Raw genomic sequence first — 57,671 nt, forward strand, 5'->3', positions numbered from 1 at the left:
GCTGAGCTGAGGTGCAGCGGAGGGTAGGGGTCGCCCGAGGAACGAGGGCGGCACCTGCCCGCAGCGGAAGCGAAGCGAACGCGACCATGAACACGAGCGGCTGAGCTGAGGTGCAGCGGAGGGTAGGGGTCGCCCGAGGAACGAGGGCGGCACCTGCCCGCAGCGGAAGCGAAGCGAACGCGACCATGAACACGCGCGGCCGGGCCGAGCCGGACTCGGCCGAGCCGGGCCGGACCTGACATAGCTGTCAGCAGGCCGGCGCCCCGTACGGTGGCCGGTTCCGAGCCCCGACCGTGACCGAATCTCCCCCAGGATGTGACCTATCTCCTGGGGGAGAGCCATACCCGCAGGTCACACCCACATCAGGGTTAAACCCTGGGCCCAAAGACCTGTCCAATTCGTGACGTAATGCACTGACACAGGGCGCAGGTAGGGGACAAGCTGATGTAGGAAGTCGGGGGATCGATTGAAACCGGGAGTATGTCAGTGAGCGCCATGTCTCTTGCCCTGTTGCTGACCGCCGCCGCCGCCACGGCCGTGGGCGCCGCTGCTCTGCACGCTGCTCACGGGCTGCGCAAGCAGGTCACGGCCCTTCGCACCGAGCTGTCCGAGGCCCGTGCGCACGGCATCACCGTGCCCGCACAGAGCCGCAGCACCGCCACCCCCGTCGCCGAGATACGCGCGGCCGTCGCCGAGGCGCTGGCCGAGGAACGCGAGCGCGAACTCGCCGAGGCCCGCGCCTTCTGGGCCACCCAGGAGGCCCGCGACGCCGCCGACGCCCCGTCCCTGCTGGGCGGTCTGACCGGGACGGGAGAGGACGCACCGTTCTTCATGCCCCGCCAGTCCGACTTCGCGGGCCTCGAAGCGATGGACCTCGACGCCACCGAGGCCCTCGACGAACTGGTGGAACTGACGGAGCTGGCCGACATGACCGAGCTGCCCGGACCGGCGGAGTTCGCCGAGGACTCCCCCGAGCTGGCCGCCGCCCGCCGCCGGCACCCCTCGCATCCCGACTTCGTACCGGTGCAGACCCCGGTCGTCACCGACCACGAGCGCACCGTGAACCGTCTCGAAGAGCTGGCCGACAGCCGTACGGAGCTCGCCGATGTGCGCCCCGGCCCGCTCGGAACGCTGGACGTCTACGTCTTCGCCGACGGCACCACGCTCTGCATGACCCCTGGGCACCGCGAGACGGCCGAGCGGCTGGCCGGTTCACTCCTCGCCGGTGAGCACCCGGTACTGCTGGGCGGCTCCGGCGTCTCCGGCGCGTACGCGCTGACCTTCTCCTGCGGCAAGGAGAACGTCTACATCCTCGCCGACCGGGTCATCGCCTCGTTCTGACCCCGCTCCCTCCGGGCACAGCGGCTCTCGCCGGCCGCCGCCCCTCGGGCCGGTCGCCCGGACCGCCACCGCCGCTACGCGAACGCGCGCGCAGCGGCCTCGTTCACGAATTGCACGGCCTCGTCGAGCTCAGCCGACGGGGCCGTTTCCAGTGCCACTGCCAGATCACGCCCCGCCACGGCGAGCTGGTCGCCGATGGAGAAGATCCCGGCGTCCGGCATGGGGCGCGGCTCCCGGTCCGGCGCCTCGATCCGCTGGGCGCGCAGCGCCAGTTCCCGGGCCGCGGCAAGCCCTTCGGCAGCGGCTCCGCGCTGCAGACGGCTCTGCGGGGCGGCGCGCAGCCGGTCGGCGAATCGGTCCACGGCAGTGATCAGCGGGGTCGTATCGAGCACCCCGCGACCCTACGCGCCCCGGCAGGACGGTTACCAACGGGCCGATGCCCGGGCAGGGTGCGGCAACGCGCAATGCGTCGGAGGCGCCGGTGTCCCATGTCTTCTCCGAAATGGGGACGGCTCTTCTCCGAAATGGGGACGGCCCGCAGGCACAGTGCCTGCGGGCCGTCCCCGTCGTGCGGGTGCGTGCGATCAGTCGTCGCCGCTGAGGATGGAGAAGAGACGCAGCATCTCCAGGTAGATCCACACCAGGGTCATGGTGAGGCCGAAGGCCGCCAGCCAGGACTCCTCGCGGGGGGCGCCGTAAGCGATGCCGTCCTCGACCTGCTTGAAGTCCAGCGCCAGGAAGCACGCGCCGAGGATGATCCCGATGACACCGAAGAGGATGCCGAGGCCACCGCTGCGGAAGCCCAGGCCGTCACCGCCGCCGAAGACGGCGAACAGCAGGTTGACCACCATCAGGAGCATGAAGCCCACGGCAGCGGCCATCACGAAGCCGTAGAAGCGGCGGGTGACACGGATCCAGCGCATCTTGTACGCGAGCAGCACACCGGCGAAGACACACATGGTGCCCATCACCGCCTGCATCACGACGCCGGGTCCGATGTACGTGCTGACCGCGCTGGAGATCACTCCGAGGAAGACGCCCTCGAAGGCCGCGTACGAGACGATCAGCGCCGGCACCGGCCTGCGCTTGAAGGACTGGACGAGCGACAGGACGAACGCCACCAGGGCGGCGCCGATCGCGATGCCGTACGACTTGCCGAGGTTGTCCTCGTCGACCGGCAGCAGCGCCCAGGCGAGCGCGGCGCCGAGCACCACGGTGCCCAGCGTGATCGCCGTGCGCGTGACGACGTCGTCGATCGTCATCGCGCCGGTGCGCGCGGGCGCCTGCGGGGCGCCGTACTGGGCGTCCGGCTGGGCGTAGGGGTTGGTGGCGTACGGGTTGGCGGCGGTGCCCTGCGCGTACGGGTTGGCGCCCGCTGCGGGGGCCCCGGCCTGCGGCGCCGCGTTGAAGCCCGCGTATCCGTTGTCGCGGCTGAAGCCCCGTCGCGAGAAGACCGGGTTGCTGCTCCTCATCTCACTCCTCCATGGCCACCCTGCGTGGCCTTCCCACAAGAGTAATGGGTAGGCAAAAGAATCAGACTAGTGCTTGGGGAGGATCTTTGCGGGAACCTGTCCGGAGCCGACCCGGAAACCTGTCGGGAAACGGGTCCGGATCGCCGGTGGCGGATCTGCCGCCGGCCCGGCCGCAAAGTGAGAAGTGGTGCCTGGAACCGGACTCGAACCGGTACGCCCCCGAGGGGCAGCGAGGTTTAAGCTCGCCGTGTCTGCATTCCACCATCCAGGCCTGGCGCGCGGCTCCGCGTTGGCACATGACCCTATCCGGGGACTTCCCCCGAACAGCGGATCAGTGGCGCGATGTTGTCTTATTTTATTGACCGCTTGAGGGGTCGTCAGCAGACTCTCAAGCGCATCTCCACATGCCTGGGCGGGGTAGCGGGCACGGCGGCCGGTAATCCGGATTGACGTAAAGTCGCCGCACTCGGACGGCGCATTCACCAGGCGCGCGCCAGTGATCGCCACGGGCGCGCCACCGGGCGGGTCGCACGCCCGGGCACAGGGCCGGACACACGGGTCGCGGCGCACCGGCCGGACGGGGGCCCCGGACCGGCGACTCAGGGTCGGTGTCATACCGCAGGAGGACCCGGGGCCCTCCCGGTGCGACTCAAGGCTGCCCCCGGAACCGGCATGCGGACGGACGACCGGCGGCGGAACGGCGGTGACGATTGAGGGGTACCGATCAAACCCCGGACGAGCCCTCGGCCGGAGCCCCGAAACAGGAGATTCCCGTGACCACCATTTCCACCGCACCCCGCGTCACCACGGTGGCCGCCCGCGCCACGGATCTGTCGAAGGTCTACGGAGAGGGCGAGACCAGGGTGACCGCCCTGGACCAGGTCAGTGTGGACTTCCCCCAGGGCGAGTTCACCGCGATCATGGGCCCGTCCGGCTCCGGCAAGTCCACGCTGATGCACTGCGTGGCCGGTCTCGACAGCTTCAGCAGCGGTTCGGTGCGGATCGGCGACACGGAGCTCGGCACCCTCAAGGACAAGCAGCTCACCCAGCTCCGCCGGGACAAGATCGGCTTCATCTTCCAGGCGTTCAACCTGCTGCCGACGCTGACGGCGTACGAGAACATCACGCTTCCCATGGACATCGCGGGCCGCAAGCCCGACGCCGAGTGGGTGCGCCAGGTCATCGACATGGTGGGCCTCTCCGACCGGCTGAACCACCGGCCGACCGAGCTCTCCGGCGGCCAGCAGCAGCGCGTCGCGGTCGCCCGCGCCCTGGCCTCCCGGCCGGAGATCATCTTCGGTGACGAGCCGACCGGGAACCTGGACTCCCGCTCCGGCGCCGAGGTCCTCGGCTTCCTGCGCAACTCGGTGCGCGAACTGGGACAGACCGTGGTGATCGTCACCCACGACCCGGCGGCCGCCTCCTACGCGGACCGGGTCATCTTCCTCGCGGACGGCCGGATCGTCGACCAGATGATCAACCCCACCGCGGACCGGGTCCTGGACCGGATGAAGGCGTTCGACGCCAAGGGCCGCACCAGCTGAGTCCCGTCCCTCCCCGCGCCCCTTCCCGGACCCCCTCTCCATCCCAGGACTGACAGACATGTTCCGTACCGCCCTGCGCAATGTGCTCGCGCACAAGGCCAGGCTGCTGATGACCGTCCTCGCCGTGATGCTCGGCGTGGCCTTCGTCTCCGGCACGCTGGTCTTCACCGACACCCTCGGCAACGCCCTCCGCAACCAGTCGGCCAAGAGCTACGACGACGTGGCCGTCGCCGTCACCACCTACGCCGACCAGCGCGACGACAAGACCACCGGCATCACCGCCGCCACCCTGGAGAAGATCCAGGGCCTGGACGGCGTCTCCACCGCCACCGGCCGGGTCTCCGGCTTCGCCGGAGTCGCCGACCCCGACGGCAGGCTGATCGGCAACGGCTGGTCGAACACCGGCGGGAACTACTTCCCCGGCAAGAACGGCAAGGACTCCGCGTACACCTTCGTCGACGGTACGGGCCCGGCCGCGGCCGACCGGATCGCGCTCGACAAGGAGACCGCGAAGAAGGGCGAGTACCACGTCGGTGACCGGGTCCGGGTCGCCACGAACGGGCCGGTGAAGGAGTACGTCCTCTCCGGCGTCTTCACCACCGAGGACGGCGCGGTCAACGCGGGCGGCAGCCTGGTCCTCTTCGACACCGAGGTCGCCCAGAAGCTCTACCTCAAGCCCGGCGTGTTCCAGGACGCCAACGTGTCCGCCGCGCCCGGCGCCTCCGCCGAGAAGCTGCTGGCCGAGGTGAAGCCGCTGCTGCCCAAGGACGCCGAGGCCAAGACCGGCAAGGCGCTCGCGGACCAGCAGGCCAAGGACATCGAGAGCGGTCTGAGCGGTCTCAACGGGATGCTGCTCGCCTTCGCCGGCATCGCCCTGTTCGTCGGCATCTTCCTGATCGCCAACACCTTCACCATGCTGGTCGCCCAGCGCACCAAGGAACTGGCGCTGATGCGCGCCGTCGGCGCCTCGCGCCGCCAGGTCAAGCGCTCGGTGCTCCTCGAAGCGGCCGTCGTCGGCCTGATCGCCTCGGTCATCGGTTTCGCCATCGGGCTGGCCCTCGCCATCGGGCTGCGCTCCGCGATGGGTCTGTTCGGCGGGAAGATCCCGGCCGGGCCGCTGATCGTCTCGCCCACCGCGGTCATCGCCGCCTTCGCCGTCGGTGTCCTGATCACCGTGCTGGCCGCCTGGCTGCCCGCCCGCCGGGCCGCCAAGATCCCGCCGGTCGCGGCGATGAGCAGCGTGCACGCGACGGCCACGGTCAAGTCCCTGGTGGTGCGCAACTCGATCGGCGCGGTGCTCACCCTGCTGGGCGGGGCGGCGATCCTTGCGGGCGCGTCCAAGAGCGGATCGTCCGGCCGGACGATCATCGCCGCGGGTGCCTTCCTCACCCTGATCGGTGTCATCGTGCTGATCCCGCTGCTGTCGCGGCCGGTGATCGCGCTGGTCCGCCCGCTGCTGAAGCGGCTGTTCGGGGTCTCCGGCAAGCTGGCCGCGCAGAACGCGGTCCGCAACCCTCGCCGTACCGGCGCCACCGCCTCCGCGCTGGCGATCGGCCTCACCCTGGTCACCGGCATCTCGGTCCTCGGCGTCACCCTCGGCCAGGCGGTCGACCGGATGACCACGGACAACATCAAGGCCGACTACATGGTGACGATGGCGAGCGGCGGTCCGCTCGACGAGTCGGCGCTCACCGCACTGCGGAAGGCCGACGGGGTCTCGGCCATCTCGCCGCAGCAGGCCACCTCGCTGGAGGTCAAGGGCGAGTACCACTCCGCGTCCGCCGTCAGCCCCGGCGACGTGCAGCAGCTCTTCACGCTGCCGACCGTCTCCGGCTCGCTCGACGCGCTGGCCAAGGGCGAGATCGCCGTCGACAAGAAGACGGCCAAGTCCAACGGCTGGAAGACCGGCGACACCCTCCGGGTGAAGTTCGACGACGACAAGAAGGCCGAGCTGAAGGTCGGGGCGGTCTTCGAGGGCAACGAGATGCTCTCCCCGGTCCTGGTTCCGAAGAACGTCGCCGATGCGCACGGCGGCATGTCGTACATCCGCGAGATCTGGCTGAAGACGGACGGCGGCGCGACCGAGGCCAACGAGCAGGCCCTGGTGAAGGCTCTGGGTGACAACCCGGGGATGAGCATCATGGACCGTCAGGACATCCGTGACATGTTCGGCGGCTCGGTCAACCTCGCGATGAACATCATGTACGGGCTGCTGGCGATGGCCCTGATCATCGCGGTGCTCGGGGTCGTCAACACCCTGGCGATGTCGGTCTTCGAGCGCCAGCAGGAGATCGGCATGCTGCGGGCGATCGGCCTGGACCGGGGCCGGGTGAAGCGCATGATCCGGCTGGAGGCCGTGGTCATCTCGCTCTTCGGCGCGGTGGTCGGTGTCGTGCTCGGCATGTTCCTCGGCTGGGCGATCGGGCAGACCCTGTCGTCGGAGATCCCGGAGTACGCGCTGGTCATCCCGTGGGACCGGATCGCGGTCTTCCTGGTGCTGGCGGGGATCGTGGGTGTGCTGGCCGCGCTCTGGCCGGCCCGCAGCGCCGCGAAGCTGAACATGCTGACGGCGATCAAGACCGAGTAGTACGACCCGGCGGGCCCCTGGGCCCCGCCGGACACACCCGAGGGCCGGTGCTCGCAGCGAAGGAGCTGCGCGTACCGGCCCTCGGCCGTTTCCGTGGTGTCCCGTCCCGGTGTCAGCCGGTCGCGGAAGCCGTCCAGGCGCGGGCCCGCAGCGGGAGGCCGGCGACCCCGCCCTCCGCCGGGCGCACCGCGAGGATCTGGTTGACGCCGATCTTGTTGTGCTCGAAGGAGAGCGCGGAGGCGGCCATGTAGAGCCGCCAGACCCTGGCCCGTCCGGGCGAGGTCATCCGGACCGCACGGTCCCAGTGCTCTTCCAGGTTGGCGACCCAGCGGCGCAGGGTCAGCGCGTAGTGCTCACGGATCGCCTCGACGTCGCGGGCCTCGAAGCCGGCCTCTTCGAGGGTGGCCATGGTCCGGCCCACCGGGGCCAGTTCGCCGTCGGGGAAGACATAGGCGTCGATGAAGTCGTCCACGTGGTACGCGGACTCGTCCTTCTCGGGGCGGCGGGCGATCTGGTGGTTGAGCAGCCGGCCGCCGGGCTTGAGGAGTGCGTAGAGGTCGTCGGCGTACTCACGGAACCGGACCGAGCCGACGTGTTCCGCCATGCCGATGGACGAGATGGCGTCGTACGGGCCGTCCCTGACGTCCCGGTAGTCCTGGACCCGGATCTCGATCCGGTCGGTCAGGCCCTCCTCGGCGATGCGCTTCCTGGCGAAGGCGGCCTGTTCGACGGAGAGGGTCACTCCGGTGACCCGGGCGCCGTACTCGCGAGCGGCGTGGATGGCCATGGAGCCCCATCCGCAGCCGACGTCGAGGAGGCGGTCGCCCTCCTTCAGCGCGAGCTTCCGGCAGACCAGGTCGAGCTTGTCGCGCTGGGCGTCCTCAAGGGTTTTACCCTTCTCCCAGTAGGCGCAGGAGTAGACCATGGACGGGCCGAGGACCAGTTCGTAGAAGTCGTTGCCCACGTCGTAGTGGTGGCTGATGGCCTGCTTGTCCCGGCGCTTGGTGTGGAGGGTGCCGGTGCGGCGGCGGACCTCCTCGGGCGGCGGGGGCGGCGGGGGCAGCGGGCCGGCCAGTTGCAGCAGCCCCTTGGCGAAGGCCCGCACCTTCGGGTCGCGGACCGGGTGGACGCGGTCCGCGGTGTCGTCCCCGCGTTCCCAGATGAGCGCGGCCATCAGGTCCAGGGCCTCGTAGAGATCGCCTTCGATGTCGAGTTCGCCGGCCACCCAGGCGCGGGCCAGGCCCAGTTCGCCCGGCTTCCAGAGCAGCCGGCGCAGCGCACGGCGGTTCCGGATCACAAGTACGGGGGCACCGGGCGGTCCGGATTCGCTGCCGTCCCAGGCCCGGATACGGACCGGCAGCTTTTCTCCCAGCAACTCCTCGGCAAGAGCGGTCAGCCGCAACGCGGCGTCTGCCATGGCGCACACCTCCGTGATGGTGTTCCCAATGTGCCCAAACATGGTCGAACATGCCTGAAACCACGCCGGGCACCTGTGCGCCACGACGAGGTACGTACGCGTCAACAGTCCGCGAAGCGCCCGCCATCCCGCTACAGCGCAATGGAACGGCAAAATAGCTGTACACCACACGCACTTGGGCAGGGGTACGCCGAAGGGGCCGCCCGCACCACGGATGGCGGACGGCCCCTTCGGGCGTCGTACAGGTACTGCAAGCGCGGGCGAGTGGGCCCGCGCGCGGGCTAGGAGGCCTTGGCCTTCTCGCCCTCGGCCTTGGCGGCGGCCGGTGCCGGGGCCGGCTTGGCGGCCTCGTAGAACTCCTCGCGCGGCGTCTCCATGGCGCCGAGCGAGACGACCTCGCGCTTGAGGAACATCGCAAGGGTCCAGTCGGCGAAGATCCGGATCTTACGGTTCCAGGTCGGCATCGCCATGCCGTGGTAGCCACGGTGCATGTACCAGGCGAGGCGTCCCTTGAGCTTGATCTTCATCTTGCCCATGACGATCATCGCGACGCCCTTGTGCAGCCCCAGACCGGCGACGGCACCCTTGTTGGCGTGGCTGTACTCCTTCTGCGGGAAGCCCCGCATACCGGAGATGACGTTGTCGCCGAGGACCTTGGCCTGACGCAGCGCGTGCTGAGCGTTGGGCGGGCACCAGGCGTTCGGGTTGCCGGCCTTGCGGCCGATCATGTCCGGAACCTGGGCGTTGTCGCCCGCGGCCCAGATGTAGTCGGTGCCCTGCACCTGGAGCTTCTCGGAGGTGTCCACGTGACCGCGCGGACCGAGCGGCAGGCCGAAGCGGGCCAGCGCCGGGTTCGGCTTCACGCCGGCCGTCCACACGATGGTGTTGGAGTCGACCTCCAGACCGTTCTTCAGCACGACGTGACCGTCGACGCAGGAGTCCATGGAGGTCGAGAGGAAGACCTCGACGCCACGGGACTCCAGGTGCTCCCGGCCCCAGGTGCCCAGCTTCGGGCCGACCTCGGGAAGGATCTTGTCGGCGGCGTCGACGAGGATGAAGCGCATGTCCTCGCGCTTCACGCTCGTGTAGTACTTCGCCGCGTCGCGGGCCATGTCCTCGACCTCGCCGATGGTCTCCGCACCGGCGAAGCCGCCGCCCACGAAGACGAACGTCAACGCCCTGCGGCGGACGTCCTCATCGGTCGTCGAGTCGGCCTTGTCCAGCTGCTCAAGAACGTGGTTGCGCAGGCCGATGGCCTCCTCGATGCCCTTCATGCCGATGCCCTGCTCGGCGAGGCCGGGGATCGGGAAGGTGCGGGAGACCGCGCCCATCGCGATGACCAGGTAGTCGAAGGGCAGCTCGTAGGCCTCGCCGACGAGCGGCGCGACCGTGGCGACCTTGCGGTCCTGATCGATGGTCGTGACGCGGCCGGTGAGTACCTCGGCCTTCGGCAGTACGCGTCGCAGCGGGACGACGACATGCCGAGGCGAGATGCTGCCGGCAGCAGCTTCGGGGAGGAAGGGCTGGTACGTCATGTACGAGCGCGGGTCGACGACCGTGACGGTCGCCTCTCCGTAGCGCATCTTCTTGAGAATGCGTCGAGCTGCGTACAGGCCTACGTACCCACCGCCTACTACGAGGATCCTGGGACGCTCCGTGGTGCTCATGCCATCGAGTATCCACCCCCCTCGGAGGGCATGCTCGTGAGCCCCTTCACAAGGTTGGTGCCCCCTTCTGCTACACTTCGCCGCCCACGTGACCGAGGTCATGGAACCGCAGGGGAACCACGGCATGACGGCGAACGTTGTTCACCGCTTGTGAGCTGGCCCTTGACCCTCCGGACGGGGTGAACCACCGCTCCGGTTCATCTGGCGGCAACACGTCCGGAACACTTCCGCGCGACCTCACAACGGCCTTGCGAGCGGCCCCGGATGCCCATCCGGAGCAGAAGTGCCCTCCACAGAGCCGAATTCCTTGTGAAGAAGTTCACGAACTTCGTCGCGACGTGTCCCGCGAACCACCGCCCGGGTGGCCCACGAGGGCTCAAAGGTGCAGGCCAAGGCACGCGTGAGCGCCCTGTCCGGGGCGCTCACGCGCAGCCGTTTCAGGCGATCGACCAGCCGATTCCATCGAGGATGTCGTGCTCGCTGACGACGACCTCGCGGGCCCCGGTCCGCTCCATCACGGCGAGCAGGATCAGCGCCCCGGACGTGATCACATCGACCCGTCCCGGGTGCATCGCGCCGATCGCGGCCCGCTCGGCGTGGGTGGAGCCGAGCAGCCGTCCGGTGATCTCCTGGACCTGCTCGAAGGAGATCCGGGAGTGGTGGATCGCCTCGGAGTCGTACGCGTCCAGCCCCAGGGCGATCGCGGCGATCGTGGTGACCGTCCCGGCGAGGCCGACGAGGGTGGCGGCCCCGGCGAGCGGGACGCTCTCCTCGGCGAGGTCGAGGGCGGCGGCGATGTCGGCGCGGATCGCGGCGATCTGCCCGTCGGCCGGCGGGTCGGTCACGACGCCGTCGCGCACCAGGTGCCGCTCGGTCATCCGTACGCAGCCGATGTCCACGGACCGCGCTGCCCGTACGTGGTCGTCGCCGACGACGAACTCGGTGGAGCCACCGCCGATGTCCACGACGAGATACGGCTTCGCCAGGTGGTCGCGGCCCGCGAGCTCCTTGGTGGCTCCGGTGAAGGAGAACTCGGCCTCCTGGTCACCGCTGATCACCTCGGGCTCGACGCCCAGGATCTCCAGCACCCCGCGGACGAAGTCGTCCCGGTTCTCCGCGTCGCGGGAGGCGGAGGTGGCGACGAAGCGGATCCGCTGCGCCCCGTGCTCCTTGATCACCGTCGCGTACTGCCGGCAGGCCGCGAACGTCCGCTCCAGCGCCTCGGGGGCGAGCCGGCCGGTACGGTCGACGCCCTGCCCGAGCCGGACGATCTCCATCCGCCGGTCGAGCTCGACGAACTCACCGGTCGACGGATCCGCGTCGGCGACGAGCAGACGGATGGAGTTGGTACCGCAGTCGATGGCGGCCACGCGGGTCATGAAGCACTCCCAAATAAAGCAGACAAAGCCCCTCCGGCAATCGAGGAGCAATTCCAGCCCCTCCGGCGATCGAGGAGCGGGGGTGCGGGGGCGGAGCCCCCGGAGGAACGGTCAGCCCTCGTCCGGCGCGCCGCACGGCGAGACGCACGGCCCCTTGCGCCACCACTCCGGCAGCATCGCGATCGCCTCGTCCCCCAGCGGGTTCACCCCCGGCCCCGCGGCCAGCGAGTGCCCCACCAGTACGTGCAGGCACTTCACCCGGTCCGGCATGCCCCCCGCGCTCGGAAAGCCCTCCAGCACCTCGATCGCGTCACGCCGGGCGATGTAGTCCTCGTGCGCGGCCCGGTACGCGGCGGCCAGCTCGGGGTCCGTACCGAGGCGCTCGGTCATCTCCTTCATGACCCCGTTCGCCTCCAGCGTGCCGATCGCGGAAGCGGCACGCGGGCACGTCAGGTAGTACGTCGTCGGGAACGGCGTACCGTCCTCCAGCCGGGGCTGCGTCTCGACCACGTCCGGGTTGCCGCACGGGCAGCGGTGCGCGATCGCGCGCAGACCGCGCGGCGGACGCCCCAGCTGCTGCTGGAACGCGGCGATGTCCGCCTCGGTGGGCGCGGTGGACTCGGTCTGGGGAGGGGGCGTTTCCATGCCTGCCTAGGTTCTGATCGGGCTGCTCGAACTGCGGTTCTGCAGATGGATGAAGAGAGTCAGTCGCGGTCGGCGCTGTCGACGCCGTCCCAGAGGTTGGAGTGCCACGGCCGGCCGGACTCGCCGGTCCTGCCCTCGCGCTCCTTGACCGCGTCGGGGTCGATCACCGTATAACCGGTCTCCCCGGGAAGAAGGTAGTGCAGGTGCGTACGGGCCAGCTGCCGGATGTACGCATCGTCCTGGAGGCGCGCCTTCTCGTCGCGCAGCTCCTCGGTACGGGCCTTGGCGTCCTGCGCCCGCCGCTGCTGGTCGGCGATCTCGTCCCGCTGCGAGACGTACTGCCGCATCGGGTACGCGAGCACGACCACCAGCGAGCAGACGACCAGCGCGAGGAACGCCGCCCGGCCGGTGAGCCGTGAGCGGCGGGCCTGGCGGCGGTTCTGGGACCGGTAGACACGGGCCGCGGTCTGCTCGCCGAGCAGTCGCAGCCGGGTCGCGGTGGAGAACCGGTCCCGGTCCTTCGCGGCCATGTCTCCGCCTCCCCACTACGCACGTCCGTCCCCGCACACGGTACGGGACCGAGTGCGGGGACGGACGGACGCCATGGCCTTCGGGCCCCTGACGGGCCGAAAGGGATGATCAGCCCTCGCTGTGCCTACTGGTTCGCGGAGCGCTGTGCCTACTGGTTCGCGGAGCGCTGTGCCTACTGGTTCGCGGAGCGCTGTGCCTACTGGTTCGCGGAGCGAAACCGCGGGAACGCCGAGCGGCCCGCGTACACCGCGGCGTCGTCGAGGATCTCCTCGATGCGCAGCAGCTGGTTGTACTTGGCGACGCGGTCCGAGCGGGCCGGGGCGCCGGTCTTGATCTGGCCGCAGTTCACCGCGACCGCGAGGTCGGCGATGGTGACGTCCTCGGTCTCGCCGGAGCGGTGCGACATCATGCACTTGAAGCCGTTGCGCTGGGCCAGCTCGACGGCGTCCAGGGTCTCGGTCAGCGAGCCGATCTGGTTGACCTTGACGAGCAGGGCGTTGGCGGAGCCCTCCTCGATGCCGCGGGCCAGCCGCTCCGGGTTGGTGACGAAGAGGTCGTCGCCGACGATCTGCACCTTGGCGCCGAGCTTGTCGGTGATGACCTTCCAGCCGGCCCAGTCGTCCTCGTACAGCGGGTCCTCGATGGAGACCAGCGGGTACGCGGAGACGAGCTCCTCGTAGTACTCGGTCATCTCGGCGGCCGAGCGGGACTTGCCCTCGAACTCGTACTTGCCGTCCTTGTAGAACTCGGACGCGGCGACATCGAGCGCCAGCGCGATGTCCTTGCCCGGGACGTAGCCGGCTTCCTTGATGGCCTCGACGATGAGGTCGAGGGCGGCGCGGTTCGACTCCAGGTTCGGCGCGAAGCCGCCCTCGTCGCCGAGACCGGTCGACAGGCCCTTGGTCTTCAGGACCTTCTTCAGCGTGTGGTAGACCTCGGCACCCCAGCGCAGCGCCTCGGAGAAGGACTCCGCGCCGATCGGCGCGATCATGAACTCCTGGATGTCCACGTTGGAGTCGGCGTGCGAGCCGCCGTTGAGGATGTTCATCATCGGAACGGGCAGCAGGTGCGCGTTCGGGCCGCCGAGGTAGCGGAAGAGCGGCAGGTCCGAGGCCTCGGAGGCGGCGTGGGCGACGGCCAGCGAGACACCGAGGATGGCGTTGGCGCCGAGCGAGCCCTTGTTCTCGGTGGCGTCGAGGTCGAACATCGCCTGGTCGATCAGCCGCTGCTCGGTGGCGTCGTAGCCGACGAGCTCCGGGCCGATCTGCTCGATCACGGCGAGAACGGCCTTCTCGACGCCCTTGCCCTGGTAGCGGTTGGGGTCACCGTCGCGAAGCTCAATGGCCTCGAACGCTCCGGTGGAGGCGCCGGACGGAACGGCAGCACGGCCCGTGCTGCCGTCGTCGAGGCCGACCTCTACCTCGACCGTGGGGTTTCCGCGGGAGTCGAGGATTTCCCGGGCTACGACGACGTCGATGGACGGCACGAGGCATCTCCTTCTGGGATATGACGCTGATTGTGCAGGGTCGCTTTGGCCTTGCGACAAGAGCCTAACCGGCCCGGCCCGATCAGTCGGCCGACCGCCCGACCCCTGGGACGAAAAAGGACCCGAGGGCACACATTGCCGGACAAACAGCCAGAAACATACTGGTCGGTAACTACAACAAATGAACGATCCGGCGCTCCCCCGAGCACGAACGGCAACGCCCCGGTCCGGCGCACACGGGGATGCGCGCCGGGCCGGGGTGATGCTCGGGGAGGAGCGAGCCGCGACTACTTCGTCAGGTGCAGCTGCTGACCCGGGTAGATCAGGTCGGCGTCCTTGACGATGTCCTTGTTCAGCTCGAACAGCTGCTGCCAGCCGCCCTCGACCTTGTTGTCGGCGGCGATCTTGCTCAGCGAGTCGCCGGAGACGACCTTGTACTCGCCGTCGCCCTTCTCGACCTTCTCGCCGGTCGGGGTGGTGACGGTCTTCTTCGACTCGGCCTGCGGGGCGGCGGAGCGGTCCGAGCGGGAGGCGGCGGGGGCCTCGGTGCGCTCGGCCGGCTTCGGCTGGGCCTGCTGGGTCGGCTGCGACTGCTGCTTCGGGGCGCTCTGCTGCTCGGAGGCGCCGGAGCTCGCGGTGGAGTTCGAGGAGGAGTTCGAGGAGCCGGTGTCGACGCCCGGGTCGACGCCGTCGTTGGTCAGGCCGCCGGCGCCGGCGCAGGCCCAGGCACCCGGGCCCTGCATGTCGAGGAGCTTCTCGGCGGTGGCGATCTGCTGGGCCTTGGTGGCCAGGTCGGCACGGGCGGCGTACTGCGTACCGCCGGCGGCGGCCCAGCTGGACTGCGAGAACTGCAGACCGCCGTAGTAGCCATTGCCGGTGTTGATGGACCAGTTGCCACCGGACTCGCACTGGGCGACGGCGTCCCAGGTGGCGACGGAGGCGGCGGAGGCGCTGGTCGCACCCATCAGGGGCACGGCGACTGCGGCACCGGCGACACCGGCGAGCGTGGCGATACGGACGGCCTTGGACGGGCGGCGGTGCTTGCCCTTGCTGGAAAGCAGCATGGAACTTCTCCTCACCGACGCCTACGAGGTGAGCTGTCGGGTTCGGGCCAAGTGAGTTGCCCGGTCGCACGTCCTAGCACGCGACTTCACCCCAAGCCGGTCCTGATGCGTCTTTCGACGATCGGGCCCGGCGCTTACCTGGGTCCCCCGCTCCTGCCTACGGCGCTTTACGCGTCTGTTCCCTTCGACCGACGGCAGGATTCGGCGTGACGGTCGACGGGGCCCGCGGTGCGAGCGGTTCCGACCGTAAACATACGCAACCCCCACATTCAAAGATGGACACATCGGACAATAAGCCCCTACTTGCATCTGAAGAACCATCGTTTCCGCAGGTGGGGCACGATGCGGAAGGGCTCCCCGGACGCGACACGCCAGTTGACGCAAAGAGACCCATGTCTCACTTACGCATAAGCGGACATAGGTCCCTGAACTACCCCGGTTTCGAGGGCGTTTTTAGTCGATTATCAGACTGCCCTCACTTGGCCTTCACATCGAGATCGAGGCTCTGGCCAGGGAGGATGAGGTCCGGGTCGGCGCCGACGGCACCCTTGTTGGCCTCGTAGAGCGCGGGCCAGCCACCGGGGACCTTCTGTGCATCAGCAATCGCCCACAGGTTGTCGCCGACGCGAACGGTGTACGTGCCGTCGGCGGGCGTGTCGGTCGTGTCGCGTGCGTCGTTGCCGCCGCGCGAGGCATGACGGCCCGCCTCACGGCCGCCGCCGTCCGTACCGCCGCCCTGCTCGGGGGCCGGCGCGCCGCGGTGCTTGCCGCCCGTGCCGCCGGACGCGTCGGGCGAGCCTGACGCGTCGCCGGGCGCCCCGGAGGGGACGTCGGTGGACGCGTCGGGGGACGGGGTGGTCGAGGCCGTGGGCTTCGGGGACGGCGAGGTCTTCCCTGACGGCTCGTCGCCCTTCTCCGAGCCGTCCGCGCCGTCAACGGCGTCCGTACCGTCGGAGGCGCTGTCGGACGGTGTGGCGTCGCCGGACGGGTCCGCCGACGCGTCGTCAGCCGGCTTCGCGTTCCCGGTCGGGTCGTCGGCGGGCACGGAACCCGGGTCCACCCCCGGCAGCGTCCCGTCCACGGCGAGGCCGGAGATGACCGCACAGCTGGGCCAGGCCTTCGGGCCCCGGTCGTCCAGCACCTTCTGGGCCACCGCTATCTGCTGCGCCCGGCTGGCCAGGTCGGCGCGCTCCGCGTACGCCTCACCGCCGTACGCCTTCCAGGTCTCCTGCGAGAACTGAAGGCCGCCGTAGTGGCCGTTGCCGAAATCGGCGCTCCACATGCCGCCGCTCTCGCACTCGGCCACCCGGTCCCAGGTCGTGGCGTCGGCCGCGTGCGCACCGGACGCGCCGAGCAGCGGGATGGCGATGGCCGATCCGGTCACGCCCGCGGCGACGACGATGGCGGGTGCCTGACGGGGGCGACGGTGTCTGCCGTTCGCGGAGCCCATGGGGTTGCCTTCCGTGTAGCTGACGTGTGACTGGTGAGTCGAACGGTGAACCTAGCCGGGTTCGAACGGGAGTCACAAGTCGATGCAGCGCAGATCACGTGAAAGTCACAGACTTGACGAGGTGTCACTTTTCGTGTGGGCGGACCCCGGGGTGAACTCCACGGGAAGCGTGCGAAGTCCGCGCATGATGAGCCCGCCACGCCACCGCAAATCGGCAGGTTCCACCGCAAGCCGCAGGTCCGGAAGGCGATTCAGCAGCGTGGCGAGCGCGGTCTGTCCCTCCAGCCGGGCGAGCGGCGCTCCCAGGCAGTAGTGGATGCCGTGCCCGTATCCGAGGTGCTGATTGTCACGCCGTGCGAGGTCGAGCGTGTCGGGGTCCTCGAAGCGCTCCGGGTCGCGGTCGGCCGCGGCGAGCACCACGAGCACAGGATCCCCGGCGGCGATGTCCTGTCCGCCGAGCGTCAGCGGCTCGGTGGCGAACCGCCAGGTGGCCAGCTCCACCGGTCCGTCGTACCGGAGCAGTTCCTCGATGCCGGTCTCCAGCAGCCCGCTCTCCCCCGCGTCGAGGGAGAGCTGGAGCAGTTCGCGCTGCCCGGGGTTGCGCAGCAGCGCGTAGACGCCGTTCCCGATCAGGTTGACCGTCGTCTCGAATCCGGCGAACAGCAGGATGAAGGCCATGGCGGCGGCCTCGTTCTCGGTGAGGTGCTCGCCGTGGTCGCTGGCCCGGATCAGCCCGGAGATCAGGTCGTCGCCCGGCTTCTCCCGCTTGCGGTGGATCAGTTCGGCCAGATAGCCGCGCATCTTCTTCACCGACCTGGCCACCCCGCCGCGCGGGCCGCCACCGTGGCGGATCATCATGCCCGCCCAGTCCCGGAAGTCGTCCTGGTCCTCGCGCGGGACGCCCAGCAGGTCACAGATGGCGTAGATGGGGAGCGGGAAGGCGAAGTCGTGGATGAGGTCCGCCTTTCCCTCCGCGATGAAGCGGTCGATGAGGCGGTCCGTCAGTTCCTGTACGCGCGGCGCGAACTCGGCGACCCGGCGCGGGGTGAACGCCTTGGAGACGAGACGGCGCAGCCGGGTGTGGTCCGGCGGGTCGATGTTCAGCAGATGCGTCATCAGCTCCGCCTTGCGCTCGCCCGGGATGCCCGTCTTCCCCTTGGCGTGCGCCGGCTCGGCGTGGTGCGCCGGGTTCTTGGAGAGCCGGGTGTCGGCGAGCGCCTGCCGCGCGTCCGCGTACCGGGTCACCAGCCAGGCCTCGACGCCGCTGGGCAGCGTGGTCCGGTGCACGGGGCTGTGCTCGCGCAGCCAGGCGTACGCCGGGTACGGGTCGGTGGCGAACTCCCAGGTGAAGAGTTCGGGGGCACCGGCGGGGCAGGCGGCCGGCTGATCGGCGGGGCGGTCGGCGGGGCTGTGGTTCACCCCCCGACGTTATCCGCTGCCGCCGGACGCCCTCCGGGGCCCTCCGGCGGCAGGCCCTGGGCGTTGCCCTCGGCCGCCCTGATGGCGTCCCGGTAGGCGCGGCCCGCGGCCCGCAGTGCGGCCTCGGGGTCGATGCCGTCCTGCTCGGCGCGTACGGCGAGGGCGAGGAGTTCGTAGCCGATGCCGTCGCCCGTGGGGAGCGGCACGTCGAGCTTCGCGGTACGGACCCGGCCGGCCAGTTTCGCCGCCAGCGCCAGGCCGGGCTGGCCGAGCGGCACTCCGTCGGTGACCGAGTCGCGCTGCTTCTCGATGGCCTTGGTCCGCAGCCAGTGCGCGTGCACGTCCTCCGGGGTCTCGGCGGTCTCGTCGCCGAAGACGTGCGGGTGGCGGTGGATCAGCTTCTCGACGAGGGTCGCGGCCACGTCGTCGACGGAGAACGGCTCCTGCTCGTCCTCCTCGGCGATCCTGGCGTGGAAGACGACCTGGAGGAGCACGTCGCCGAGTTCCTCGCGCAGCTCGTCGCGGTCGCCGTCCTCGATCGCCTCGACGAGTTCGTACGCCTCCTCGATGGCGTACTTGGCGAGGCCCCGGTGGGTCTTCTGCGAGGTCCACGGGCATTCGCCCCTGATCCGGTCCATGACCTGGACCAGATCGAGGAGCCGGGCGCCCGGCAGGTCGTACGAGCCGGGCAGCAGCTCCAGGTCCGGCATCCGCACCCGGCCCGAACCGGCGAGCCGGGCGAGCCCGTCGGTCAGCGGCTGGTTCCCCTCGCCACCGGTGACCACGACGACGCTCCGGCCGCCCGCGCAGGAGTCGACGAGCTCCTGCGCGGTGGGCGAGGTGTGCTCGACGGTGACGCCCGCCTCGCGCAGATACGGCAGCTGCGGGTGGTCCGACTCGGCACAGAGCACCCGGTCCGCGGCGTGCAGCGTCTGCCAGGCGGGCCAGGACAGGAGTCCGGGCGCGACTCGGTGGCTGGCGGTGAGCAGGACGATACGGCCGGGGTCTTCAGCGTTCACCGTTCGAATCTACTCCGGTCGCTCCCGCCGCCGGTCAGGCCCCGGCCTCGGCGCCCGCGCCGGCCGGCTTGGTGACCCGGTTGATCCAGGGGGCCTTGTAGTCGGCGAGCTGGGCCTGCTTGTTGTCCCAGCTGCCGTAGCGCGGATTGACGTCGACCCGCAGGGCCTTCGACGCCTTGCCTAGCGCCTCGCCGACGGCCTGCTGGCCGGCGGGCTGCTGGAGGTCGGCGCCGAGCGCCTGGGCCAGCTTGGTCAGCTGGACCTGCTCGCGCAGGACGGCGTCGATCTGGTCGGGGGCGACCCAGCTCTGCTGGAGCATCGCCGTGCGCAGCCGCTCCTCCCCGCCGGACTGGGCGACCGCCGCCCTGCGCATCTGCTGGATCTCGTTGCGGCTGACGGACACGCCCGCGTCGTGGGCGGCCCGGTCAAGGACGCGGTCGAAGATCAGGCCGTGCAGCTTGGCCCGGCTGAGCTGTCCGGACTTGTCGATGAGCTGGGCGGCGTCCTTCGAATCGCGCTGGGCCTCGCGCACGGCGGCCACCTGGCTCTGCAGCGTGGAGACCTCGATCCGGTCCCCGCCGACGACGGCCGCGGCACCCGGGTGGGCCTCGCCGCCGCAGGCGGTCAGGAGTGGCGCGCCGGCGAGCAGGGCGGCGGAGACGGTGAGCGCGGTGCGACGGCGGCGGTGCAAAGGAACCTCCCGGGGAGAGTTTGTGCATCAGTGCACAAGACCTTGCGGTGATCGATGTTAGGCAGTGGACACGGCTGGGGCCACCGATTCGACCAACGATTCGGGAGGAGTTGGGGATGTGGGCCCGGTCGGGACGGCTCGGGCCGCCCCGGCGGGGCTCAGGGCACGCGTTCGGCCGCGGGGGCCGGGGTGTCCGGTCGCAGCATGATCGTGCGCGAGACGACGAAGGTGATCGGGATCGCCGCCGCGGCCGCGACCAGCGGCGCGTACCGGCTGCTGAACCCGGCGAGGTCGACCAGCAGATAGACGCCGCCGGTCGTGATGACGAAGTTGGCGGCGTTGGTGAGCGGGAAGAGGAGGAACTTCCGCCAGGTGGGCCGGGTCCGGTAGGTGAACCAGGAGTTCAGGAAGAAGGATCCGATCATGCTCAGCGCGAAGGCGATCACATGGGCGGCGATGTAGGGCAGCCACATCAGCAGGACGAGATAGCAGCCGTAGTACGTGCCGGTGTTCACCACTCCCACGAGGGCGAATCGGGCCATCTGTGCGGTGACCGTCATCGGCGTACGAACTCCTGGGGTTCCCGTATCCGTCGCGATTCCTCGGTGTTCGTGGCCTTGACCAGGAAGTGCGGGCGTCGCTTCACCTCGTAGTAGATGCGGCCGACGTACTCGCCGACAACCCCGACCATCACCATCTGGACCCCGGCGAGTGCGGTGACCACGACGATGAGGGTGACGTAGCCGGGAGTGTCCACCCCCTGCACCAGGGCGACGCCGACGATCCACGCAGCATAGGCGAAGGCCACCGACAGCAGCAGCATGCCCAGGTAGAGCGCGGCGCGCAGCGGTTTGTTGTTGAAGGACAGCAGCCCGTCGAGGCCGTAATTGAGCAGCTTTCCGAAGGTCCAGGCGGAACTGCCCTGTTCACGGACGGCATTCTCGTAGGAGAAGGTCGTCGTGCGGAATCCCACCCAGGCGAAAAGGCCCTTGGAGAACCGGTTGTATTCGGTGAGTTCCAGTACCGCGTCGACGGTGCGGCGGGAGAGCAGCCGGAAGTCCCCGACACCGTCGACCAGCTCCACGTCCACCAGGCGGTTGATCAGCCAGTAGTAGGCGCGGGCGCTGAGGGTGCGGGTGACCCGGTCGCCCTTACGAGTGCGGCGGGCGATCACCTGGTCGTAACCCTGCGCGTGTTCCTCCAGCATCCGGCCCACGAGCTCGGGCGGGTGCTGGAGGTCGGCGTCCATGATGACGACGGCGTCGCCCTCGGCGTGCCGGAGGCCGGCCAGCATGGCGGCCTCCTTGCCGAAGTTGCGGCTGAAGGAGACATAGCGGACCCGCGGGTCGGCCGCGGCCAGTTCCTGGAGGATCACCAGGGTCCGGTCCGCACTGCCGTCGTCGACGAAGACCAGCTGGAATTCATGTCCCAGCCCGGCCATTTCGTCCGTGACGCGTTCATGGAAGCGTTCGAGGATCTCTTCCTCGTTGAAACAAGGCACCACCAGCGAGATCAGCACGGAAGTACATCAGCCTGGTCAGATGTCGGAACCCGATGCAACACGTGGCCGGTGAGCGTCCATTGCGTGAACTGACCCAATTCGGCCCGGGGTTGTTCGTTCGAAGCTGGCATATTCCTGCGTATGCCGACTTCCCGTCCCCGCCTGTGCGCGGGCTCGCTCGCCGCGCTGCTCACCGTCGCCGCGGTCTGCGCGGGTGACGCCATCGCGCGGGTCTTCCCGTTCGGGCCTCACACGCGCAGCGTCAACGACCTGGGCAATCAGTTCGTGCCGTTCCACGCCCGGCTGTGGGACCTGCTGCACGGGAACGCCGACGGCGGGCTGCTGCTCAACTGGTCCTCCGGGTACGGGACGAGCTTCCTGCCGGATCTCGGCACCTATCTGACCAGCCCGTTCGCCCTGCTCGTCGGGGTCTTCCCGCGCGACCGGATCGATCTCGCGGTCTATGTGGTGACGGTCCTGAAGATGGCGTCGGCGGCGGCGCTGATGACTCTGTTCCTGCTGACGGTCCGCGGCGGGCGCTGGTGGGCGGCCGGGGCGCTCGGTGCCTCGTACGCGCTGTGCGGCTGGTCGGTCGCCGAGGCCTCGTACAACCCGATGTGGCTGGACGGGCTGGCCGCGCTGCCGCTGCTCTGCCTGATCGCCGAGTGGGCCCGTACGGGACGGCACCGGATCGCCGGGCCGCTGCTCGTCGCCGTGGTGTGGGCGGCGAACTTCTACACGGCGTACATGGCGACGCTCGGTGCCGCCCTGGTGCTGGCCGTCCGGCTCTTCACCGAGCGGGACGACCGGCGGGCGGTGGTCCGGGGGCTGGTACGGGCCGTCTGCACCGTCGGGGTGGGGATCGGGCTCTCGGCGCCCGTGCTGCTCCCCGTCTACCTGGGCACCAAGCACGCCTACCCGGGCTGGGACCGTGCGTTCGCGCCGGCCGCCTGGCCCGATGTGCTCGCCCGGCTGCTGCCCGCCACGTACAGCTTCTTCACCCCGGCCCTCTTCCTCGGCACCGGCACCCTGCTGCTGGCCTGCGCGCTGGCCTTCCAGCGGTCCGTGCCGGGGCGTGAGCGGTGGGCGTGGGTGGGGCTGGTGGCGGGTGTCGCGCTGTCGTTGCAGTGGGAGCCGACGCATCTGCTGTGGCACGCCTTCGCCACGCCCAACGGCAGCCCGTACCGGCAGACGTTCGTGCTGGCCGGGCTGGTCGTGATCGCCGCCTGGGTCTCGGTCTCGTACGGCTGGCCGGAGCGGCGGGCGCTGCTCGGCGGGGGCGCGGTCCTGGTGCTGCTCGCGGCCGGGGCGGGCTTCAGCGACCTGGTCACCGGGTGGACGTATCCGCTGTTCGGGGTGGGGCTGGTGGCCGCGGCCTGCGCTCTGGTACTGGTCGGGCGGGGCCGCGGGCTCGCCGCGCTGGCCGCCGTGCTGCTGATCGGCGCACAGGCCGGGCAGGCGGCCGCGACCACCGCGTACTTCGACCGGGAGCGGCTGAACCGGCTCGACGACTACGCGCCCTGGGGCGAACGGCAGCGGACCCAGGCGGCCGTGGTGGCGGGTGCCGACGGCTGGCCGGCCTATCGCACGGATCCCGGCCGGGAGCAGACCACCGCGAACGATCCGCTGCTGGTGGGCGGGCAGGGCGGCCAGTACTACAGCAGCCACACGCCCGCCGTGCTGACCCGCACCATGCGTGCGCTCGGCGGCGGGTGGACGTCCAACGGCCGTGCCGTACAGAGCCTCGACAACCCGGTCACGGACGCGGTCTTCTCGGTCGGCGCGCGGGTGCGCGGGCCGCGCGATCCGCACCAGGGGGCGAACCTCCCGGACGACCGGCCGGTGACGGTGAGCCGTGCCGGGACGCCGCCGCTGGTGACGGTGCGCGGGCCGGGCGGGCCGGTGCCGTACGGCCGTTCGCCGTTCCGGAACCAGGAGCAGCTGCTCGGCTCGCGGGTCTACACGGTCCCGACGACGGTGCTGAAGGCGGCGGACGGCGGCGCGGTGGCCGACAAGGGGGCGTACGACTACCGGGTGGGGCGCGGCACGTACACGCTGACCGCCGCCTGCCCGGCGGGCACCGAGGCGTACCTGTGGTCGCCCGACATGTTCGGCTGGGCACGGCTGGGCGAGGGCCCGGAGGTCGAGTTCAAGGGGCAGCTGCCGGCCAGGCGTGCCGCGATGCACCACCTGGGCAAGGTCGGCACGGCCGGGAGCGTGCGGGTCACGCTGAGCCCGGTGCGCGCCGGGACCGTGCCGCACGGGGCGATCGGCTGTCTGGACCGGGCCCGGCTGGACTCGGCGGTCGCCGGGCTGAAGCGCACCGGCGCGAGTGCCGTGCACGTCACCGACCACGGCGTGCGGGCCGAGCTGCCGCCCGGCACCACCGGAACGGTCGTGCTCGCGGCGCCGCGGATCGCGGGCTGGAGCTGCCAGGGCCGTCCCGCCGACAGCTATCTGGGCCTGGTCGCCACCCCGGCACCGGCCCGGGGCGGGGCCGTCGACTGCACGTTCCGGCCCCCGGGGCTGCGGGCGGGTGCGACGGCCGGGGCGGGCGCGCTCGTCGTGCTGGTGCTCGGCGGGCTGGTCCTCGGGTACCGGCGGCGGCGGTCGGAGGCGGGGCGGCCCGGACCCGGCCGGCCGCGGCAGCACACCGGGGCGCCGGAGACCGTGGAGGTCTGACCGGAGCCGGTCCGGACGTCAGCCGCCCCGCACCTCCACCTGGCGGTCGAGCCTGCGGCGCAGCTCCACCGGCAGCGGGTGGTGCGGCCCGTAGGCCCGCTCGGCGTCGTACAGCAGCGCCTGGAGCTGGACCCGCGCGGTCACATGGTCGCCGAGCGCGAGCAGCAGATGCGCGATGCGGTTGCGGATCTCGAAGGAGCGGGCCGGGTCGCCGCCCGTGGCGCGGTTGTTCTCGAAGTACGGGAGGACCTCGCGGTACTCGGCGAGCGCGGCGGCCGGTTCTCCGAGCTGTTCCAGGCACTGGGCGGCGTCGTGGCGGAACTGGAGGGTCTGCGGGTCGGCCGGGCCGGCCTCCGCCGCGCGGTCGTCGGCGAGCCGGCGCAGCTCGGGCAGGGCGCGACGGTACTGGCCGTCGTCCATCAGCGTCGCCGCGTACTGCTTGCGCAGGATGCGGACCACGGCGGAGTCCTCGCCGTGCTGTTCGGCGGCGACCGGGAGGATCGAGCCGAGGATGTCCACGGCCTGGGTGATCCGGCCCTCGCCGAGCAGTTTCTTGACGTCGTCGACGGCGGCGGCCACATCGGGCCGGGCCGCCGCGGGCCCGGGCCGGCCCGGTGGCGGGGACGGGGGCTGCGGCCGGGTGGCGGTGCGGTCGGGCCACGGGGCGTGCGGGCGCAGGAAGGGGCGGGTCGGGTCGAGCGGTCCGACGGCGAGCCCGGTGCCCGGCGAGGGAAGCAGCGGGGCGAGGTGTTCGTACACCTCCTGGGCGCCGGACGGGCGGTGCTGCGGGTCCTTGGCGAGCAGCCGCAGCACCAGCGCTTCGAGCGGCTCGGGGATGTCGGGCCTGATCCGGCGGACCGGGACCGGCGGTTCGTGGAGGTGCCGGTGGAGCACGCCGAGGGCGGTGGTCCCGGCGAACGGCACCTCGCCGCTGAGCAGTTCGTGCAGGAGCACGCCGAGGGCGTACAGATCGGTGTACGGGCCGACGGTGCCGCCCATCGCCTGCTCGGGGGCCATGTAGGCCGGGGAGCCGATCGGTGAACCGGTGTGGGTGAGCCGGGTGGTGTCGGTGTCCAGGACGGAGGCGACGCCCAGGTCGAGAACGGTGACGGTGCCGTCCGGACGCACCATCACGTTGCGGGGCTTGAGGTCGCGGTGGACGATCGGCACCGCGTGCACGGCGCACAGGACGGCGCAGAGCTGGGCGGCGACCGCCACGGACCACTGCCAGGGGTACGGGTCGTGCTCGGCGAGATGGTCGGAGAGGTCGGCGCCCTCGACGTACTGCATGACGAGGAACAGGTCGTCGCCGTCGCTGCCCGCGTCGTGGACGGTGACCAGGCCCGGGTGGTCGACCTGGGCGGTGATCCGGCACTCGCGGACGAAGCGGCGGCGCAGCTCATCCGCGGCCTCGCTGTCGATGGGGCCGGTGACCCGGTCGGGGCGGAGCAGCTTCACCGCGACGCGGCGGTCCAGGCGTTGGTCGTAGGCCGTCCAGACCTGGCCCATGCCGCCCTGGCCGAGGATGGTCGCCAGTTGGTACCGCCCGCCGATGAGACGCCCGTTCACCGGCCCTCCTCCTTACGGAGGTAGTCGCTCAACTCGTCCAGCTCGGCACGGACCTGGTCGATGCGCTGGGGGTGGGGGTGCGGGTGGGGCGAGGGGTCCGGCCGGGGTCGGGGTGACGGCTGGGTCCGGGGCTGCTGCCGGGATGCGGCGGGCGGCTGCGGCGCGGGCACGGGCGGGGGTGACGGCACGGGCGTGGGAGCGGGAGCGCTCATGGGCGCGGGCATGGGTGCGGGCATGGGTGCGGGTGCGGGCATGGGTGCGGGTGCGGGCATCCGCGTCGGCACCGTGGGCGCGTACTGGTATCCGTATCCGTATCCCGGCACCGGCGGGGCGGCCGCGTAGCCGCCCGTCGGGTGCTGCTTCGTCAGCCGTTCGTAGTGGCGGATGTCCCCGACCAGGTAGTACGCGAACGCGCCCAGCATCGTCACCAGCAGCAGCGGGATCAGGACGTTGTCGATGCCGGTCGGCTCGTCGTTGCCGTCCCTGCCGAGGATCGGCAGGAGCACGCACACGAACACGAACCCGGCCCCGGTCAGCCACCAGTCGGACGCCCGGCGGCGCACGATCGCGAGCCGGAGCAGCGGGCTCCACAGCAGCAGCCCGACCGAGCCCACCGAGAGCACGCCGAACAGCACGCGCATCGAGACGATCCAGGCCCGGCTGGGAACCCGGCGCGGCGGCGTCGGCGGATGACCCGGGGCGTACATGGCTGCTCCTGGAGACCTGGTCGTTGAACATCCGCGCACACGCTCCGTGCGCGCAGATCCGAGCGTAAAGGGCGACACCGACAACCGGCCCCGGGTTGTACGGAACCGTTGTGGTTCGCCTCACTTCGGGGCGACCGTGCCGTCCGTCAGTCCGTCGTACATCCCCTGTACGAGCTGTCCGCCGAGCCGGCCGGCCAGTCTGAGGGCGTCCTCGAACTCGGCCAGGGCCCGGAACCGTTCCCCGTACCGCTGCTGCTCCACGAGCGGCAGCCGGGGCAGTTGGAGGCGGCGGGCGTCCAGCCGGGTGGCGGTGGAGGCGTAGCTGCTGGCCTGGCGGTTGTTGGCGGTGCCGCGCAGGAAGCCGGCCAGGAACCAGGGGTCGAGGGCGGCCGGATCGGGGCGCAGCAGCTGGAGGTTGCGGCCCAGCGCGGCGCCCGCGGTGGCGTCGTCGATGACGCGGGCGGCGGAGCCGCCGCCGAGCACGGGGACGACGACATCGCCCGGTTCGACGAGGACCGGCTCCTCGAAGGGCCCGTCGGTGGGCAGGCTTCCCGAAGGGGCGGTGGAGCCCAGGACGTCGTGTTCGGTGAGCACGGGCCCCCCGCCGGTGCCGGAGCCGCCGGTGCGGAGCTGGAGGGCACCGGCGCGGGCGAGTTCGCCGACGGTGGTCAGGGGCCAGTGGGCCGGGCCGGAAAGGGTCACGGCGGGCGGGGTGAGGTCACCGGTGCGGCCGAGCGTCTCGGTGAGCCGTTCCCGTACCCGGATCAGCTCGCCGGGTCCGCCCGCGGCGGCCGGGGGCGGCAGATGGCGGGCGGGGGCCAGGTCCACGTCGTCGTCGAGGAGTTCGATGACGGGTACGGAGCGGCCGGCGCCGGGGCGGTCCCCGGCCGGGGCGGAGTCCTCGAAGGACCGCCAGGCGTCGAGCACGGCGCGGTGCACCGCCTGCCAGTCGAGCCGGTCGCGCCCGCCGGCCGCGGAAGGCTGCCCTCCCGAAGCCGGTTCGGCGGGTTCGGCGGTGTCGACGAGCAGCAGTTCGGGCGAGGGGTGCGCGCCGCTGCCGGGCTTGCGCAGCACCCAGAGGTGGAGCGGGATGCCGTACGGGGGCGCGGCGCCGGCCGGGAGCGCGATGACGGCGCGCAGGGCGCCGCGGCGCAGCAGATCGGCGCGGATCCGGCGGCCGGAGCGGCGCGAGGCGGCGGCCGGGGGCATCAGCAGTACGGCGGTACCGCCCTGGCGCAGATGGGCCAGGGCGTGCTGGACCCAGGCGAGTTCGGACTCGGTGCGGGCCGGGAAGCCGTACTCCCAGCGCGGGTCGTAGGCGAGTTCGTCGTGGCCCCAGTTGCGTTCGTTGAACGGCGGGTGGCAGAGCACGGCGTCGGCGGCGAGCTGCGGGAAGGCGTCGGCGCGCAGGGTGTCGGCGGTCCGTGCCGCCAGGGCGCAGCCGGTGTCGGTGTGCAGGGCGAGCCTCAGCGCGGTGAGTGCGGCGAGGTCGGGGTCGGTCTCCTGGGCGTACAGGGCTGCGGGGTCGGCGACGGCGCGCAGCAGGGCGCCGGTGCCCGCGGCGGGGTCGAGGACCGTGCGGGCGGGCCGCTCCGCCGTCTCCACCAGGGCGGCCATCAGTTCGGCGAGTCCGGGCGGGGTGAGTGTGTACTGGCGCGGGTTGGCGTCCAGCTGACGGCCGAGCAGGAACTCGAAGGTCTCCCGGGCCCCGGTCCCGGCGGCGAGCTCCGCAACTGCACGGAGCAGCGGTACGGACGGGAGCAGTTCGGTGCCGCTGGGGGTGTGAACGGCCCGGCCGGCTTCCGTCGCCGGTCCGAAGCGGGCGGTGAGCGCCTTGTCGAGGGCGAGGGACAGCACGCCGGCCATCCGTTCGTCCGGCGCGGCGGCGATCTCCGGCCAGGTCTTGGGGCTGATCCGCAGGAGCAGCAGGGCGCAGCCGGTGTGGACCAGTGCGGGTACCGCGCCGGCCGGGTGCCCGGCGACCTGCTGCCAGACCCGTTCGCGCAGGGGGACCTCGGCGAGTTTCCCCTGGTCGCGGAGCCACTGCTCGACCTCGGGGAGCGCGAAGGACGGGCTCGTCTCGGTGCCGCCGACGGGCTTGGGGAAGTCGGCGTGGCGGCGGCGCCAGTTGCTGACCGCGGCGCGTCCCACCCCCGCCAGCCGTGCGATCCCGGCCGCGGTCACCTCTGTCGAGTTCTCCGGCACTGGCTGTCTCCCTGGTCCTGACACTCGTCCCGGTACTGGTTGTCGGCGAGCATACCGACCAGGTTCACACGACACCGATTCACAGCGTGCATCGACCCACTCGCCGTGAACCGTGTTGACTCGGTTCACAAGCTCTGCTGTTATTGACCCATCGCCGCACAAGACGATGCGCAAGGCGATGCACAGGAGCGATGCACGGAACCGCTCACCATCCATTTCTGCTTTCGCCGGAGGGCACAGCCATGTCCCAGTTCACGCAGCCGCCGCAGTCCCCGCAGTCCCCCCAGCCCCAGCAGCCGTACGCCCCCGCCCAGATGCCGGGCACGCGCCCGGCACGTAACGGACTGGGCATCGCGGCCCTCATCCTGGGTGTCATCGGCGCCGTGTCCGGCCTGGTCCCGTTCCTGTTCTGGCTGGCGGGCATCCTCGGCCTCATCGCCCTGATCCTGGGCCTGGCGGGCCGGGGCCGGGCGAAGCGCGGCGAGGCCACCAACAAGGGGATGGCGACCTTCGGCGCCGTGCTCGGCCTGGTCTCGCTGATCCTCACGGTGGTGGGCGCGGTGATCACGTTCAAGGCGGTGGACGACGCCGTGAACGACCTCAACAAGGCGGTCTCGGACACCACGGCCTCCGCGAAGCCGAAGCCCGGCGGTGACTCCGCCAAGAATGAGGGCCCGGACAAGAAGAAGGACACCGGCAAGGCGCTGGAGGCCGGTGACTCGGCCGTGTACGACGACGATCTGACGGTCACGGTCGGCGACGCCACCTCGTACACCCCGGACGCGTACGCCGCCGGACACACCAAGGGCCAGAAGGCCTACAAGGTCGCCGTCGTCATCGAGAACGCGGGCAAGGAGAAGTTCGACTCCACGCTCGTCAGCGTCTCGGCACGGGCCGGCCAGGACGGCGTGGACGCCGAGCAGATCTTCGACAACAAGGTCGGTGCGGGCTTCAGCGGCACGGTCCTGCCGGGCAAGAAGGTCACCGTCCAGTTCGCCTTCGACACCCCGGCCGACGCCAAGAACCTGACGGTCGAGGTCAACCCCGGCTTCACGTACGACGCCTCCCAGTGGGACCTGAAGCTCTGACCGTCCTCCTGGACCCGGCCGGAACGCCCCGACCGGGGCGATCCGGAGAGAACCCACCGGCCAGAACCCACCGGCCAGAACCGACCGACCAGAACTGACCGGCTAGAACCAGCCGGCCAGGACTGGCCGGAGAGAACGAACCGGAGAGACCGGAGCCTCCCACCATGCGCCTTCCCGCCCGCGCCTCGGCAGCCACCCTGAGCGCCGCGACCGCCCTCGCCCTCGCGACGGCCTGCGGCATGCTTCCGGACGACGCACCCGACACCACCGCCCCCTACGCCCGACTGACCGCCCCCGAGGTCGCCGACAAGGCCCTGGCGGCGACCCGCGCCGCCAAGTCGGTGCGCATGACGGTGGAGGCGGCCTCCCCCGAGGGCCCGGTCGAGGCGTTCGTGGCCACGGACATCCGGGGCGAGTGCACGGTCACGCTCTCCATGGGCGCGGCGGGCACCATGGAGCTGGTGCGGACGGGCGGCACGGTCCGCGTCCGCTCCGACGCCGCGATGCTGCGATCGGCCTCCGCCGCACCGGCCGGGAACATCGCCGGCCACTGGGTGAGGCCCACCGCCGCCGACCGGCACGCGAAACTGGCCGAACGCTACTGCGACCGGGAGACGTTCCTCGGCCGACTCGCGCCGAAGACCGGAACGGCCCGCAGGGAACGGACGCCGGCGCCCGGCTCCGCCACCCCCGCCCTGACCGTCACCGGCGGTTCGCGCGAGGGGAAGTGGACGGCGGACATCGCCACCGAAGGCAGGCCCTTCCTGCTGAGGCTGCGCCTCCCACGCGGCGGAACGGGAGACGGCACGGGAGGCGGCACCACCCCCATGACGGTCGAGTTCTCCGAATTCGACAAGCCGTTCAAGGCGAACGCCCCGAAGCCCTGATCCTCCGGTCGCCCCGGTCGCCCCCGGGCGCTCCCGACCACAGAACCCGCCCCGCCCCGGGGCGGGTTCCGCGTACTACCGCCCCGCCCCCGCGCTCAGCCGCCGCACTGCTCCAGCATCGCCGTCTTGTCGGCGGCGGTGACGGGCAGTCCGTACTTCAGGGACACCTGCGCGAACCGCACCGCGTACGAGCAGCGCACCGGCTTGTACGGCGGCAGCCAGGACGCCGGTCCCGAGTCGCGCTTGGCGTTGTTGGCCGGGCCGTCCACCGGGATGAGGTTGAGCGGATCGTTGGCGATCTGCTGCCGCTTGGCCTGGTCCCAGCGCGCGGCGCCCATCTGCCAGTCGTACGAGAGCGGCATGACGTGGTCGATCTGGACCTTGGTGGCCTGCTGCTTGCGCCAGTCGATGGTGGAGCCGGTGTACGGATCCTTGAGGGTCATCGACACGACCACGCAGTCCGAACCGGACCGGTACTTCAGGTCCTTGCCGTCCCTGGCGAGTAGGTCGTTACGGGTGTCGCAGCCGTTCCTCGCGAGCGGTATCCCGTCGACCGAGTCCTTCCAGGCGTAGCCGAACTTGTCCCGCGCGTAACCGGTCTTCGGCCCCCGCCCCTTCGTCGCCACCTTCTCGATGACCTTCCGGCCGGCTGCCCGGTCCGCCTCGGAGGTGAGCGGTGCTAGGCCCGGCTTCGTACCGTCGGCGTTGTCGAGCGGGCTGGCTCCGAACCCGGTGACGGCCTGTCCGCCGCCGCCCCCCTCGGAGGGCGAGGACTTCGGGTCACAGCCGGCCAGGGCCAGCACCGCCGCCACGCTGAGGGCGGGCAGCATCACTCGGTATGCGCGGGGAGATATCACTCGGAACCGTCCTGACGGGGAGAAAGCCGAACCCGGGAATCCTACGGAGGCCTTCCCCGCTGACGGCTGTTCATGGGCGCGCCGCCGCCCGGATGCGGCCGGAATCACACCCTCCGCCCGTGTTCCGGGCCCCGGCTCAGGACCGCATGCCGCCGTCCACGCGCAGGACCGTGCCGGTCACGTAGGAGGCGCGGTCGCTGAGCAGCCAGGCGGCGGCCTGGGCGATCTCGTCCGGGTCGGCCGCGCGGCCCAGCGGGGTCTGTGCGTTGAGCTGCTCGATGATGCCGGGAGAGTCCGCCTCCCACTCGTGGACCATCTCGGTGAGCGTGGTGCCGGGCGCAATGGCGTTGACCCGGATGTTCTCCGGGCCGTAGGTGACGGCGGCCGACGCGGTGAGGCTGTTGACCGCCCGCTTCGCGGCGCCGTAGGCGGGCAGCCAGGGGTTGCCCATCAGGCTGCCGACGCTGGAGGTGTTGACGATCGCCCCGCTCCCGGCGGTGGCCCGGATCGCGGCGATCTCGGCGTTCATGGCGAGCCACGGCCCCTTGAGGTCGACCGCGTACACATGGTCGAAGTCGGCCTCCGCCAGCTGGTCCATCGGGCCGGGCGGCTGGGCCGTCGCACCGTTGTTGAAGGCGGCGTCGAGCCGGCCGTACAGCTCCACGGTCCGGTCGACGGCGGCCCGGATGCTCGCCGGGTCGGCCAGGTCGCACAACGCGTACTCCGCGGTGCCGCCCGCCGCCCGGATCTCCTCGGTCACCGCCTTGAGCTGGGCCTCGGTACGGGCCGCGAGGAGCACCCGGGCGCCCTCCCGGGCGAAGAGCCGCGCGGCGGCCGCGCCGATGCCGCGGCCGGCTCCGGTGACGAAGGCGACCTTGCCGGCGAGCAGGCCCGAAGGCGCGGAGGACGTGGTGGCTGCGGAGGACGTGGTGGCTGCGGGGGCTACGGGGGCTGCGGTGGACGTGATCGTCGTGTCGTTCATGCCGACGAGCCTGCGCCGGGCCGCGCCCCGCATCCAGGCACCGGCAGTACCTGGCTGGGCCGGCCGGAGCTCGCGCACACTGGACGGGTGGATCGACGAGAACTGGCAGGTTTCCTGCGCAGCAGGCGCGAGCGGATCACCCCCGCCGACGTGGGGCTGCCCGCCGGGCCGCGCCGCCGCACCCCGGGGCTGCGGCGCGAGGAGGTGGCGCAGCTGGCGTTCATCTCGACCGAGTACTACACCCGGCTGGAGCAGGCCCGCGGCCCGCATCCCTCCCGCGAGGTGCTGGTCCAGCTCGCGCGTGCCCTGCGCCTGTCGGACGCCGAGCGCGACCACCTCCACCACCTCGCCGGCACCCCGCCCGGCCCGCCGCCGGGCCCGTCGAGGGAGGTACGGCAGAGCATCGCCGACCTGCTGCACCGGCTGCCGGAGGCCGCGTCGCTGGTGCTGTCGGCCACGTACGAGGTGATCGCCTGGAACGATCTGGCCGCCGCGCTGATGGAGGACTTCTCCGCCCTGCCGCGCCGCGACCGCAACCTCATCCGGCGCGCCTTCCTGGGACCGCACCGCAACGGCCGACCGCTGTACGGCGTCTCGGACGCGGACGAATTCATCCGGACCTCGACCCAGCACCTGCGCGCCGCCGCGGCCCGCTACCCCGACGACCCGGAGGTGACCGGCCTGGTGGACGAGCTCCTGGCCGGCAGCGAGGAGTTCGCCCGCATCTGGGCGGCCCACGACGTCGCCGACCGCCCCACCCTCTGCAAGACCTTCCACCACCCCCTGGTCGGCCCCGTCTCCGTCAACTGCGACATCCTCGACATCGCCGACCGGGACCAGCGGGTCGTCATCTACACCGCCACCCCCGGCTCACCGTCCGAACAGGCCCTGCGCCTGCTGTCGGTCGTCGGCACCCAGCGCCTGGACGTGCCCGGCTGAGGCGCCTCGCCCGGACACCGCCCGCGCCCTCACACCTTGCCGATGCCCAGCGTCGTTTCGGACGGCAGCAGTCCGGAGCCGATCGCCGCCACCCACAGCGGCCCCAGCAGCTCGACCAATCGCTCCCGCTCCTCCTCACCGAGCGCCTGCCAAGGGGCGGCGGCCGCCTCGTCCGTACGCCGCTCGACATCGGCACGCAACGCCCGCCCCGCCCCGGTCGCCGTTCCGCCCTCCGTCAACAGCCCGCGCTCCACGAGCCGTTGACGAGCTGCCCGCCACTCCTCGTCGCTCCACCCCCGGCTCGCGAACACCTCCGGCCGCGCCGCGCCGATGGCGGCAAAGGAGACCAGCGACTCGACCGGGTCGAGACCGACCCCGATGAGCGCGGCGAGATGGCCGTCGCCCCGGTGCTCGCGCAGAACCGTCGCCGCCTGCCAGAGCACGAGGTGCGGCTCCTCCGGCCAGGGCATGGCGGCGTTGGCCGCGGCGAGCGGCCGGCCGGCGGTGTCGGCGGCCTTCGCGACTCGACGCAGGAGCACGGCGGCTTCGCCCGGCTCCGGGCCGTCGACCGCGTTCCCCAGCAGCTTCCGGTAAGTACGGTCGACCGCCCGGGTCCGGGCTGCGAGCACCGCGCCGGGTGAGGCGACGGACCAGACGGCCGGCACGTACTCACGCACCATCGCCGGGCTGAAGCTGTGGAAGGTGTCGGCCACCCGCCCCGCATCAGCCTCCCCGAGCGGCGCCGCGCGCCAGGCGAAGTAGCCGGGCCACCGCTCATCGGTGCGGTATCCGAGCGCGGCGACCTCCGCGACGGCCTCCGGCGCGTAGTACAGAACAGCGTGCAGGGGTTCCAGCAGGTGCCACATCCGCCGCACCCGACCCAGTTCCTCGGACATGTCTCCGCCCTCCACGGCATCACCAATCTAGCCATTGACTAGATATCGAGATGCCCAGAGTGCCGCCCGCCCTCAAACTTGTCAACGCCTAGATTCCGCGTACTCTCCTGCCCATGACCAGCGAGCGCACCTACCACCACGGCGACCTGCGGCGGGCCGTCCTCACCGCCGCACTCGACGTCATCGGCACCGAGGGGCCGGGGGCACTGAGCCTGCGCGACCTGGCCCGCCGGGCCGGCGTCTCCCACGCGGCCCCCGCGCACCATTTCAAGGACCGCACGGGCCTGCTCACCGCCATCGCGACGGAGGGGTACGAGCGGTTCGCCGACGCCTTGGCCGACGCCCCCGACCTGCGGGAGCGGGGCGTGCGATACGTACGGTTCGCCGCCGACCACCCCGCCCACTTCCAGGTGATGTTCCAGCCGGACCTCTACCGCACCGACGACCCGGACCTGCTCGCCGCGAAGAACCGCGCCTCGGCCGAACTGCGCGCGGGCGTCACCGGCCTCCCCGCCGCCGGACGCGGCGACAACGCCCGGCTCGCAGGCGTGGCCGCCTGGTCATTGGCCCACGGCTTCGCCACGCTACTGCTGAGCGGCAACCTGGAAGGGGCGGTGGGCGGCCAGGACCCCGAGGCGGTGTTCCGGTCGGTCACGGAGTTGTTGTTCGCGTCGGTGGATGAACGGTCGGCGTCGGGCGGGCCGGAAGAGAGTTGCGCGTGAGCCACTCCTGGAACTCGCGATGCCGGAACTGGTAGGCGGCACCGGTCACCCGGATCAGCCCCGCCGCCCGGGACCACTCCAGAAAGCGGCTCAGGCGGAACGGAAGTCGTCGACAGTTGATCAGCAGCCAGCACGCGTACATGGCCATGGGGCCGCAGAGAGCGAGGTACAGCGATCCGAAAGCTGCGAGGCAGAAAAAATCTGGGCCTGCACCAAGGCTCATGGAACGACTGAGGAATACCTGCACAGTCGCCGGCCACATGAAGAGCAGCGCGAAGAAGACACCTGCACGCGACCAACCGGAAGGCCCAGTAGTCGCAGAACCTAGGTGGCAGGCAGTGACCATGACGACGAGCAACAAAGGCGTGAACAGCATGGTCACCGCCAAAGTCCAGTCTTCAACGCCACCGAGTCGGCTGGGTGCCACGGAGCGCCACATGATGAGAATGGGCCACAATGCGCTGACGCACACCGCCCAGCGACCACGTCCGCTACACGCCAGCCGCATCCCCACACTCCACAGGGGGCTGCCCCACGGCGGCAGAGCAAAATCGGCACGCCTCCACAGATTGATCCCTCCGGGGCGCAGATGCAGCCACCCGACGGACCCGACAACGACGAGCACAGCCGCCATGCCCCAAATCACCGGGTCACCGCCCAGGCCGGACAACAAGATCAGAGCCGGAACAATCGCGCACACACCTACCAGAAATGCATACAGCCGTCTCGCCCACGCGGCCCCCGGGGAACGTGCGAGTTCGGGCAGCGCAAGATCTGTCCTGCCACCGCTCCGTGTATGAAGACCGCGCGCAAGAGTGCCCAGCCATGCGTGCACATCCTCAGGCGCGTACCGGCTCCGCGTTTCTGCGACAGCGCGGATGGACGACGGGATGAAATGACCGAGAAGTACATCGCCCACTTCTTCCCTCGTGGTGCATGACAGAAGTTCGCTGGGATCATTGGCCTGCTCGTACGCCGTGGCCACGAGAACCAATCGCCACGGCGTGGAGAGTGAACGAGCCAGCATGCCTTGAGGGTGAGTACGCAACTCGTCCAGGATCGGGGCCCATGCGGCCTGACGATAGGCCGCCCCCGCGCGCCGCGAGAGGAATCTCGCAGCCGCCTCGGCACTCACCGGGTCGATCTCGACCCGTGCCGTGTCCAGCATCGGCCTTCCGGAAGCTTCGAGCACATCGTAGAGATCCGTTCGGCACGTCAGAACAAGTGGTGCGGGTTCCAAGCTCTCCTGGTAGTTGGACAGAGCGTCCAGCGCGCCCTGGGCCCGTGACTCGGCAAGCGGGACTTCCGCCCTGTCCATTTCGTCCAGACCATCGATGACCGGGAGGACCAGCCCCGCGTCCACGAGCTGACGTGCACGCTTCCGCGATCTGCCGTAGTCACGCACCAGATGTCTGACGACCCAGTCACGGAAGCTCTCCTCCCGCTCCCAGTCGCCGAGCGCGATCAGCACCGGGACGGGGTCGCCATCCGCTCTGACTTTGTTGAGCTCCGCCGCGAAGGAACGGGCCAGCACCGATTTCCCGGCTCCCGGCTGGCCCGTAACCACCAGGCGCCGGGGCCTGAGGACCTGGTAGTCCGCGACCAAGCCGTCCAATCGTCCGGCCGGCCTCAACGGCAGGGCCGCACCTCTGGCATGTGCGCACGGACGGAACCTGTAGGTGACATCCGCGACGACCCGATCCCCGCCCAGCACCCGCGATGACATCGACCCTGCATCCACCACGGCTTTGCTCAGTCGTCGCGCCGCAGCCCCATCGTCCATCGCCGCACTGGCCCGCCACGTCGTCCACACCCCGAACGCAGTCACGACCAACGTGAGGGCGCTGAGCACCACGCCGACAACATCGACACGGTCGTACAGCAGGCAACAGGCCAGCAGCACGCCCGTCACCACGGTCCAGCGAATCCGGGTTCTGTTCTCCGTACCCCTTTCCATTCGCTGCACCCTGCCTCACGGACCCGGCAACCGGCCGGGCGAACCCGCAAAAGACCACTCACTCGGGGACGAACGCGTACTGCACCTCGTACAAATGGCCCGCTTTGACCATCACCGTGGCCTCGACAGGTCGGTCGTGATCGCTATGAACCATGCGCAAGGTGCGCAGTACCGGCAGGTCGCCGGGGAGTCGGAGCAATCGGTACTGATCCTGGGTGGCGACACGCGCGGACACTCGGTCCACGCTGATCCGAGGTGGATAGCCCAGTGCCGTGAGGAGGGTGGGCGTACCACCGGCGATTCTGCGGCATTCCGTGAGGGCCGTGCCGCGAGCGATGTCCAACGGATAGTAGGAGGCGACGAGTTCCGCCGGTTCGTCGTCGATCGACAGCAACTGGCGCCGGAGGACCGCAGTGCCACCCGGCTGAAGGCCCAGCGCCGCAGCTACGTCTGCCGGAGGCGTCTCCTCGGCCACCTCGATCAGCGTGCTACGGGCGCGTGCACCCGAGTTCGCCGCTTCGCTCAGCCACCGGTAGGGCTCGCCGGAGGCCGCCGCGGCCATGTACGCGGCCGGACGTATCGTCCGCTGCCGGTGCTCGCGGACCGTCACTGATGCCCCAGGACGCCCGATGACCAGCCCTTCGCCCTTGAGGAGTTGCAACGCCTTCTGCACGGTGGCGTTCGAAGCCGAGAACCGCTCCTTGAGTTGCGCGGTGGAGGGGAGACCGGCTCCCGGCGCCAGATCCCCGGACATGATCTCGTCGCGAATATCCGCCGCGATCCGCTCGTGCAGCGAACGGCGGTCGGCGGCATCCACTTCGGCTCTGAGCATGGTCATCCGATCCTGATCTCGTACCGCAACTTCTGGTGTCGTGGCGGCATGGCCATGATGTCGACCTGAATGGGCCGGTCCGCGTCGTCGAACGTGAGCCGGGTCAGTTGCAGTACGGGATCATCGGCCGTGAGCCCCAACTGCTCCCTCTCATGGTCGGCCGCCGACCTCGCGGTCACGTCCTCGCGGACGCGTACGCCGACGTGGCCCAGGTCGGCCAGCAGCCTGATCGCCCCGCCCCGGATCCTGGCGGTCCCGGCCAGGGCGGTGCCGCCTGCGATGTCCACGGGGTAGTACGTGTCCGTCAACTCACAGGGCTCGCCGTCGAGATACATGATCCTTCGACGAGCGACGACGGACTGTCCCGCAGGCGTCCCCAGCAGCTCCGCGACCACTTGCGGCGCGACCACCTCGCCCGCCTGGACGATGCGCTGGCTGCCCCGGCGGCCCTCCGCCGTGGCCTCCGCGGCCCACGCGTCGCCCTGAGTTCCGGGAGGCGCGGCGAGATAGGGCACCGAAGTGCTGACCCATTCACTGGCACCCATGCGCTTCTCCTCCACAGCCGACTCCTGTACCAGCCTGCCGCATCGCACGGTAGGCGGCCCAACCACACCCCAGGGTAAACCTTGCCGCTTTTCGCGAATAGCAGTACAGTCGCCGTACATTACGGCCCGCGAGCAAGGCGGTGAACCACCGTGTCCCTGTCGCAGCAACGACGATTCCCCCGCAGGCACACCTCAGTTGGTGCCTCACGCAAATTCGTCACCGGCGTCCTCACCGAGTGGGAGCTCCACCCTCTGATCGAGGACATAAAGCTGTACGTCTCGGAACTGGCCACCAACGCGCTGCTGCATGGCGTACCACCGGGACGCGAATTCTGCGTCGTTCTCCACGGGGACGAGGAGCTGGTACGGCTGGAGGTTCGCGACAGCGGCTCCGGTCTCCCGACGGTCCGGCACCCCGACCACGACGCCTGCTCGGGGCGCGGGTTACACCTTGTCAGCGAACTCGCCGACGATTTCGGCGTCGACCACCACGTCGTCGGCAAGACCGTCTGGCTCGCGTTCAAGAGGCCGGTCGCCCCATGACAGGGAAGAGGTCCCGCCGGATGTCCGGCGGGACCTCTTCACGTACCGCTCCAGGAACTACGACCCCAGGATCGTGGTCAGGAACTCCCCCGTCCACGCCAGCAGTTCACGACCCACGACCGGCTTGCCGCCGACCCTGGCCGTGGTGGGGCGGGGGACCAGAATCTGGTGGGCGGCCGGCTTGATGACCGTCTTCGGGTAGAGGCGCTTCAGCCTCAGCTCCTGCGATTCGCGCAGCTCGACCGGGGCGAACCGGATGTTCGGGCCCTGGAGGACGATCTCGCCGACGCCGCAGGCGCGGGCCAGCATGCGCAGGCCGGCGACGAGGAGGAGGTTCTCGACCGGTTCGGGGAGCTTGCCGTAGCGGTCGGTGAGTTCCTCGCGGACGGCCCTGATGTCGTCCTCCGTGCTGGCGGAGGCGATGGCACGGTACGCCTGGAGGCGCAGCCGCTCGCCGGGGGCGTAGTCGTGGGGGACGTGGGCGTCGACCGGAAGCTCGATCTTGACCTCCAGCGGCGGCTCCTCCTCCACGCCGCCTTCGAGGGAGGCCCGGTAGTCGGCGACCGCCTCGCCCACCATGCGTACGTACAGGTCGAAGCCGACGCCCGCGATGTGGCCGGACTGCTCGCCGCCCAGGAGGTTTCCGGCGCCGCGGATCTCCAGGTCCTTCATCGCCACGTACATGCCCGCACCCATCTCGGTGTGCTGGGCGATCGTGGCGAGGCGTTCGTGGGCCGTCTCGGTGAGCGGCTTCTCCGGGGGGTAGAGGAAGTACGCGTAGCCGCGCTCGCGGCCACGGCCGACGCGGCCACGCAACTGGTGGAGCTGGGAGAGGCCGAAGTTGTCGCCGCGCTCCACGATCAGGGTGTTGGCGTTGGAGATGTCGATGCCGGACTCGACGATCGTGGTGGAGACCAGGACGTCGAACTTCTTCTCCCAGAAGTCCACCACCACCTGTTCCAGGGCCTGTTCGGACATCTGGCCGTGGGCGGTCGCGATACGGGCTTCCGGGACGATCTCGCGGAGGCGGGCGGCGGCCCGGTCGATCGACTCGACCCGGTTGTGGATGTAGAACGCCTGGCCCTCGCGGAGCAGTTCGCGGCGGATGGCGGCGCCGATCTGCTTCTCCTCGTACGGGCCGACGAAGGTGAGGACCGGGTGGCGCTCCTCGGGCGGCGTGGTGATCGTCGACATCTCGCGGATGCCCGTCACGGCCATTTCGAGCGTACGGGGGATGGGCGTCGCGGACATGGTGAGGACGTCCACGTTGGCGCGGAGCTTCTTCAGCTGCTCCTTGTGCTCGACGCCGAAGCGCTGCTCCTCGTCGACGATGACCAGGCCCAGGTCCTTGAACCTGGTCTCGGAGGAGAAGAGTCGGTGGGTGCCGATGACCAGGTCGACGGAGCCCTCGCGGAGGCCTTCGAGAGTCGCTTTGGACTCGGCCTCGGACTGGAAACGGCTGAGCGCCCGCACGTTGACCGGGAATTGGGAGTAGCGCTCGGTGAACGTGCCGTAGTGCTGCTGGACCAGGAGGGTCGTGGGTACGAGGACGGCGACCTGCTTGCCGTCCTGGACCGCCTTGAACGCCGCCCGTACCGCGATCTCCGTCTTGCCGTAGCCGACGTCGCCGCAGATCAGCCGGTCCATCGGGACCGACTTCTCCATGTCCTCCTTGACCTCGGCGATGGTGGAGAGCTGGTCGGGCGTCTCCGCGTACGGGAAGGCGTCCTCCAGCTCGCGCTGCCAGGGGGTGTCGGGGCCGAAGACATGGCCGGGGGCCGCCATCCGGGCCGAGTAGAGCTTGATCAGGTCGGCGGCGATCTCCTTGACGGCCTTCTTGGCGCGCGCCTTGGTCTTCGTCCAGTCGGCGCCGCCGAGCCGGTGCAGGGTGGGTGCCTCGCCGCCGACGTACTTGGTGACCTGTTCCAGCTGGTCGGTCGGGATGTACAGCCGGTCGCCGGGCTGGCCGCGCTTGGCCGGGGCGTACTCGACGAGGAGGTACTCGCGGGTGGCGCCCTGCACGGTGCGCTGCACCATCTCGATGTACCGGCCCACCCCGTGCTGTTCGTGGACGATGTAGTCGCCGGTCTCCAGCGTCAGCGGGTCGATCGTCTTGCGGCGGCGGGCCGGCATCCGGCCGAGGTCCTTGGTGGCGGTGCGCTGGCCGGTGAGGTCGGTCTCGGTGAGCACGGCGAGCTTCAGCGCCGGGTCGACGAAGCCCTGGTCGATCGCGCCGCAGGAGACATGGACGAGGGACAGGGAGATCTCCGCCAGGTCCGGGTCGAGGCGGGCGGCGATGCCCTCGCCGCTCAGCACCTCGACGGTGCGGGAGGCGAGGCCCTGGCCCTCGGTGACGTACACCGTGCGCCAGCCGTCGGCGATCCATCCCTTGGTGTCGGCGAGCGCGCGGGCGGTGTCGCCGCGGTACGACTCCGGGGCGTGCATCGTGAGCTTGAGGGTGTCCTCGTCGAGCTCGTCGTCGGCGGCGAACGGGGAGACCGACCACCACATCATCCCCAGCTCGCGGGCCCGGTCCCGGACGTCCGCGATGCCCCACAGCGAGGCCGCGCCGACGTCGATCGGGGCCTCGCCTCCGCCCGCGGTGGCCGCCCAGGACGCCTGGAGGAACTCCTGGCTGGTGGCGACCAGGTCGGCGGCCCTGGTGCGGACCCGCTCCGGGTCGCAGACCAGCGCCATCGCGCCCTTCGGCAGTACGTCGAGCAGCAGCTCCATGTCGTCGACCAGGACCGGGGCGAGGGACTCCATGCCCTCCACCGCGATCCCCTCGGCGATCTTGTTGAGGAGTTCACCCAGCTCGGGGTGGGCCTCGGCGAGCGCGGCGGCCCGCTCCCGCACCTCGTCGGTGAGCAGCAGCTCGCGGCAGGGCGGCGCCCACAGCCCGTGCTCGGCGATCTCCAGCGACCGCTGGTCGGCGATCTTGAAGTAGCGGATCTCCTCGACGTCGTCGCCCCAGAACTCCACCCGAAGGGGGTGCTCCTCGGTCGGCGGGAAGACGTCCAGGATGCCGCCGCGTACGGCGAACTCGCCGCGCTTCTCGACCAGTTCGACCCGGGAGTACGCGGCTGCCGCGAGCGCCTCGACCGTCTTGCCGAGATCGGCGCTCTGCCCGATCCGCAGCGCCACCGGCTCCAGGTCACCGAGCCCCTTGACCTGCGGCTGGAGCACGGAGCGGATCGGCGCGACGACGACGGAGACCGGCCCGGTCTCCGGGTCGTCCGCCCTCGGGTGCGCGAGGCGCCGCAGCACGGCGAGGCGGCGGCCCACGGTGTCCGAGCGGGGCGAGAGCCGCTCGTGCGGCAGTGTCTCCCAGGACGGGAACTCCGCGATCGTGTCCGGCGGCAGCAGGGTGCGCAGCGCGGCCGCCAGATCCTCGGCCTCCCGGCCGGTGGCGGTGACGGCGAGCACGGTCCGCCCGGTCTCGCGGGCCAGCGCGGCGACGGCGAAGGGGCGGGCGGCGGGTGGGCCGACCAGGTCGACATGCATCCGGTGGCCGTCGCCGGCGGCCTTCACCGCTTCGGAGAGTGCCGGGTCACGTACGACGACATCCAGCAGACCGTGCAGGCTCATGAAGGGCTTCCGTCCGGGTAACGAGGGTGAGGTCTGACAGCCGGCTGCTGCCAGGGGCAACACGAGGAGCGACGCGAAGGGCAACGCGAAGCGCCCGACACGTCGCACGGGTCGGGGGTTCCCAGCGTACGACTCCGCTGTGACAGCCGCGCCCGCAATCCGGCCCGACGGGGTGTCCGGGGCACGCGTACGGCCCCGGGGTGTTTGGAGGAACACCCCGGGGCCGGATCGCTCATTCTACGTGGGCCGTCGCCCGCCCTAATCCGTGGCGATCGCGTTCAGGACGTTCATCCGGCCCGCCCGGAACGCCGGCACCAGCGCGGCGAACAGTCCGACGAAGGCCGAGGCGACGAAGACCGTGAGGATCGTCGGCCACGGGATCTCCAGGACGCCGAGGCCCTCCAGGGCCAGCAGCTTCTGGGCCGCCGTGCCCCAGCCCATGCCGAGGCCGAGACCGAGCAGGGCTCCGAAGACGGCGATGACCACCGACTCCAGGCGGATCATCCGGCGCAGCTGGCGGCGGGAGAGCCCGATGGCCCGCATCAGGCCGATCTCCCGGGTCCGCTCGACCACCGACAGGGCCAGGGTGTTCACCACACCGAGCACGGCGACGATGATCGCGAGCGCCAGCAGGCCGTAGACGATGTTCAGCAGCTGTCCGATCTGGTCCTTGAGCTGCTGCTTGAAGTCGGCCTGATTCTTCACCTCGTACTGCGGGTACTTCGCGAGGGCGGTCTTGAGGGCGGCGTACGCCTCCTTCTCCTTGCCGTCCGCGGCCTTCGCGAACATGATCATGTTCTGCGGCAGGGTGTCGGCGGGGACGTAGCGCGCGGCGGTCGTGATGTTGGTGTACATCGCGCCCTTGTCGATGTTGACGTCGTCCGAGGTGATCGCGGCGACCTTCAGCTTCGCTTTCTCGCCGCCCTTGAACGCGACGGTGATCCGGTCACCGACCTTGACGTGGTGCTCGGTGGCGTACGTCTCGCCGACCGACATGGCGTCCTTGCCGTACGCCTCGGACAGCTCGCCGGAGACCGTCTCGCGGCGGACGTCCTCCTTGTACGTGGGGTCGGCGGCGACCAGGGCGTCGTTCGCGGTGGTGCCGTCGGGGGCGGTGAGCGTGGCGCTGACGAACTTGTACGAGGTGACGTGCTCGATGTCCGCCGTCGTCTCGACGGCCTTCGCCGCCTGGTCGACGATCAGTCCGCCGCCGCCACCGGCCGGCTGGACGATGAAGTCCGCGCCGACGGACTTGTCGAGCTCCTCGGTGGCCGAGGCGACCATGGAGGAGCCGACGACCGAGAGGCAGGCGACCAGGGCGAGACCGACCATCAGGGCGGCGCCGGTGGCTCCGGTGCGGCGCGGGTTGCGCAGCGCGTTGCGCTCGGCGAGCCGTCCCACGGGGCCGAACATCCGGAGCATGACCGCGCTCAGCACCCGGACCACGAGGCCGGCCAGCAGCGGGCCGATCACGATGAAGCCGATCAGGGTGAGGAGCACGCCCGCGCCGAGCATGAGCGAACCCTCGGCCGATTCGTCGGCCCTCGTCGCGGCGAGGAGCGCGGCGCCGCCGCCCAGTGTGAGGACCAGACCGATCGCGGCCCGGACCCGGCCTGCCCGGCCGTCCGCCGGGGTTCCGGCCTCCCGCAGGGCGGCCATCGGGGAGATCTTTCCGGCGCGGCGGGCCGGGAAGTACGCGGCGACGACGGTGACGACGATGCCGAGCACCAGGCCGACCACCGGGGTCGTCCAGGCGATGGTGAGGTCGTCGGTGGACAGTTCCATGCCCATGGCGCCCATGAGCTTCATCAGACCGACGGCGAGTCCGACGCCCGCGCCGACGCCGAGGAGCGAGCCGACGACGCCGAGGAACAGCGCCTCGATCAGCACGGACCGGTTGACCTGCTTGCGGCTGGAGCCGATGGCCCGCATCAGGCCGATCTCGCGGGTGCGCTGGGCGACCAGCATCGAGAAGGTGTTGACGATCAGGAAGATGCCGACGAGGAGGGCGATCCCGGCGAAGCCGAGCATCGCGTACTTCATGACGTCGAGGAAGGAGCCCATCGAGTCCTTGTTGGCCGCCGCCGCCTGCTTCTGCGTCTGGAGCTGGTACGCGGAGGTGTCGCCGAGCGCGGTGGCGACGTTCTTCTTCAGCTGCTCGTCGGCCACGCCCGGCTCGGCGGTGACGGAGATCAGGCTGAAGACATCGGGCTTGCCGAGCAGCTTGGTCTGGGCGGTGGCGGTGTCGAAGTAGACGACCGCGGCGCCGGGGTTGGTGACCTTGAAGGTGGCGATGCCGCTGATCCGCGCCTTGATGTCGCCGTTGGCGGTGATGGTGCGCAGTTCGTCGCCGAGCTTCAGGTGGTGCTTCTCGGCGGTGTCGGCGTCGACCATCACCTCGGTCGGGCCGCGCGGTCCGTGGCCGGAGGAGATCTCCATCGAACGGAGGTCGTTCCTCGTCCAGTTGCCCGCGATCGTCGGGGCGCCGGTGGTGGAGCCCATGTTCTTGTCGTGGCTGTCGACGACGGTGACGGACATGCTGGAGACCGCGCCCTCGGCCGACTTCGCGCCGGTGGCCTTCGCGGCCTTTCCGACGGCGGACGCGGGGATCGTGACGGGCTTGCCGTTCTCCGGGAGCCGGTTGTCGTCCTCGGAGGTCTTCGGGCTGACCGTGACATCGGCCGCGGTCACCGCGAAGAGCTTGTCGAAGGTGGTGTTCATGGTGTCGGTGAAGACGAGCGTGCCGCACACGAACGCCACCGACAGCAGGACAGCGACGGCGGAGAGCGCCATGCGTCCCTTGTGGGCGAGGAAGTTCCGCCTCGATGTCTTCCAGACGGTCATGACGTCCGCCCGCGCGAGTCGAAGTCCTTCATCCGGTCGAGGACCTGGTCGGCCGTCGGGTTGTGCATCTCGTCGACGATGCGTCCGTCGGCGAGGTAGAGGACCCGGTCCGCGTAGGAGGCGGCAACCGGGTCGTGGGTGACCATGACGATGGTCTGGCCCAGCTCGTCGACCGACCTGCGCAGGAAGCTCAGCACCTCGGCGCCGGCCCGGGAGTCCAGGTTCCCGGTGGGCTCGTCGCCGAAGATGATCTCCGGGCGGGCGGCGAGCGCCCTGGCCACCGCGACGCGCTGCTGCTGGCCGCCGGAGAGCTCGGTGGGCCGGTGCTTCAGCCGCTCGGCGAGACCGACGGTCTCCACGACCTGCCGCAGCCAGGCGGCGTCGGGCCGGCGGCCCGCGATGTCCATCGGCAGCGTGATGTTCTCCAGTGCGTTGAGCGTGGGAAGCAGGTTGAACGCCTGGAAGATGAAGCCGATCCGGTCCCGGCGGAGCTGGGTGAGCTTCTTGTCCTTGAGCCCGGTGATCTCGGTCTCGTCGAGGAAGATCTGCCCCGAGCTCACGGTGTCCAGGCCGGCCAGGCAGTGCATCAGGGTCGACTTGCCGGAGCCGGACGGGCCCATGATCGCCGTGAACTGCCCGCGGACGATGTCCACATCGACATGGTCGAGCGCGACGACCCGGGTCTCCCCCGCCCCGTACGCCTTGACGACCTGCCGCGCCCGCGCAGCCACGGCCGTATGCCTTCCAGTGCCCCCGTGCCTGGGAATGGTTACAGCCGTTGTCACGGTTTATCTCCTATGTCGGTCATTGTGCGGGATGTGTCGGCGCACATGCAGAGTCTGCTGTCGGATACGGTCCCGGCACACTGGTGCCCGGCGCAGTTCCCGGGTGGGGTTTTCCCCACCCCTTCCCCCCGGTTTCCGCCCGCTCCAGCGGTGGGATCCAGCCGCGTTTCGCGGTGTAGGAACACGTTAAGGAACGGGCCCCCGCCGTCACGTCCTCCGCCGGGAGGAACCACCCCTGGCCAGATGTAAGTAGCTCCCCCTAAGGGTCTCGACCCCTGGGTGGAGACCCGTGTCAGGGGCTCGGACCAAGGGTGCAGTGACGGCCGCCGCGGAAGGCCCCGTTCACGCCCGGCCGCCACCTCCGGTTCACCCGGCCTCACGCAACTGAGCCATTACCGCTGGTAATTCACGCCACCCATTCCCCAACTGCCATACCCACAAGTAATGTTCGCGCATCCGCACGCACCCGCACTCCTGCCTTGCCGCCCGCCCCAGGACCCGAGCCATGCAAGGAGCAGCACCCCGATGTCGCACGGAAACCCGACCCCGACCCCCCACTCCTCCTGGCCCGGACCGCTGCCCAAGCCCGCCCCGCAGCATCGGCCGCCGCCCCCGCACCACCCCGACTATCTGCTGCCCTGGCAGAGCTCGGAGACCGACCCCGGCCCCGGCTCACCGAGCACGCCCGACGCCTCCGCCCCCACGCCCGGCCGCCACAGCGACCTGCGCCGGCTGCGCACCGCCTACCGGCTGCTGCGGCGCACCGCGGCGCTGACCGCGCTCGGCTACTTCGTGGTCTTCCTGCTGCTCTCCGGGTACGCCAAGGAGCTGCTGGACCACTCCCTGTTCGGCGGCCTCAACCTCGGCCTGGCACTGGGGCTCTGCCAGCTCCCGGTGACCCTGCTCGCCATCTACCTGTACGAGCGGACCGCCCGGCACACGGTCGACCCGCTCGCCGCCCGGCTGCGAAGAGCAGGAGCGGCCCGGTGAACGGATTCGACAACTCCGCGCAGTCGATGTCCCTGGTGGCCTTCCTCGCCGTGGGCACCGTGGCGCTGCTGCTCTGTGTGATGACCGGCCCGGACCGCGACGACGTCGACGAGTTCTACACCGGTTCCCGCTCGCTCTCGCCCCTGCAGAGCGGGCTCGCCCTCGCGGGCGACTACCTCTCCGCGGCCACCGTGCTCGGCACCACCGGCATCATCGCCCTCACCGGCTACGACGGGATGATCCTCGCGCTGAGCATCACCCTCTCGCTCGTGCTGCTGATGTTCCTGCTCGCCGAACCGCTGCGCAACGCGGGCGGGTTCACCATGGGCGACGTACTGATACGCCGCGCCCCCGGCCGCGCCGTCCGCATCACCGCCTGCGCCGCCACCCTCGCCGCGCTCATCCCGATGATGGTCGTACAGCTCGCCAGCAGCGGCGATCTCCTCGCCTTCATCCTGGGGTTCGACACCTCAGGCTTCCGCACCGGCGCCATCATCGGGCTCGGCACCCTGATGATCGGCTACGCGGCGATCGGCGGCATGAAGGGCACCTCGCTGATCCAGATCGTGAAGACCGTGGTCCTCTTCGTGGCCGCGTTCACCATCGCCGTAATGATCATGAACCGGTTCGACTGGAACACCGACTCGCTGCTCTCGGCCGCCCGGCAGAGCAGCGGCGCGGGCGCCGACTATCTGCGCTCGGGGCTCCAGTTCGAGGGCAGCGGACTCGACATGGTCAGCTCCGAGCTGACCGTGGTGCTCGGTGCCGCCTGCCTGCCGCACGTCACCATGCGCATGTCGAGCGCCCGCTCCACACAGGCCGTCCGGCGCTCGATGTCCTGGGCGGTCTCCGTGGTCGCCGTGATCTGCCTGCTGCTCGTCGTGATCGGCTTCGGCGCGGGCGCACTCGTCGGCCACGAGGGCATCACCGCCGCCGGGGCCTCGGGGAACAGCGCGATCCTCCAGATCAGCGGAGAGGTCGCCAACGGCACACGGCTGGGGGCCCTGATCATCACGACGATGACGACGGCGATCTTCCTGACCCTGCTCGCCTCGGTCGCCGGAATGATCCTGTCCTGCGCCAACTCCCTCGCCCACGACCTGTTCGCGCACGGCCTGCACGGGGTGCGCGACCCGGACCGCAAGCCGCTGGCCGGCCTGTCCGAGATGCGTACGGCGCAGGCCTCGGCGATCGTGGTCGGACTGCTCGCCACCACCCTCGCGGTCGTGGCCAGGCACTGGAACGTACAGGCGCTGGCGACGCTCTCGTTCTGTGTCGGCGCGTCCGCGCTCGCCCCGGCGCTCCTCTACAGCATGTTCTGGCGGCGCTTCACCCGTACCGGGCTGCTCTGCACCCTCATCGTCGGCACCCTCACCACCCTGGTGCTGATCACCGGCACCAACCTGGTCTCGGGCTCACCGAGTTCGGTCTTCCCCGACCACGACTTCAACTGGTTCCCGTACACCACCACCGGGCTCGTCTCCATCCCGGCCGGGTTCCTGGCGGGCTGGCTCGGCACGGTGCTCCCCCGCCACACGGCTCCGGCGGCACGCCGGCTCTACCAGAGCGAGGAGCCCCGGATCCTGGCGGGAGTGCCACCGACGTCCCGGCGCTGAACCGCGCCCCCGACCGATCAGGAGCCGCGCCACAGCTGTGCCCGCCGCTGTCAGGAGTCGCGGCACGGCTGTGCCGGCTCCGCGGGGTTGCACGCCGCGGACCGGAAGCCGATGCTGCTGAACATCCGGAGGCAGACGCCAGCAGCGACGTTCACGCTGTACGTCCACTTGCAGGAGAGTGTGGCCCCGCCCTGCGCGGGCTCACCGCACACCGAGTTCATGAGCATGGAGCCGCCGTAGGGGGAGGCGGACTCGCCCAGGCACCGCTTGTCGGACGCGTTCTTGAGATAGCACTGCCCCGAGGGCGCCGGGACCTGCCCGCAGCCGGACCCAGAGCCCGAACACACGCACGGCGGTTCCTCGGGCCCACGTGCGAATCGTGATCACGCGGCCTCCGCGGCCGCTCCGGAACGCCCGGAAGCAGCCGTGAGCAGCCGGTTCAGTCCTCCGCCGGCGTCACCCGGCCGGTGAGCGCCGCGAGCGAATTCCGTACGTGGGCCATGTGCGCCTGCACCTCGTCGCGGCTCTCCTCGTGCTCCCGCACGATCCGCTCCGTCTCCCGGACCACCCGCTCCTCGCGCACCCTGGCCTCCGCGATCAGCTCCGCGGCCCGCGCCTCGGCGTCCTCCTGACCGTGCCGGGCGGCCTCCTCCGTCTCCGCGAGCGCCCGCCGCGCCTCCTCCAGCCGGGCCTCCGCCTGCTCGGTCAGCTCGTCGTGGTGCGCCGACTGCGCGGCCTCGGCCCCGGCCAGTTCGAGCTCCGCCGCCTGCCACCGCTCGGAGTGCTCCTGCTCCTGGTGCGCGAGGACGCTCTCGGTGCGGCGGCTCGTCTCCGTCATCATGGCCTCGGACCGCTCCCGCACCTCCGCGGCCTCCGTGCGGGCCTCGGCGACCGCCTCGTCGGCGGCGCCCCTCGCCATGGCCAGAGTCTCGTCGGCGTGCTTCACCGCCGCCGCCCGCATGGCCTCGGCGTCCGCCCGCGCCGAGGCGCGCAGCGCCCGGTCCGCCTCGTCCGCCTCGTCCGCGAGCGCCTGCGCCTCCTCCTGGGCGGCGCCCCGTACGGTCTCCGCCTCGCTCCCGGCGAGGACCAGGATCTGCTGGGCGCGCTCGCCCAGGGACTCGTAGTTCTGCGGGGCGAGCGTGGCGACGACCTCGCTCAGCCGGACCGACTCCGCCGACAGCTCCTCCACCAGCGCCGTCAGCCGGGACACCTCGTCCAGCGCGGCGTCCCGCTCCGCCGACAGCCCGGCCACCATGCGGTCCACCTGCTCCGGACGGTAGCCACGTCCCCGTACGCCAACGAAGCCATGCGCGGACACCGGTGCAGAACTCATCCTTGAAGCCTCTTTCCGACTCTCCGACCCACCAGCAATACGTCAAGGATGCGGCAATTGGCCAACAAGTCGGAATCGATTGGCTGCATTCCGGACGGAAGCGACAGGCATCACAGACAGCACGGCGCCCGGCCCCCTCTCGGGAACCGGGCGCCGTCAGCGTGACTGCCGGGTCAGATCAACCCGTCCCACATCTGTTCGAGGAGCACCGACCACCAGCTCTCCGGCGACGCCAGCGCCGCCGCGTCCAGCGCCACCAGCTGGGCCTGGAAATCGACCGTCCAGCGGCCGGCCTGCTCCGGGTTGAGCCCGAAGCGCAGCCGCCACATCCGACCGAGCAGCGCCATCGAACGCTGGAACTCCGGCAGCCCGGTGTTCACGAACTGCGGCGCCACCGACTGCCCGCCCGGCCCCGCCTCGACCGGCACGGCCACGATGTTCGCGGTCCCGTACTGGACACAGATCGCCCGCCCGAAGTCGGACCCCATGACGAGGTACGACCCCGCGTCGGGCGCGGGCTGCACCTGGCGCTGCGCGGCCAGCTCGGCCAGCGTCGGCACCACCGGCTGACCCGGCTGCGCCCAGAAGAACGGCCCGAAGTCGGCGGGCAGCCCCGCCCACACCAGCGTCCGCGCCACGGTCTCGGGCACGCCCTGACGGGACACGGCGCGCTGGTCGAAGCGGCAGATGCCCTGCGGCCCGAAGGTCTGCAGCAGCTCCTCCGCGATGGCCTCCGGCGGCGCCGCCATCGCGGGCGGCATCTGCGGCAGCGGGGCCCGCACCGGCGCCGGACGGGCCGGGCCGTCCGCCACCTGGTGCAGCTCGCCCTGGTGGGTGAGCAGATGCTGCATGCCCTGCTGACGGCTGGCGTGATCGGTGCCGTACGGGGCGACGCTGGTGATCCGCACCTGAGGCCAGGTCTCCCGGATCATCCGTGCGCAGTAGCCACCGGGCAGCTCACAGGACTCCAGCTCGGTGTGCAGCTCGATGACCTGCTGCGGCGGCACGTTCATCGCCCGCAGCTCGTGCAGCATCTGCCACTCGGGGTGCGGGGTGCCGGGCGCCGACCGCCGGATCAGCTGCTGCTCGCTGCCGTCGGGCGCGCGGTAGCGCAGCACGGCCTGGTAGCCGGGCCCGACGGTCGGCTGACCGTTCGGTGCCTGCGGATAGCCGTACGCCGCGGGCTGCGGGGTGCGCGGATTCGGCGGTACGTGGCCGGGGGCGCCGGGCGGACCGGGCGGGCCGGGCGGCTGCGGCGCGCCGGGGCCGCCCATGCTCGGGTCGGCCAGCATCGTCGCGGCGTGATGCACACCGCCACCGGGCGGCGGCGTCGAACCGGGCGGCGGAGGCGGCACAGGCGCACCAGGAGCACCGGGCGGACCGGGCGGACCAGGACGCTGCGGTGCACCAGGGGCGCCGGGCGGGCCAGGAGGCGCGGGCGGCTGGAGCGGGCCCGAACCGCCCATGCTCGGGTCGGCCAGCATCGTCGCGGCATGGTGCACACCACCACCGGGCGGCGGCGTCGAACCGGGCGGCGGAGGCGGCACAGGCACACCAGGAGCACCAGGCGCACCAGGCGCACCAGGCGGACCGGGAGGGCCGGGAGGGCCCGCCTGGGGGGCGAGCTGCGTCGGCAGGTATCCGCCCGCCGGGGCGCCGGGCGCACCCGGCCCCGAGGGCGGCGGCACGGGCGCGCCCGGGGTTCCCGGAGCACCGGGCGGCGGCGGGGTCGAGGGGCCACCCCCGCGCGCACCGCGCGGCGGCACGGCGGCCTTGCTGGTGGCCGCGTCCGCGATGTCACCGGCACCACCCGCGCCCGGAACGCCCGGAGCGCCCGGAGGAACGCCGGGTACGCCGGGAACGCCGCCCTGCGGGCCGAGACCCGGCACGACCGCCGTCCGCGGCAACTGACTGCCGCCCGACATCAGGGCCGTCGGCGCATCGGCCGGAACGACCGGGGGCGGGGTGCCGTCGTCGTCGGCACCCGAGAGCGGCGGCGCGAACACCGTGGCCGGCAGCTGCACCGCCCCGTCGTCGGTGTCCGCGTTCGTGTCCGTGCCGGCCCACGGAGTGGACCCGTCGGGCACATTCGGCACGGCAGCCGGGACACCGTCGTTGGCGGTGGGCTCGTACGCGACCTGCCCGCCGTGCGAACCCGGCGACGCCTGACCGACCGGGGCGGCCGGAACGGGGGGCGGCGGGGTGACGGCCGGAGCCGGGGCGGCCGGAGCCGGGTCCGGGCTCCGGCCCTCGCGGCGGTCCGGGATGCCCAGCTTGTCGGCCGCTTCCTGGAGCCACTCCGGGGGGCTCAACAGGAACGACGTCTGATTGAGATCGATGCGCTGCGGCGGCTCCGGAGCAGCCGCGGCAGCCGCGCCGACGCCGTACTCCTCCTCGTACCGCCGGATCACCTCGCCCACCGGCAGCCCCGGCCAAAGCGTGGCCTCACCACTGTCCCTGGCGATCACCAGACGCTGGCGGCCACCGTCCGAGACCGGGCCCTCGGCGCGGTCCTCGGCCCACACCACGAAGCCCAGCTCGAACTCCCGTACCCGCACCTCTCGGTGCTGGTACGCGGGCACATCGCCGTTGATCCACTCGTCCGCGCGCTCCTGCGCCTGCGCAAAGGTCACCATCGCGCTCACCCCTCCACCGGGACGGCCCGCGCGAAGCCGCCGTCCACCATCAGGTTCGCCACGGTCTCCAGCTCCGGCGGATTGCCCGCCAGACGCTGCAGGAAGGCGTCGAAGTCACTGCCGCACGGCAGCAACAGCCGGTCCACCCGCTCCTGCACGTTCCAGCCGTCCTGGTCCCGGGCGTCGTCGTACGCGCAGAACCAGACCGAGCCGACGCCGTTGCCCTTCACCTTCACCGCGACGATCCCGCCCTGGACGAAGCCGACGCCCAGGTAGTCCTTGGTGAGGTGGTCGCGCAAGCACTTGTTCACGTACACCAGGTCGTTCACGGCGGCCTGCTCGCGCACCGTGAAGAACGGCTGGTCGACCAGCAGCCCCAGCTCCGCGTCGAGCGCCGCACCGACCGGTGCCGAACCGCCCGCCGCCTTGAGGAACGAGCGGTAGGCACCCGGCAGCCGGTAGCCGAGCTCCTCCTCGACGCCCAGGACCTGCGACTCGCTCACCGCCACGGCGCCCTTGGGCAGCCGGAAATGCGCGGGCCGGGTCTCCTGCAACGGGCGGGTGCCCCGCTTGTCGTGGTCGACCGCCGTACCGGCGAGGCCGCCGTGATGCCGCAGCAGCGCCTTCACCTCGACCGGGACCAGCTCCATCCGCCGGCCGCCGGGCACGTGGTGCCACGTCCAGCCGTGCGGAGTGGCTACCGCCGGGATCGTGTCCCACAGTTCGTGACCGCTCGCCGCCAGCGCCGCGTTGGCCGAGACGTAGTCGGTGAGCCGCAGCTCGTCGACCCCGAAACCCTGCGGCGGCTCGGCGATCTCGGCGGCGGCACGCGCGTACGGCGCGAAGTCCGGGCTGCCGTTCTCGTCCATGCGCACGCCGCCGGGGTGGCGGGACGCCCGGACCGGGTCCGGGAAATGCACGAGCTGCCCGGCGTAGGCCGCGTTCGGTGGCGCGGCTTGCTGCCCGAGCCGACCTGTCGTCATGGCGGTTGCCCCCTGCTGCGTCTGGCTGGTGAGGACCGGCCCCGCCCTGGGCAGGCCCGGTCCGGGCACAGCCTATGCGGTGGCGCAAGGGCCGGTCTCGCCCATGTGACCTGTCCTACGCCTCCCCCTCCGCATCCGTCACGAACCGTCACAACGGCGTGACTGACGAGCGACGCTCCCGCCACGGACGGGCGACACGGAGACACGTTTCACCGCCCCAGCTTCCCCACCAGCCGGGACATTTGGCAGGCTGTCACCGCAACTCGGGGGGCGTGCACATCGCGCAGCTACCGCTGCGGGCACGGGAGGGAAAGCACCATGCACAGCGCACAATCAGTCACATCCGGAGATCCACGCCTCAGCTGGAGCAGCACCGAGACCGGCCGCGCACCGCGCCTGCAGCACCGGCGCGACGGCATCCTGCCCGCGGTCGCGGCGGCCCTGTCCGTCCGCGGCGAGACGCTGACCTGCACCGCGGGCAAGGGCGACCAGCCCCCCGTACTGCACCCGCTCGTCCAGGACTTCCTCGACACCCTTCCCAGCAGCCGGCGGGAACGCTTCACCGGCCGCTGCCCCGAGGCGATACTGCTCTCCCGGCAGCTCACCGCCGCGGAATCGACCCGCTCCAAGCGCGCCCAGCGCAAGCCGCTGAGCAACGGCGAGGCCCGGCGTGCCCTGAAGCACTCGCGGCTCACCGCACGGCGCATCCGTGAGGACGGCGACCCGATGCACGGCAGCTACGCGCCGCCGTGCCGCTCCTGCACGGCGATGCTCGCCCACTTCGGCGTACGTCCCGTCGACCTCACGACCACCGGGGCGGCGACCACCGCCGAGAAGGGCTGATCGCACGCCGATGCACGACCGAACCGACGTACCCGAACAGACAGGCCCCGCGGACCGCGACCGGAACGCCCCCACCCGCTTCCCCGTCTCCGTCGACGCCGCGTTGCGCGCCGCGGGCTGGCAGCCCGGCCGCTGGGACATCCGGCAGGCCGAGGAGTGGGCCGACGCGCTGCGCTCGCACACCTCGCCCGCCGGCCATCAGCACGCGGTCTTCCCCGCGGCCGTGGAGGCGTGGGCCGAATTCGGCGGACTGCACATCACCGCGTCCGTGCCGGGCCGCCAGATCGCTCCCGCCCCGGTCCGCATCGACCCGCTGAGCGGACTTCACCTCGCCCGCACCCTCGGCGACCTCGGCCGGGCGCTGGAGACCGAGGTCAGCCCGCTGGGCGAGGAAGGGGACGGGCAGGCGGTCCTGGCGATCGACACCGAGGGCCGCGTCTACAGCATCGACCACACCGGCGACTGGTACCTCGGGCCGGACATCGACCAGGCACTGGCGACCCTGCTCGCAGGCATCCAACCGAACCGCCTCGTCTCGGACTGACCCCGCAACACCGACCGGCCGCTCGACCCCGGACAGCCCGACGATGCGGACGGGGCCGCACGGCCTCGGGTGCCCCGGCAACACGACGCGAGCCGATCGACCCCGGACAACCCCACACCACCGACCGGACCGCTCCACCCCGGACCGACCCCACACCACCGACCGGACCCCGTCTCGGGCGGCCCGACGATGCAGACGGGGCCGCACGGCCTCGGGTGCCCCGGCAACACGACGCGAGCCGATCGACCCCGGGCAACCTCACACCACCGACCGGACCGCTCCACCCCGGACCGACCCCACACCACCGACCGGCCACTCGACCCCGGACAGCCCGACGATGCGGACGGGGCCGCACGGCCTCGGGTGCCCCGACAACACGACGCGAGCCGATCGACCCCGGACAACCCCACACCACCGACCGGACCGCTCCACCCCGGACCGACCCCACACCACCGACCGGATCCCGCCTCGGGCGGCCCCGTGCCCCCGACCGGATCCCGCCTCGGGCGGCCCCGTGCCCCCGGCCGGACCCCGGCTCAGGCGGCCCCACAGGTCCGGAGTCCGGACCGCCTCGCCCCGAACCCGTGGCTCAGGCGGCCCCCGGGGCCGGCAGTACCGCCGACACCCGGAATCCGCCCGCGTCCGTCGGGCCCGAGACGAAGACCCCGCCCAGCCCCAGCACCCGCTCCCGCATCCCGACCAGGCCGTTGCCCCCGCTCGGCAGCCCGGCGTCCGCCGTGGCCGCGTCCGAGGGACCGTTCTCCACCTGCATCGCGACCTCCGCGTCGCGGTGCGCCAGCCGTACCCAGGTCTTCGCGCCCGCCGCGTGCTTGTGCACGTTCGTCAGGGCCTCCTGGACCACCCGGTACGCCGTCTGCTCGACCTCGGGCGGGTACGCGCGGGCCTCGCCGTCCACCGACAGCTCCACCGTCATCCCCGCCGCCCTGGACTCCCCCACCAGGGTCTCCACCTCGTGCAGCCGCGGCCCGTCCTCCGTGGCGGCGGCGGCTGCGGCGGCCGCGGCCTGGCCGACCGAGGCGAGCGGCACCGAGGCCGCCCGGGCCGTCACCGACTCCCCCGCCCGCAACACCCCGAGCATCTCCCGCAGCTCCGTCAACGCCTGCCGGCCCATGTCGCCGACCAGCGCCGCGTTCCGCACCGCCTTCGCCGGATCCTTCGGCGCGACGGCCTGGAGCGCGGCGGCGTGCACCACCATCAGGCTGACCCGGTGGGCGACCACGTCATGCATCTCGCGGGCGATCCGGTGGCGCTCCTCCGTACGGGCCCACTCCGCCCGTTCCTCGGCCCGGTCGGCGAGCAGCGACAGTTCCCGCTCCAGCGAGTCCGCCCGCTCCCGCAGGCTCTCCATCAGCCGCCGCCGGGCGCCTATGTAGAGGCCGAACAGCACCGGCGGCGCGGTCAGCCCGAGCGACATGAAGAGGGACATCAGCGGTACGTACCAGTCGCCGGGCCCGAAATCGGCCTGCTCGTCGACGCTCTGCCGCAGCCGTACGTAGGTGACGATGAACGTCCCCATGAAGGACATGCTCATGAGCACCGCGGTGATTCTTCGCGGCACCTCGGAGGCGGCCAGCGTGTAGAGGCCGACCAGGCCCATCAGGAAGCCCATCTCGGCGGGCGTCGTCGCGATCGCGACCAGCACCACGGCGATCGGCCACCGCCGCCGTACCACCAGCACGGCCCCCGCGAACAGCCCGAACAACACCCCCGCCGGCACCGGCAGTCCGGTGTCCCCGGCGAACTCCACCCCCTCCAGTGCGCATTCCAGCGCCGACAGGAGCGCGAGCCCCACATCCAGGGCGACACTGCGCCGCCGTTCCCACCACCAGTAGCCGCGGGTGGTCGGTCCCGCCGCTTCCCGGTCTGCCCCCGTTGCGGTCATGCCGTCCAGCCTACGGGCGGCCGCACCTCATTTTCGGGCGACCTGGACAGCACGTACGTCCGCCGAACAGAGACGGAACGACCCCTTATCGCTTGAAATGGCGAATCGAGCAGACTTTCGCACCGGACGTCCGCATTCCGCATAGCGCTCACCGCATGACGGAAATCACGGGCAAGCGCACCGACTTCGAAGATCTGCACGAATGGGTGATCGCCCCGCACCGGAAGGGCCATGGCCACCGTCAGCTCCGCGAATCGCGCCCCGGACACGACGCACGACCGGATCGGGACGGAGTCGGAGCACGCGAGAAGCGCCGCCTCAAGATCGATCGGAAGAACGCCGGGGAGAGCCACCGGGGTTACCCCGGCGGGGCGCGTTCCGAAAAGCGCCGACCTGTACCGTCGCGTCGAGGGCCGATGGTGCGGCATAGTAGGGGCTGCCTCGGTACTCGATCATCAAAATCGGGCACGGCGGACAATCCATCCCGGGTCGTCTAATGGCAGGACAAATGGTTTTGGTCCATTGAATGAGGGTTCGATTCCTTCCCCGGGAGCTTCGGTACGCGGGCCCCGACCAGCACGGTCGGGGCCCGCACCCATGTCCGCTCATCAGTGCCCCGGTATCCTTCGGGTGTCCACCACCCGAAGCCGAAGGGCATTTCCGTGAGCTCCGAACGCCCGGCAGCCGTCGTCGTCCTCGCAGCGGGTGAGGGCACCCGCATGAAGTCGAAGACCCCCAAGGTTCTGCACGAGATCTCCGGGCGGTCGCTCGTCGGACATGTCGTCACCGCCTCCCGCGAGCTGGATCCCGAGCACCTCGTCGTGGTCGTCGGCCACGGGAGTGAGCAGGTCACCGCGCATCTCACCGCCGTCGACGACCGGCTGCGGACCGCCCACCAGGCCGAGCAGAAGGGCACCGGCAACGCCGTGCGCGTCGGGCTCGACGAACTCGGCGGCACCGTCGACGGCACCGTGATCGTCGT

Annotated in this window: 46 protein-coding genes, 2 tRNA genes and 1 riboswitch (1 of these 49 only partly in view); of the genes, 15 read left to right on the forward strand and 33 right to left on the reverse strand. The window is 71.1% G+C overall.

The annotated features are described in order from the left end of the window. Positions 1 to 495: 495 nt before the first annotated feature. Positions 496 to 1,341: a hypothetical protein gene (locus ACFVH0_RS05325; RefSeq protein ID WP_385818128.1), complete on the forward strand. Its 846-nt coding sequence runs from the start codon at positions 496 to 498 to the stop codon at positions 1,339 to 1,341. 74 nt (positions 1,342 to 1,415) lie between these two features. Here ACFVH0_RS05325 and ACFVH0_RS05330 read toward each other — a convergent pair whose 3' ends face one another. From ACFVH0_RS05330 to ACFVH0_RS05340, 3 genes are all read right to left on the reverse strand, one after another. Next, positions 1,416 to 1,733 (reverse strand): hypothetical protein, encoded by a 318-nt coding sequence (locus ACFVH0_RS05330; RefSeq protein ID WP_259930746.1) that lies wholly within the window; start codon positions 1,731 to 1,733, stop codon positions 1,416 to 1,418. 192 nt (positions 1,734 to 1,925) lie between these two features. Then, complete coding sequence (locus tag ACFVH0_RS05335) at positions 1,926 to 2,813, reverse strand: Bax inhibitor-1/YccA family protein (protein WP_385818130.1); 888 nt, start codon at positions 2,811 to 2,813, stop codon at positions 1,926 to 1,928. Between the two features lie 185 nt (positions 2,814 to 2,998). After that, a tRNA-Leu gene (locus tag ACFVH0_RS05340) sits at positions 2,999 to 3,084 on the reverse strand. A 502-nt stretch (positions 3,085 to 3,586) separates the two neighbouring features. Here ACFVH0_RS05340 and ACFVH0_RS05345 point away from each other — a divergent pair. Together ACFVH0_RS05345 and ACFVH0_RS05350 are read left to right on the forward strand one after the other, a co-directional pair. Beyond that, positions 3,587 to 4,357: an ABC transporter ATP-binding protein gene (locus ACFVH0_RS05345; protein WP_385818131.1), complete on the forward strand. Its 771-nt coding sequence runs from the start codon at positions 3,587 to 3,589 to the stop codon at positions 4,355 to 4,357. A 58-nt stretch (positions 4,358 to 4,415) separates the two neighbouring features. Continuing rightward, positions 4,416 to 6,944, forward strand: a complete 2,529-nt coding sequence (locus ACFVH0_RS05350; protein WP_385818132.1) for an ABC transporter permease — start codon at positions 4,416 to 4,418, stop codon at positions 6,942 to 6,944. A 112-nt stretch (positions 6,945 to 7,056) separates the two neighbouring features. Here ACFVH0_RS05350 and ACFVH0_RS05355 read toward each other — a convergent pair whose 3' ends face one another. The 13 genes from ACFVH0_RS05355 to ACFVH0_RS05415 all read right to left on the reverse strand — a co-directional run bounded on the left by ACFVH0_RS05355 (position 7,057) and on the right by ACFVH0_RS05415 (position 21,231). Further along, complete coding sequence (locus tag ACFVH0_RS05355; protein ID WP_385818133.1) at positions 7,057 to 8,361, reverse strand: class I SAM-dependent methyltransferase; 1,305 nt, start codon at positions 8,359 to 8,361, stop codon at positions 7,057 to 7,059. Positions 8,362 to 8,642: 281 nt separating this feature from the next. Next, complete coding sequence (locus tag ACFVH0_RS05360) at positions 8,643 to 10,028, reverse strand: NAD(P)/FAD-dependent oxidoreductase (protein ID WP_385818134.1); 1,386 nt, start codon at positions 10,026 to 10,028, stop codon at positions 8,643 to 8,645. Between the two features lie 437 nt (positions 10,029 to 10,465). Then, positions 10,466 to 11,407, reverse strand: a complete 942-nt coding sequence (locus ACFVH0_RS05365; protein ID WP_385818135.1) for an exopolyphosphatase — start codon at positions 11,405 to 11,407, stop codon at positions 10,466 to 10,468. A gap of 111 nt (positions 11,408 to 11,518) precedes the next feature. Then, on the reverse strand, positions 11,519 to 12,052 hold the full coding sequence (locus ACFVH0_RS05370; RefSeq protein ID WP_124722936.1) for a DUF501 domain-containing protein: 534 nt from the start codon (positions 12,050 to 12,052) through the stop codon (positions 11,519 to 11,521). A gap of 59 nt (positions 12,053 to 12,111) precedes the next feature. After that, complete coding sequence (locus tag ACFVH0_RS05375) at positions 12,112 to 12,582, reverse strand: septum formation initiator family protein (RefSeq protein WP_385818136.1); 471 nt, start codon at positions 12,580 to 12,582, stop codon at positions 12,112 to 12,114. A gap of 197 nt (positions 12,583 to 12,779) precedes the next feature. Next, positions 12,780 to 14,069, reverse strand: coding sequence for a phosphopyruvate hydratase (gene eno, locus ACFVH0_RS05380; protein ID WP_385818137.1), 1,290 nt, complete (start codon positions 14,067 to 14,069; stop codon positions 12,780 to 12,782). Between the two features lie 287 nt (positions 14,070 to 14,356). Beyond that, on the reverse strand, positions 14,357 to 15,133 hold the full coding sequence (locus tag ACFVH0_RS05385; RefSeq protein ID WP_385818138.1) for a transglycosylase family protein: 777 nt from the start codon (positions 15,131 to 15,133) through the stop codon (positions 14,357 to 14,359). Positions 15,134 to 15,136: 3 nt separating this feature from the next. Continuing rightward, positions 15,137 to 15,308: riboswitch (cyclic di-AMP (ydaO/yuaA leader) on the reverse strand. Positions 15,309 to 15,608: 300 nt separating this feature from the next. After that, positions 15,609 to 16,583 (reverse strand): transglycosylase family protein, encoded by a 975-nt coding sequence (locus ACFVH0_RS05390; protein WP_385818139.1) that lies wholly within the window; start codon positions 16,581 to 16,583, stop codon positions 15,609 to 15,611. Positions 16,584 to 16,688: 105 nt separating this feature from the next. Beyond that, positions 16,689 to 18,002, reverse strand: a complete 1,314-nt coding sequence (locus ACFVH0_RS05395; RefSeq protein ID WP_385818140.1) for a cytochrome P450 — start codon at positions 18,000 to 18,002, stop codon at positions 16,689 to 16,691. Next, positions 17,999 to 19,021, reverse strand: a complete 1,023-nt coding sequence (locus ACFVH0_RS05400; protein ID WP_385818141.1) for a nucleoside triphosphate pyrophosphohydrolase — start codon at positions 19,019 to 19,021, stop codon at positions 17,999 to 18,001. The genes ACFVH0_RS05395 and ACFVH0_RS05400 overlap by 4 nt, the downstream gene beginning before the upstream one ends. Before the next feature lie 34 nt (positions 19,022 to 19,055). After that, positions 19,056 to 19,712, reverse strand: coding sequence for a SurA N-terminal domain-containing protein (locus tag ACFVH0_RS05405; protein ID WP_385818142.1), 657 nt, complete (start codon positions 19,710 to 19,712; stop codon positions 19,056 to 19,058). 158 nt (positions 19,713 to 19,870) lie between these two features. After that, entirely contained in the window at positions 19,871 to 20,272 is a 402-nt protein-coding gene (locus ACFVH0_RS05410) for a GtrA family protein (protein WP_385818143.1), read from the reverse strand. After that, positions 20,269 to 21,231, reverse strand: a complete 963-nt coding sequence (locus ACFVH0_RS05415) for a glycosyltransferase family 2 protein (RefSeq protein ID WP_385818144.1) — start codon at positions 21,229 to 21,231, stop codon at positions 20,269 to 20,271. Before ACFVH0_RS05415 ends, ACFVH0_RS05410 begins: the two co-directional genes overlap by 4 nt. Positions 21,232 to 21,354: 123 nt before the next feature. Here ACFVH0_RS05415 and ACFVH0_RS05420 point away from each other — a divergent pair, with 123 nt between their 5' ends. Further along, the gene (locus ACFVH0_RS05420; protein WP_385818145.1) at positions 21,355 to 23,895 is read left to right on the forward strand and encodes a YfhO family protein; all 2,541 of its coding nucleotides are present in this window, start codon (positions 21,355 to 21,357) and stop codon (positions 23,893 to 23,895) included. Between the two features lie 18 nt (positions 23,896 to 23,913). On the opposite strand, the gene ACFVH0_RS05425 is transcribed toward ACFVH0_RS05420, so the two are convergent. The 3 genes from ACFVH0_RS05425 to ACFVH0_RS05435 form a co-directional block, all read right to left on the reverse strand. Beyond that, the gene (locus tag ACFVH0_RS05425) at positions 23,914 to 25,464 is read right to left on the reverse strand and encodes a protein kinase (protein WP_385818146.1); all 1,551 of its coding nucleotides are present in this window, start codon (positions 25,462 to 25,464) and stop codon (positions 23,914 to 23,916) included. Next, positions 25,461 to 26,171: a hypothetical protein gene (locus tag ACFVH0_RS05430; protein WP_385818148.1), complete on the reverse strand. Its 711-nt coding sequence runs from the start codon at positions 26,169 to 26,171 to the stop codon at positions 25,461 to 25,463. The genes ACFVH0_RS05425 and ACFVH0_RS05430 overlap by 4 nt, the downstream gene beginning before the upstream one ends. 120 nt (positions 26,172 to 26,291) lie before the next feature. Further along, on the reverse strand, positions 26,292 to 28,376 hold the full coding sequence (locus tag ACFVH0_RS05435; protein WP_385818149.1) for an N-6 DNA methylase: 2,085 nt from the start codon (positions 28,374 to 28,376) through the stop codon (positions 26,292 to 26,294). A 242-nt stretch (positions 28,377 to 28,618) separates the two neighbouring features. Here ACFVH0_RS05435 and ACFVH0_RS05440 point away from each other — a divergent pair, with 242 nt between their 5' ends. Continuing rightward, positions 28,619 to 29,464 carry a DUF4190 domain-containing protein gene (locus tag ACFVH0_RS05440; RefSeq protein ID WP_385818150.1) on the forward strand — a complete coding sequence of 282 codons (846 nt, stop codon included), beginning with the start codon at positions 28,619 to 28,621 and terminating at the stop codon, positions 29,462 to 29,464. A gap of 164 nt (positions 29,465 to 29,628) precedes the next feature. Continuing rightward, positions 29,629 to 30,351, forward strand: coding sequence for a hypothetical protein (locus ACFVH0_RS05445; RefSeq protein ID WP_385818151.1), 723 nt, complete (start codon positions 29,629 to 29,631; stop codon positions 30,349 to 30,351). Positions 30,352 to 30,446: 95 nt separating this feature from the next. On the opposite strand, the gene ACFVH0_RS05450 is transcribed toward ACFVH0_RS05445, so the two are convergent. Both ACFVH0_RS05450 and ACFVH0_RS05455 read right to left on the reverse strand, forming a co-directional pair. Continuing rightward, the gene (locus tag ACFVH0_RS05450; protein WP_385818152.1) at positions 30,447 to 31,208 is read right to left on the reverse strand and encodes an HNH endonuclease family protein; all 762 of its coding nucleotides are present in this window, start codon (positions 31,206 to 31,208) and stop codon (positions 30,447 to 30,449) included. A 136-nt stretch (positions 31,209 to 31,344) separates the two neighbouring features. After that, complete coding sequence (locus ACFVH0_RS05455) at positions 31,345 to 32,190, reverse strand: SDR family NAD(P)-dependent oxidoreductase (RefSeq protein WP_385818153.1); 846 nt, start codon at positions 32,188 to 32,190, stop codon at positions 31,345 to 31,347. An 87-nt stretch (positions 32,191 to 32,277) separates the two neighbouring features. On the opposite strand from ACFVH0_RS05455, the gene ACFVH0_RS05460 reads away from it, so the two are divergent. Beyond that, a complete protein-coding gene (locus tag ACFVH0_RS05460) occupies positions 32,278 to 33,129 on the forward strand; it encodes a helix-turn-helix transcriptional regulator (protein ID WP_384750400.1) in 852 nt (283 codons plus the stop codon). Positions 33,130 to 33,158: 29 nt separating this feature from the next. Here the strand turns inward: ACFVH0_RS05460 and ACFVH0_RS05465 are convergent, their stop codons facing one another. Then, positions 33,159 to 34,025, reverse strand: a complete 867-nt coding sequence (locus ACFVH0_RS05465; protein WP_385818154.1) for a hypothetical protein — start codon at positions 34,023 to 34,025, stop codon at positions 33,159 to 33,161. Positions 34,026 to 34,138: 113 nt separating this feature from the next. Between ACFVH0_RS05465 and ACFVH0_RS05470 the strand changes: the two genes are divergently transcribed. Beyond that, complete coding sequence (locus ACFVH0_RS05470) at positions 34,139 to 34,747, forward strand: TetR/AcrR family transcriptional regulator (protein ID WP_385818155.1); 609 nt, start codon at positions 34,139 to 34,141, stop codon at positions 34,745 to 34,747. Here the strand turns inward: ACFVH0_RS05470 and ACFVH0_RS05475 are convergent. Genes ACFVH0_RS05475 through ACFVH0_RS05485 form a run of 3 tightly spaced genes read right to left on the reverse strand, consistent with a single transcriptional unit; the run spans position 34,677 to position 38,081 of the window. Beyond that, complete coding sequence (locus tag ACFVH0_RS05475) at positions 34,677 to 36,704, reverse strand: NACHT domain-containing protein (protein ID WP_385818156.1); 2,028 nt, start codon at positions 36,702 to 36,704, stop codon at positions 34,677 to 34,679. The genes ACFVH0_RS05470 and ACFVH0_RS05475 overlap by 71 nt on opposite strands. A 58-nt stretch (positions 36,705 to 36,762) precedes the next feature. After that, the gene (locus ACFVH0_RS05480) at positions 36,763 to 37,542 is read right to left on the reverse strand and encodes a GntR family transcriptional regulator (protein ID WP_385818157.1); all 780 of its coding nucleotides are present in this window, start codon (positions 37,540 to 37,542) and stop codon (positions 36,763 to 36,765) included. Continuing rightward, the gene (locus ACFVH0_RS05485; RefSeq protein WP_385818158.1) at positions 37,539 to 38,081 is read right to left on the reverse strand and encodes a GntR family transcriptional regulator; all 543 of its coding nucleotides are present in this window, start codon (positions 38,079 to 38,081) and stop codon (positions 37,539 to 37,541) included. The genes ACFVH0_RS05480 and ACFVH0_RS05485 overlap by 4 nt, the downstream gene beginning before the upstream one ends. A gap of 150 nt (positions 38,082 to 38,231) precedes the next feature. Between ACFVH0_RS05485 and ACFVH0_RS05490 the strand changes: the two genes are divergently transcribed. Then, entirely contained in the window at positions 38,232 to 38,624 is a 393-nt protein-coding gene (locus tag ACFVH0_RS05490) for an ATP-binding protein (protein WP_385818159.1), read from the forward strand. A gap of 57 nt (positions 38,625 to 38,681) precedes the next feature. On the opposite strand, the gene mfd is transcribed toward ACFVH0_RS05490, so the two are convergent. The 3 genes from mfd to ACFVH0_RS05505 all read right to left on the reverse strand — a co-directional run bounded on the left by mfd (position 38,682) and on the right by ACFVH0_RS05505 (position 45,841). Continuing rightward, positions 38,682 to 42,212 carry a transcription-repair coupling factor gene (gene mfd / locus ACFVH0_RS05495; protein WP_385818160.1) on the reverse strand — a complete coding sequence of 1,177 codons (3,531 nt, stop codon included), beginning with the start codon at positions 42,210 to 42,212 and terminating at the stop codon, positions 38,682 to 38,684. A gap of 258 nt (positions 42,213 to 42,470) precedes the next feature. Continuing rightward, positions 42,471 to 45,056 carry an ABC transporter permease gene (locus ACFVH0_RS05500; RefSeq protein ID WP_385818161.1) on the reverse strand — a complete coding sequence of 862 codons (2,586 nt, stop codon included), beginning with the start codon at positions 45,054 to 45,056 and terminating at the stop codon, positions 42,471 to 42,473. Continuing rightward, positions 45,053 to 45,841: an ABC transporter ATP-binding protein gene (locus ACFVH0_RS05505; protein ID WP_385818162.1), complete on the reverse strand. Its 789-nt coding sequence runs from the start codon at positions 45,839 to 45,841 to the stop codon at positions 45,053 to 45,055. The genes ACFVH0_RS05500 and ACFVH0_RS05505 overlap by 4 nt, the downstream gene beginning before the upstream one ends. A 525-nt stretch (positions 45,842 to 46,366) precedes the next feature. Between ACFVH0_RS05505 and ACFVH0_RS05510 the strand changes: the two genes are divergently transcribed. Both ACFVH0_RS05510 and ACFVH0_RS05515 read left to right on the forward strand, forming a co-directional pair. Continuing rightward, on the forward strand, positions 46,367 to 46,831 hold the full coding sequence (locus tag ACFVH0_RS05510; protein WP_385818163.1) for a DUF485 domain-containing protein: 465 nt from the start codon (positions 46,367 to 46,369) through the stop codon (positions 46,829 to 46,831). Beyond that, on the forward strand, positions 46,828 to 48,447 hold the full coding sequence (locus ACFVH0_RS05515) for a cation acetate symporter (protein ID WP_385818164.1): 1,620 nt from the start codon (positions 46,828 to 46,830) through the stop codon (positions 48,445 to 48,447). The genes ACFVH0_RS05510 and ACFVH0_RS05515 overlap by 4 nt, the downstream gene beginning before the upstream one ends. Before the next feature lie 50 nt (positions 48,448 to 48,497). Here ACFVH0_RS05515 and ACFVH0_RS05520 read toward each other — a convergent pair whose 3' ends face one another. The 4 genes from ACFVH0_RS05520 to ACFVH0_RS05535 form a co-directional block, all read right to left on the reverse strand. Then, on the reverse strand, positions 48,498 to 48,794 hold the full coding sequence (locus ACFVH0_RS05520) for a hypothetical protein (protein WP_385818165.1): 297 nt from the start codon (positions 48,792 to 48,794) through the stop codon (positions 48,498 to 48,500). Positions 48,795 to 48,886: 92 nt separating this feature from the next. Continuing rightward, entirely contained in the window at positions 48,887 to 49,780 is an 894-nt protein-coding gene (locus ACFVH0_RS05525; RefSeq protein ID WP_385818166.1) for a cellulose-binding protein, read from the reverse strand. 173 nt (positions 49,781 to 49,953) lie between these two features. Beyond that, on the reverse strand, positions 49,954 to 52,416 hold the full coding sequence (locus ACFVH0_RS05530) for an SUKH-4 family immunity protein (RefSeq protein WP_385818167.1): 2,463 nt from the start codon (positions 52,414 to 52,416) through the stop codon (positions 49,954 to 49,956). A 5-nt stretch (positions 52,417 to 52,421) separates the two neighbouring features. Next, positions 52,422 to 53,399: an SMI1/KNR4 family protein gene (locus tag ACFVH0_RS05535; RefSeq protein WP_385818169.1), complete on the reverse strand. Its 978-nt coding sequence runs from the start codon at positions 53,397 to 53,399 to the stop codon at positions 52,422 to 52,424. A 318-nt stretch (positions 53,400 to 53,717) separates the two neighbouring features. On the opposite strand from ACFVH0_RS05535, the gene ACFVH0_RS05540 reads away from it, so the two are divergent. After that, positions 53,718 to 54,242: a YwqJ-related putative deaminase gene (locus ACFVH0_RS05540; RefSeq protein WP_385818170.1), complete on the forward strand. Its 525-nt coding sequence runs from the start codon at positions 53,718 to 53,720 to the stop codon at positions 54,240 to 54,242. A gap of 10 nt (positions 54,243 to 54,252) precedes the next feature. Beyond that, positions 54,253 to 54,786, forward strand: coding sequence for an SUKH-3 domain-containing protein (locus tag ACFVH0_RS05545; protein ID WP_385818171.1), 534 nt, complete (start codon positions 54,253 to 54,255; stop codon positions 54,784 to 54,786). 589 nt (positions 54,787 to 55,375) lie between these two features. Here the strand turns inward: ACFVH0_RS05545 and ACFVH0_RS05550 are convergent. After that, positions 55,376 to 56,689 carry a sensor histidine kinase gene (locus tag ACFVH0_RS05550; protein ID WP_385818172.1) on the reverse strand — a complete coding sequence of 438 codons (1,314 nt, stop codon included), beginning with the start codon at positions 56,687 to 56,689 and terminating at the stop codon, positions 55,376 to 55,378. 482 nt (positions 56,690 to 57,171) lie between these two features. On the opposite strand from ACFVH0_RS05550, the gene ACFVH0_RS05555 reads away from it, so the two are divergent. Together ACFVH0_RS05555 and glmU are read left to right on the forward strand one after the other, a co-directional pair. Further along, positions 57,172 to 57,242 (forward strand) — tRNA-Gln (locus ACFVH0_RS05555). A gap of 109 nt (positions 57,243 to 57,351) precedes the next feature. Continuing rightward, on the forward strand, positions 57,352 to 57,671 hold the 5' end (the start) of the coding sequence (gene glmU, locus ACFVH0_RS05560) for a bifunctional UDP-N-acetylglucosamine diphosphorylase/glucosamine-1-phosphate N-acetyltransferase GlmU (protein WP_385818173.1). Its footprint extends 1,129 nt past the window's final position; the window shows 320 of its 1,449 coding nt (coding positions 1-320); its start codon is at positions 57,352 to 57,354; its stop codon lies off the right edge, out of view.

The sequence above is a fragment of the Streptomyces sp. NPDC127117 genome, from assembly GCF_042677325.1.
Taxonomy (GTDB): domain Bacteria; phylum Actinomycetota; class Actinomycetes; order Streptomycetales; family Streptomycetaceae; genus Streptomyces.

Coding starts and splice junctions, on each gene's coding strand:
- ACFVH0_RS05535 (WP_385818169.1), bottom strand. CDS start 53,399: ATGACGACAGGTCGGCTCGGGCAGCAAGCCGCGCCACCGAACGCGGCC.
- ACFVH0_RS05440 (WP_385818150.1), top strand. CDS start 28,619: ATGTCCCAGTTCACGCAGCCGCCGCAGTCCCCGCAGTCCCCCCAGCCC.
- ACFVH0_RS05530 (WP_385818167.1), bottom strand. CDS start 52,416: ATGGTGACCTTTGCGCAGGCGCAGGAGCGCGCGGACGAGTGGATCAAC.
- ACFVH0_RS05500 (WP_385818161.1), bottom strand. CDS start 45,056: ATGACCGTCTGGAAGACATCGAGGCGGAACTTCCTCGCCCACAAGGGA.
- mfd (WP_385818160.1), bottom strand. CDS start 42,212: ATGAGCCTGCACGGTCTGCTGGATGTCGTCGTACGTGACCCGGCACTC.
- ACFVH0_RS05470 (WP_385818155.1), top strand. CDS start 34,139: ATGACCAGCGAGCGCACCTACCACCACGGCGACCTGCGGCGGGCCGTC.
- ACFVH0_RS05325 (WP_385818128.1), top strand. CDS start 496: ATGTCTCTTGCCCTGTTGCTGACCGCCGCCGCCGCCACGGCCGTGGGC.
- ACFVH0_RS05385 (WP_385818138.1), bottom strand. CDS start 15,133: ATGCTGCTTTCCAGCAAGGGCAAGCACCGCCGCCCGTCCAAGGCCGTC.
- ACFVH0_RS05445 (WP_385818151.1), top strand. CDS start 29,629: ATGCGCCTTCCCGCCCGCGCCTCGGCAGCCACCCTGAGCGCCGCGACC.
- ACFVH0_RS05335 (WP_385818130.1), bottom strand. CDS start 2,813: ATGAGGAGCAGCAACCCGGTCTTCTCGCGACGGGGCTTCAGCCGCGAC.
- ACFVH0_RS05375 (WP_385818136.1), bottom strand. CDS start 12,582: ATGGCCGCGAAGGACCGGGACCGGTTCTCCACCGCGACCCGGCTGCGA.
- ACFVH0_RS05465 (WP_385818154.1), bottom strand. CDS start 34,025: ATGTCCGAGGAACTGGGTCGGGTGCGGCGGATGTGGCACCTGCTGGAA.
- ACFVH0_RS05365 (WP_385818135.1), bottom strand. CDS start 11,407: ATGACCCGCGTGGCCGCCATCGACTGCGGTACCAACTCCATCCGTCTG.
- ACFVH0_RS05360 (WP_385818134.1), bottom strand. CDS start 10,028: ATGAGCACCACGGAGCGTCCCAGGATCCTCGTAGTAGGCGGTGGGTAC.
- ACFVH0_RS05480 (WP_385818157.1), bottom strand. CDS start 37,542: ATGACCATGCTCAGAGCCGAAGTGGATGCCGCCGACCGCCGTTCGCTG.
- ACFVH0_RS05545 (WP_385818171.1), top strand. CDS start 54,253: ATGCACGACCGAACCGACGTACCCGAACAGACAGGCCCCGCGGACCGC.
- ACFVH0_RS05510 (WP_385818163.1), top strand. CDS start 46,367: ATGTCGCACGGAAACCCGACCCCGACCCCCCACTCCTCCTGGCCCGGA.
- ACFVH0_RS05390 (WP_385818139.1), bottom strand. CDS start 16,583: ATGGGCTCCGCGAACGGCAGACACCGTCGCCCCCGTCAGGCACCCGCC.
- ACFVH0_RS05540 (WP_385818170.1), top strand. CDS start 53,718: ATGCACAGCGCACAATCAGTCACATCCGGAGATCCACGCCTCAGCTGG.
- ACFVH0_RS05410 (WP_385818143.1), bottom strand. CDS start 20,272: ATGACGGTCACCGCACAGATGGCCCGATTCGCCCTCGTGGGAGTGGTG.
- ACFVH0_RS05475 (WP_385818156.1), bottom strand. CDS start 36,704: ATGGAAAGGGGTACGGAGAACAGAACCCGGATTCGCTGGACCGTGGTG.
- ACFVH0_RS05370 (WP_124722936.1), bottom strand. CDS start 12,052: ATGGAAACGCCCCCTCCCCAGACCGAGTCCACCGCGCCCACCGAGGCG.
- ACFVH0_RS05550 (WP_385818172.1), bottom strand. CDS start 56,689: ATGACCGCAACGGGGGCAGACCGGGAAGCGGCGGGACCGACCACCCGC.
- ACFVH0_RS05455 (WP_385818153.1), bottom strand. CDS start 32,190: ATGAACGACACGACGATCACGTCCACCGCAGCCCCCGTAGCCCCCGCA.
- ACFVH0_RS05355 (WP_385818133.1), bottom strand. CDS start 8,361: ATGGCAGACGCCGCGTTGCGGCTGACCGCTCTTGCCGAGGAGTTGCTG.
- ACFVH0_RS05350 (WP_385818132.1), top strand. CDS start 4,416: ATGTTCCGTACCGCCCTGCGCAATGTGCTCGCGCACAAGGCCAGGCTG.
- ACFVH0_RS05525 (WP_385818166.1), bottom strand. CDS start 49,780: ATGAGTTCTGCACCGGTGTCCGCGCATGGCTTCGTTGGCGTACGGGGA.
- ACFVH0_RS05420 (WP_385818145.1), top strand. CDS start 21,355: ATGCCGACTTCCCGTCCCCGCCTGTGCGCGGGCTCGCTCGCCGCGCTG.
- ACFVH0_RS05485 (WP_385818158.1), bottom strand. CDS start 38,081: ATGGGTGCCAGTGAATGGGTCAGCACTTCGGTGCCCTATCTCGCCGCG.
- ACFVH0_RS05430 (WP_385818148.1), bottom strand. CDS start 26,171: ATGTACGCCCCGGGTCATCCGCCGACGCCGCCGCGCCGGGTTCCCAGC.